Raw genomic sequence first — 57,671 nt, forward strand, 5'->3', positions numbered from 1 at the left:
CGCTTTTTGCAAAGCTATCGCGATAATGTTGTAAAAAATCGAACTCTGTAAAGGGTAAAGTTGGTGTTATGTCAGAAATTTTTCGTAACTTCACAGCAGATAATTTTATAATTTTCCCCCGATTCTGCCCGTGATGGGTCGTTCGGGGGTTTTTATGTAAAGGTACAAATAATATATTACACTGACAAACAATTAGTTAGATATTTACTGAATATCCCTAAGTAGCGCAAATCGCACGTGTAATATCCTGATAGTTCTACGCCATTGCGTTTGTTTAGCCAATAAACCAGTCCCACAAAGACAACACCTAGCACCACAAAAAGTAAGGTTTTGCCCCACATGGTATCACGATAATCGCCAAGAACAAACATCACAACGCCACCAAGGGGCATCGACATCAATAGCATCAAAATAAATTGATATACCCTATTGGGTAGAAACTGCGAAGGCATAATAGAACATAATGATGAAAGGTTAAGATAGTAGTATTTCTGTTGGCCTTAATACGAGCGGGATGGCATCAATGAGAGAGATAGTAAAAGACTTCTCCCATCGTCTTTCCAAAATAATAAATCACCTCTAACGCAAAACATATTAGCCCTATTTTGACAAACGGTCTATGGCCAACTTTGGATAACATGTTTCTTATAAAACGCTCTAATGCCCGATTGGGGTTTAATTCTCTTTCCATCATGTTGTCTTGTTAGTTAATATTTTGTTTCGTCTACGCTTTTCTTTGTCTTGGCGAGCATCATTGGGCCTTTTCTCTGGGGCATTCATCTCACGAAAGGCACGAAAGGGCTAGACTTGTACTTCTAAGCAAACATGTTTGGAACTTACAAAGTCGCTTACTCGTTTGGAGAAACAGCATGATGGCTGGCTGTAAGCACCAACTTTAGTTGTTAAAGGCGATAGATTGCTTGCCTTTGCAAAGATAAACAAAAAAACGAAATCAAAAGAACGTGTGTCAAAAAGAAATATTGACATAACAGAAAAAACAAAACAAACACCATTTTCGCCCCAATCTCACAAACAAAACGTGCCCCACACCTTATATATAATAGGTGTGGGGCACGCATTAGCTTGCGCCTTAGCGCACAGTGTTATACCGTTGCAGCTTCCAGTGCACGACCTTTTTGGGTTCTACCCAAGGTGAGGAAGGCGATGGGGGCAGCAATGAAGATAGACGATAGTGTGCCGAAGATAACGCCAAGGCTCATTGCGAAGGCGAAACTTTGGATGCTTTCGCCACCCAAGAACAAGATACAGAGCAACACGAGCAACGTTGAGAACGACGTGTTGATGGTACGAGCCAACGTTTGGTTGATACTATCGTTGAACAAGCTGCGGAAATCTTGTTTGGGATGCAACTTCATGTTCTCGCGAATACGGTCGAACACCACCACTTTATCGTTGATAGAGTAACCGATAACCGTCAAGATGGCACCAATAAACGTTTGGTCGATTTCCAAAGAGAAAGGCATGAAACCCCACAACAATGAATAAAGACCGATAACGAACGTGGTATCGATGGCCAAGGCCACAGTAGAACCAACCGAGAAGGCTACGTTACGGAAACGAATGAGGATGTAAATAAAGATGGCGAAGATGGCCAAGAGCACGCTGATGATAGCGCCATAAGTAATGTCTTTAGCCACCGACGGACCCACCTTGGTGCTGCTGATGATAGAACCACCCTGTCGGATGTCGGGGTTTTTAAAGGCTTCTACATTCTTTTGCGACACCAATCCTGCCTTCTTCAAGGCATTATATAGTTTTGTTTCAGCCTCATCGTCAACAGTTGGGCTGTTGCTTTGAATTTTATAGTTGGTTGAAACGCGGATGGTTTTATGGTCGGTACCCAGTGCAAGCGCGCTAGAGGTGTATCCAGGGAATGCATCCGACAACACGGCACGCACCTGTTCGGGTTGTACTTGCTTTTCGAAAGTCACCACATAGTTACGTCCACCAGTGAAATCAATGCTTCGGCTCAGTCCACGAGTTACAAAACTACCGATGAACACAACCAGCATCACAGCCACAAGCACAAATACTTTTTTGTAAACACTCATGAAGGGGAAGTGAACATTCTGCATGAAGTTCTTCGAGAAGCCTGTGGTGAAGGTGAGTTTCATCCAACGGTCCTTGTTCAACTGATATTCGTAAACCAAACGAGTGAGGAACACAGCGGTGAAGAACGAACAAACGATACCGATGATAAGCGTTGTTGCGAAGCCTCGGATGGGACCTGTACCGAACGAATAAAGGATGATACCCGTGATGATTGAGGTAAGGTTAGAGTCGAAGATGGCCGAGAATGCGTTGCCATAACCCTCTTTCAGTGCCTGTTTAATGCCCTTGCCTGCTGCTAGTTCTTCTTTAGTACGTTCGTAGATAAGCACATTGGCGTCTACCGCAGTTCCCAACGAGAGCACCATACCCGCAATACCCGACAGCGTTAGCGCTGCTTGGAAAGACGTGAGTATACCCAAGGTAAAGAATAGGTTGACGATAAGAGCGAGGTTGGCCATCATACCAGGGGTAAAGCCATACATCAATATCATGTAAGCCATCAGCAACACAAAGGCGATAGCAAACGATTGTATACCTTGTTGGATGGATTGTGCACCCAAAGTAGGTCCAACCACTTCTTCCTGAACGATGCGAGCAGGTGCAGGCATACGTCCACTCTTCAATGTGTTAGCAAGGTCTTTAGTTTCTTCGATAGTGAAGTTACCGCTAATGAGCGACGAACCGCCGTCGATTTGTCCGTTAACGCGAGGTGCGCTATACACAACATTATCCAAAACGATGGCAATAGCCTTACCAACGTTGGCCTTTGTGAGTTGTGCCCAACGGCGTGCGCCGTCTGAGTTCATACGCATGTTCACCACAGGAGCACCACTAGTGTGGTCGAATTCGTCGTTAGCATCGGTCACCACGTCACCTTCGAGGGGTGCACGCCCGTTGCTGTTGGTCACTTTCAAGGCATGGAGTTCGTAAATGTTCTTCACATTCACCTGGTCGGATGGTTTAGCGCTCCACAATAGCTTAAGGTCTGCGGGCAGCACTTGCTTGGCCACTTCACCATAGATAAGCTTATTGATGGCAGCAGTATCGCGAACGCTGGCATATCCCACAATACTTAGCGAGTTGCCACCAACCGTTTGAAGGCGCGAAAGCAGTGGGTGCGCTTTAATAGCAGCAGCCATTTTAGCGTCGTCGGTAGTATTTTTCAGCTCGGGTTTCTTGTTGTCGCCCTCGTTCAGTTTAAACTTGGGTGCTTCGTTTCTAGCCTTAACCACTTCTTTTTCGGCTTGAGCCTTAGCGTTGGTGGTATCAACAGCAGCGGTGTCGGCACCACTATTGTCGTTAGCTAGGCGCGCGTCAAGTTGTGTAAGGTAAGGAACAATCTCAGGAGCGTTAAAGGTTTCCCAGAATTCTAGGTTGGCCGAACCTTGCAATAGTTTACGAACACGTTCGGGTTCTCTCACACCAGGCATTTCAACCATGATGCGTCCTTCCTGTCCTTCCAGCTTTTGAATGTTGGGTTGCACCACGCCAAACTTGTCGATACGTGTACGAACAACGTTGAACGAGTTGTCAATAGCAGCCTGTACTTCAGCTCTTAGCACCTTTTCCACTTCGGCGTCGCTGCTTTGAGGCGACACTTTGCCTTGCAATTGTTGGGTTGCAAAGAGTTCGGCGAGCTTATGGCCCGGTGCGTTTTGCTTGTAATACTTAATGAAAAGCGAAATAAAGTCACTTTGGCTAGTTTCTTCTTCCGCTTTAGCTTGTTCTAACGACTTGATAAAAGCCGCGTCGGTCTTGTGGTCTGCGAGTGTCACGATAACATCGGGAACGCTTATTTCAAGAATAACGTTCATACCTCCCTTGAGGTCCAAGCCCAGTCCGATTTGTGTTTCCAAACACTTTTGGTAGCTGTAGACGCCAAGATACTTCACAGAGTCCTTGTAATCTTGTTGGGCAATTGGGTCTTTTAACTCGGCTGCTTTCCCGTCGTAGTAACGGGTTGCCACCGAGAAAGACAGGTAGAAGATACTTGCAAGCGTCAACAAGACGGCAGTTACAATTACGATACCTTTGTTTTGCATTTTACTTTATTTTTGTTTTATTGTTTTTCTGTGACCATACAGCCGTGCAAAGTTACTTATTTTTCTTAGATTAGTAAACAGTTGTCTCTGTATATTATCATTTTTTGCCTATTTGTGAAGTTTTTGTAGGGTGCAAAAGATTGGATAGTGGTCGGATATTTTCACTTTATTCTCTACCACACACTTAATTGGTTGCCAATGGTCGCTGCACATAATATTGTCTATACGCACATAAAAACCATTGCGATGGTAGGATATTCCGGGGCCGTTTCCGCTGGCTATGTAGCAGTCGTTCAGCTCTTTGGCCATACGGTATCGGGCATATGAGATGGGGCTATCGTTGAAATCGCCACACAATATCATGCTTTCTCCCTTGTGTTGATGCACAAATTGGGCCACGGCTTCCACCTGCGGAGCGCGTAATTGTGCAAATTCGCCCAACTTATGTACCAAACTTTTACCCAAACTCGGCATTTCTTTGGTTTGCAAATTGCCTTTCAGCATACTCTTAAAATCTTTTCGTTGAGCGTCGGTTAAGCCCGTTGTTACAAAGTGATTGTTTACAATCAGCACGGTATCATCAGGCAAGGCCACCCAACAAGCCAGACTAAAGTCGTCGCTTTGTGGGTATCTCACGCGTTGCGAGCGCACAATGGGATATTTGCTATATATCGCCAGGCGGTCGTATATCGTGGTTTTCTCCTTCATTACATGATAAGGATAGATGCTATTGAGCAAAGAGTCGATGGTGGCCTGAAATTTTCCGCCGAAATTTGCCTCTTGTAAGCACAATATATCGGCATCTTTTTCTTTCACATATTCGAGCATTTGCCAGCGTTGGGGTTCGGTTGCTTCGTTGCCACCCCACATATACGTGTTGTAAGATAGCACTTTAAGACAACTATCGGATGCCGAATGCGATATATTTAGAGGTATGAAGGCTCGCATTGGCCCATAACATAGCACGAAACCTATGAATGGAATGATTACTCTTCGCAGCTTAAAGAATGCCCAAAACACCATGAAGGCTAAGTTGATGGCCATAAAAACGGGAAAGGTTAGCCCAAGAGTGGCCACAAAAGGATGCCCGACAGGGTTCACTCTGTCGCTATATCCCACCAGAAGCATCACAACGATAGTCGCCACATTCGCTCCACTGGCAAGCTGCACAAACCATTTCTTAATATTTGTTTGCATTTTCAGCCCGCCTATTGTCTTTTGCTTTGGTCGAATAAGCGTTGTTTCTCTTCGCGCGACAGACTATCGTATCCGCTTTTGCGTATCTTGTCTAGTATGCGGTCCACTTCGTCTTGTTCGGCCTTACGTCGTGCATTATAATCCCAGTCGCTTTCGGTTCTTGTTTGTTGCTTTTGTTGTGGTTGTTCGGGTTCGTTTGTGCTGTGTCGCTCGTAAAAGTTTTTCATTTTTTCGAAGGCATTAGGCCCTCTTCGCTGCGAGAAGTCGTGCGAAGGATGGCGCTGCCAATAGCGAATCATGAAGAAACCAAATATCATTCCGCCCAAGTGTGCCAGGTGCGCCACGTTTCCGCCCGAGCCAGTCATAGCCTGAAACAGCTCTAATGCGGCATAACCCATCACAAACCATTTGGCTTTGATGGGAATAGGAATGGGGAAGATAAATATTTTGTTCTCGGGAAAAATCATTCCGAAGGCCAAAAGGATGGCATAAATAGCTCCAGAGGCCCCCACAGTGGTTAGTCCGTTGAGTTGTTGCGCCAATTGACCCATCACCACAAAGGCTTCGCCGATGCCTAGTGGCGACTGCGAGTTGAGTTGCAAGTAAATCTCAACAAACTGCGCCATTTCTTGCATCAATCCTGCGCCAATACCACAGGCAATATAATAAAAGAGGAATTTACGTGGGCCCCACACGCCCTCAACCACAACACCAAACATCCACAACGCGAACATATTGAAAAACAAGTGAGCAAAGCCGCCATGCATAAACATGTAGGTTACGAGTTGGTAAACCCTAAAATCGGACGCTCTGAAAAAGTGAAGCCCGAAAATATTGTTGAGGTCAATGCCCATACTGCCTTGCAACACCAATGTGGCAGCAAAAGCTAGTACATTGATGATTAGCAGATTTTTCGTTATTGTTGGTATGTTGCCCATTAACTATGCTGTTTGTTTTAAATGTTATAACAAGGGCAAAAGTACTAAAAATATCTGTCAATGCGCATAAAAAGACCTACGGAACGACAATTTTTCAAAAAAAACTTCACTTTTTTTTCTTTTTTGTTTGATTTTCAAAACTAAACGTCTATATTTGCCCTCAATTCAGCGTAGCACAATAACATTTATCACATTTTATAATTCAAAGTTATATGAACAAAACAGAATTGATTGACAAGATTGCAGCAGGCTCAGGCTTGAGCAAAGCTGACTCGAAGAAAGCGCTTGACGCAACAGTTGCAGCTATTAAGGAAGCTCTTGTAAAGGGCGACAAGGTTCAATTGGTTGGCTTTGGTACGTTCAGCGTTAACGAGCGTCCTGCTCATGTTGGCGTTAACCCTGCTACCAAAGAGAAGATTACCATCGCTGCAAAGAAAGTTGCCAAATTTAAGGCTGGCGCAGAACTGACGGAATCTATCCAGTAAGCACTTCTACCAAAGAAGAGAGAAATAAAAAACGCCCCCTTGCCTTGTGCTAGGGTGGCGTTTTTATGTTTTATAGTAAGCAAACCCTTGCTTCTATGCTGCAAACACACTTCTACAAGTGCGCGGTTTGCATGTGTTGGCTGGTACACACTCTAAATTTTATGCTGCAAACGCGCCCAACTACCACTGCCACTGCCTAAAAAATGTGCCCCGAAAGCCGCTTACGCAACCTTCGGGGCTAATTAACAATAGAGAGAGATAGCAGATGAACAGCCTGGCACATTCAAACACGTGTGGCGTTCACCGTAAAAAGTGCCAACAACACGTGCCACTGCCCCGCAGGAAAGCCATCAGGCCCTTTTCTAACGTGGCTGCCACACTGCGCACATTTTTATAACTGCCTTGCGAGCAGTTAGAGTTTTTAGGCGCGCCGTGCGCGCAACGCCTCACTGTTAGTCGATACTGAAGGTTAGCAGCAATTGTCATCAGCCGCATGTTATGGGCTACCAACAGGGCCATTTCCAAGCGTGGCCTTGCCACCTCTTTAACAAGGGTCTGCACTTAATCACTTATAGCAAGCCCTACACGCACAACGGCCATACCATCGTACGTAAAGCTACTCCTTAATTTTACATCAAAGACATAGCATTTGAGAGTGAAGAGCAGCTCACCAATAAGCGTGTTGTTGCCCTTGCCCATCACAAACGAGTTTCTTTTTACGTTGCTAATATACGAAATATTCAGCTGCTACACAAACATTCTGATACAAATTTATGTAATTTAGAATAACATTGCCCGTTTAGATATAGAAAATAAGAAATACAGAACAATGCAACTATTCTACATAAGGAGGAAAAGCGATTAAGCTATAGAATAAATCTACCTATCTAGTGGCCTCTGTTGGATGGTTATTTTGGTTTTCTTGCGTGGCACAGTTGCGACCAAAACCATAAGCCAAATAGCAACAAAGCAGCAAAACCACAATCGATAACACCACAATTATATTTATTTTACGCGCTTGTGCATATTGTTGATAAAGCGATTTTTTTGTTTTCTTCTCAGTCATACTTTTATCGATTAGGTTAAACATTGCATTTTATGCAGCTGCAAGACTATGTTGGCGCTGCTGCGTGAGTGTTGTTTTCGCAAATATAAGCAAAATATCAGCACGAGACAAACAAACGAAGACGTTTTTTTCATCTATCGAGAAAATAGTCAAATATTATTCTTTACAACAAAACATTCTGACATAAAACCATCTAATACAGAAAAATTTAAACACAATAATGACAATAAACATACCATTATGAATAGCAGAAGAATTTCACACTTTAAAAGATTAAAAGCGTGTTTCGGCCATTGATAAGCGAATAACACTTTTTACCACAAAACTAACCGCGCTTCAAAAATATCCGCTACCTTTGCACAAGCAGGCTAACCAGTTCGTCCTGCCCATTACAAACTAGCTACACAATAGCACTACTATATAGAAGTATCAGGAATGACATCGCCAAAAACCACTATTAAAGACATTGCCAAGGCCTTGGGGCTATCTTTTGCTACCGTTTCGCGTTCGCTAAACAACAGTCACGAGGTAAGCGAAGAAACCCGCATGCGTGTATTAAGTAAGGCTCGCGAATTGAGTTACAAGCCAAACATCCATGCGCGAAACTTGTTGAAACGCCGAAACAACATGGTTGGCGTGGTGGTACCAGAGTTTACAACATTCTTTTTCCCCGAGATTATCATCGGCATTCAAGAGGTGTTGAATGCCGAAGGTTATCAGGTGTTGATTTGCCAGTCAAACGAATCGGCCACACTCGAACGGCGTAACATCGAGATGTTAGAATCTAGTATGGTGGAAGGGCTCATCGTTTCAGTTACCAAAGATGCCCAAAACACAGACCTCTACAACCGAATTATTGGCGAAGGAACACCAGTTGTGTTTGTCAATCGTGTGCTTCCTGAGCTCCACGCCACACAAGTGGTTATCGACGACCGTAAATGGGCATTTAAGGTTGTCGACCATTTGGTGCGTTGCGGCTACCGCAACATCGCCCACTTGGCGGGCAACGAACATCTTTCCATTACCAAAGAACGATTGCAAGGTTATCTCGATGCCCTTGCGCAGCACGGCATTCCCATCAAAGAAAAATACATCATGCACGTTGGCGTGCAGCAAGATCGCGCCAAAGTGGGCATAGACTATCTGCTTAGCCTTAAAGAACGCCCCGATGCCATCTTCACCGTTAACGACCCTATTGCCGTGGGCTGTATGCTCGAATTGCGCAAATGGGGGCTACGCGTTCCGCAAGATATAGCAGTAGCTGGTTTTTCCGAGTCGCCCATTGGCCGTATTATGGAACTTACCAGTGTATCGCAACCCACCTTCGAGATGGGTAGAGTGGCAGCACATCGCCTGCTCAGACAAATGACAGATGCCACAACACCCATCGAGACCATTGTGCTAGATGGAAAACTAAATGTTAGGGGGTCTACTTTGCCCACTAAGAAGGGATAAAGGGTTTCAGGCAGTGCTGCCTTACACCCCTCGCACAAATAAAAATTCGGCAGAGCACGCAATTTACAAAAGCAAACGACAATAACACACACAAAACACCTAAACGCTAATTGACTAACATTTCTAGGATTGGTAGGTGTACTAGGATTGCTAAGTCTACTAGGATTACTAAGTATTCTAGGGTTTCTAGACATTTTAAGGTTTCTAGACATACTAGCCACACGCAGCCACCTTTCACCGTTCCACTTTTTCACCACTGCAAACGTTTACGTAAATATTCTATTTTTTCGTTTTTCCAGCTATTTTTTCGCCGTATCTTTGTCCCGTTAAACATTTCGTATTAGGCATAATAGCAACAACAAACCCTAACAATCATGAGCCTACTCGACTTCATTATGGTGGCTTTGCTCACCATCGGCGTACTTTCGGCAGGCATGGCCTTTGCCAAACAAGGCAAGAACATGACCTCTTTCTTTGCCGCAGGCGGTGCCGTTCCTTGGCAAACCAGTGGTCTGTCGCTCTTCATGAGCTTTTTCTCGGCTGGCACTTTTGTCGTTTGGGGCTCTGTTGCCTACCTACATGGCTGGGTTGCGATAAGCATACAATGGACAATGGCCTTGGCAGGACTGCTCGTGGGCACATGTATTGCCCCCCGGTGGCACCGAACAGGGTCGCTCACCGTGGCCGAATACATCGACAAACGTCTAGGCGTACATGTTCAGAAAACCTATACCTTTCTGTTTCTCTTCATCTCGCTCTTCCTTACGGCGTCTTTTCTCTATCCCGTAGCCAAGATTGTGGAGGTTTCTACTGGCCTCGACCTCAACCTCTGCATCATTCTCTTGGGTGCATTCTGCATACTCTACGTGTCGGCAGGCGGACTTTGGGCCGTTGTTTCCACCGATGTGTTGCAGTTCATCATCCTTATGGCAGCCATCATTATTGTGGTTCCGCTGTCGCTCGAACGCGTTGACGGCCTACACGCACTCCTCTCGCAACTGCCCGATAGGTACTTCCAGCTCACCGCTAACGAGTATCCACTACTTTTTATCCTCGCATTCGGACTTTACAACGCCATCTTCCTTGGTGGAAACTGGGCCTATGTGCAACGCTTCACTTGCGTTCGCACCACCACCGATGCCAAGCGTGTGGGTTGGTTTTTCGCTGCTTTATACTTTGTTAGCCCCATATTGTGGATGCTCCCACCAATGGTTTACTACCTGCTTAATCCCTCTTTGGGCGTGATGGAGAGCGAAGGCGCTTATCTTATGATGTGCAAAGAAGTTTTGCCAAAGGGTATATTAGGGCTGATGATAGGCGGAATGATATTCGCCACCACCAGTGCGATGAACTCCAAACTCAACATTGCATCGGGCGTAGTAACCAACGACCTTTATAAACGCCTCTATCCGCACAGCTCGCAGCGGCGTCTTATACTTGTGGCGCGCCTTTCCACCGTGGCCTTTGGCGTTATAAGCATACTCATAGCCCTGCTTATACAGCACATGGGCGGCGTTGTCAACGTGGTTATCAGCCTTGCAGCCCTCACGGGCGTTCCACTTTACCTGCCCGTTATATGGACATTATTCTCTCGCCGGCAAACAGGCACAACGATATTGGCCACCACCATCACCACATTGGTGGTTAATGCGCTGTTCAAGTTCGCGATGCCAGCACTAACGGGCTTTACATTTAGTCGCACAGGCGAGATGGTTTTCGGCTGCGCCTTGCCCATCATCATGCTCGCAGCCTTCGAGATTTATTTTATACTGACCGGTAAAACCAGTAACCGCTACGCCGAATATGCCGCATGGGAACAAGCCAACAACGCCAAGCGCAACACCCTAACGGCACAAGCACAAGCCGAAGCCAAAAGCGAAAACACATACAGCAAGCGCATCATAAGCCTGGGAATATTCTTCATCGGCCTTGCCATCGCCCTACTAGGCCTGCTCTCCGAGGGACATACCATGCTGGTTACAGGCACTGGGGCTTGCTTTATGCTCATTGGAGTGGCCTTAACATGGAGCATAAAAAGAAACAATGAAAACAAGAACTAGCAATGATTGAAGAACTATTTGAAAACAATAAGCGCACACAACGCATTCAACACATCGACACCGACCTGCTTGTGGCAGGCGGAGGCATGGCTGGCGTATGCGCTGCCATAGCTGCCGCCCGACAAGGACTTCGCGTTGCGCTGGTGCAAGACCGACCCGTGCTGGGCGGAAACGCATCGAGCGAAGTGCGACTATGGGTGCTGGGCGCAACATCACACATGGGCAACAACAACCGCTGGGCAAGAGAAGGCGGCCTGCTAAACGAATTACTTGTTGAAAACACCTACCGCAACAAGGAAGGAAACCCCGTTATCTTCGACACCGTATTACTAGACAAGGTGCTCGCCGAAAAGAACATATCGTTGTTTCTCAACACCGTGGTCTACGACATTGAGAAAAAAGGTTCGCGCAATATTGCCAGTGTAACGGCTTATAACCCACAGAACGAAACTCGCTATGTCTTTAACGCAAAGCTGTTTTGTGATGCAACGGGCGACGGACTGTTGGCCTACATGGCCGGAGCACACTACCGACAAGGGGCGGAAGACGCCGAAGAGTTTGGCGAAAAGTTCGCCCCCAACAAAGAAACATACGGCGAAAAGCTGGGGCACACCATCTTCTTCTACATCAAAGATGCAGGAAAGCCCGTGCAATATGTGCCCCCACATTTTGCACTTAGCATCAACGACGTGGAAAGTAGCATCAACAAGATACACAATCCCGAGTATTTCTCTACCAAAGAAGCAGGCTGCAAATACTGGTGGATTGAATACGGAGGCCGACTAGACACCATTAAAGATACCGAAGAGGTGAAATATCGGCTGCTCAGTGTGGTGTACGGCATCTGGAACTACATCAAAAACTCCGGCCGTTATCCCGAGTCGCGCAACCTCACCTTAGAGTGGGCAGGTGCCATTCCTGGCAAACGAGAGAGCAGAAGGTTCGTGGGGTATTACATGCTTACCCAACAAGACATCATCGAACAGCGCATGCAGCCCGATGCGGTTGCCTTTGGCGGATGGTCGCTCGACCTGCATCCGGCCGACGGTGTGTTTAGCAAAGAGAAGAAAGCCTGTACACAATGGCATGCCAAAGGCATCTACCCCATTCCCTACCGCTGCTACATCACGCCGCATTTAGACAACCTTTTTCTGGCTGGGCGCATCATTAGCGCCACCCATGTGGCCTTTGCCTCAACGCGAGTGATGGCCACTTGTGCCGCTGGTGGCGAAGCAGTGGGAACAGCCGCGGCATATTGCATACACCACAATTGCACGCCAGACCAACTGATGGACGAGCAACACATGGCCAAATTGCAAACCTTGCTCACGCGCAATGGCGTTTACCTGCCGCAAACCGATGTGCAGATATCCAACAACGCCCTGCAAACAGCCACCATCAAAGCATCGTCTACATTGGTTTTAGACCAACTGCCGCCCAGTGGCGAGTGGAAAACGCTGGTGCATTCGGCAGCACAGATGCTCCCGATAAGCAAAGGCGCAATGCCCAACATCAGCCTTTGGCTTCGAGCTGGCCAAGAAACAAGCCTGCAAGTGGAGTTACGCATCAGCAGCAAGCCCTTTAATCACACCCCCGACCAAACGTTAGAAACCGTTGAGCTGCCATTGCATGCGGGCGAACAAGAGGTTACATTAGCCTTTAAATGCCGCATCCCCTCAGACTGCTACGCCTTTGTATGCTTCATGAAGAACGAACACGTGGCACTGCAAGCATGCAACAGCATCGTTAGCGGCGTAATGGCAACCTTCAACAAGTGCCTTCCAGCCGTGTCCAACTGGGGCAAACAAGAACCGCCTGCCCACATCGGCGTAGAGCGTTTTGAGTTCTGGTGCCCCGAAAGGCGCGAAAAGGCCTACAACATCGCCATGAAAATAACGCCCGGTTTGCGTTGTTTCGCTCCCGAAAACCTGCTTGCACCACCCTATCGGCCCGTAAACAAGCCCAACGCATGGGTTGCCGCATTGCACGACAAGCAGCCCACGCTAACCTTTACGTGGGAAAACGAACGGCAGATAAAGGGCATTAAGCTGTTTACCGACGTGGATTACGACCATCCGATGGAAACCGTTCAATGGGGACACGCCGACAACCGCATGCCTCAATGTGTAGACGGCATCGAGATTATTGCTTCGCCCAACACGCATGTCACCATTACCAATAACTATCAGGCCATGATAGATGTGGCGTTCGAGGGGCAAGGCATCACCACCAACCGTTTGGAAATACGCCTATCTAACGCTTCGCCCAATGTGGCTGTGGCCTTGATGGGCATTCAATTCATATAATCATGACGCAAAGAAGCATTACCCTCGCCCTAGGTCTGTTGCTTTCTGCATGTGCCTTGCTCCATGCACGCACGCCAAAGCAAATTGTTTATCGCCCAACCGACAACACCTTGGTTGTGCCCACCACGCACGGCCTTGTACGTTTGCCCCTTAATGGGCAGCACCTGTTCGTTGCCGACACGGATTTTAAGCCGCAAGTAATCGACACGTTCAAAACCACGCACAACATACATTTCATCGAAGACAACTTTATTTACCCACGGCGGGCATGGCTCAACAACATCACCAACGTGTCGTTGCTCACGGCCGGCACGCACGTTAAGCTGCAAACATATCATGTTCTGTCGCGCCAACCACTGGTGTTAAAGGCCGAAAGCCAATGGGCCGATGTGTATCTGCGCTTCTCGGTCAACGGAAACTCCCTCTTCGTAAACCAAACCCTCGTGCCAAAACAAGATGGCTGCTACTCGTTGTCCACCCCTAGCCTACCCATCGCCAAGTCCCAAACGGGGTTTAAGGCCGTAATACCCGGTTACGTGCATGCCGAATGGATAAACCCCGACTTCGTTTCGGCTTACGTCTACGAACACGGAATGCCCAACAAGCCCGTTGTATACCAAGACAAGTGCGCCACAACGCCCGTGTCCATCATGCAAACACAGGGCTTAACCATCGGCATAGCTCCCGAAAGGCAGTTCCCACGCAAGCCTTACCTCAACGGAGAGAACACGCATGCCCAATGGAACGTGGGTTATGGCGCTATGGATGCCGAGGGAAAACTTAGTCCCCAGTTATATTATCCCGTGCTAGGAACGCCCAAAGCTGCATTAAAGAAAGGTGAAAAGCTGCATTTTGCCTATCGCATCATCCTCTCTAAAAACAACTGGTACGATGTTTATAAGCAGGTTATTTATGGTATGTACAGCTTTGACGGCATGCGGAAGGCCACCAACGAACAACCGCTAACAACCCGCATAAACAAAATTTACCACTATATGCGTACCCAATCGGCAAAGCTTTTCCGCAAGGCAGAGTGCGAAGACGTGCCTATCTGTGCACAAGATTATCGCGGAGGCGTGCATGGCGCAAACAACGATGCCATGAAAAACGCCGACTACGGAGCCATGTGGATGACGGTGCGCATGGCCAACGATACGGCCTTGGCCAACAACCTGCTACCCTACGTGCGCAACTTCAAACTAAAACAGCAGTTTGCCACAGGCAAATACGCAGGTGCACCGCAAGGGCAATACTTCTTGTGGAAGAGCAAACGCTGGGTGGAAGAATGGGGCGAACACATCGAACCCATCGCCATTACCTATTATTCGCTCATTGATGTGGCTAACATGCTGCTGTTCGAGCCCAACGACACCGCCCTGCAAGCAAGTCTGCGCACATCGGCCAACCTATTGCTGGCCATGCAAAGGCAAGACGGCAGCTGGCCTTTGGGCGTAAACTTAAAAGACGAAACCGACATCTTGCCCGACCTAAAAGACCTTCGTCCCACGTTCTACGGCATGTATGTGGCCTATAAAATGCTGGGCAACGATAAGTACTTGCAAGCCGCCATGCGGGGTGCCAACTGGTTTATAGCGCATGCCGTGCGCCCAACTGCCTTGGTTGGCGTATGTGGCGACACGCGCTTTGCACCCGATTTTGCCACGGCCATGTCGGTTCAGGCTCTGCTCGACATGCACCAGTTAACAGGCGATGTACGCTATAAAGATGCTGCTCTTGACATGGCACGCTATTTCACCACCTATATATACACCCATCCTGCCGACGTAACTCCCATTAAAGATAAAGAAGGACACAGCCTCAACCCCCTACAATACACCCAAGCGGGACTGGCATGCGAACATATCGGCGTTATTGGGTCGGCCAATCCGCAAGGGCCAATCCTCCTTTCAAGCTTCGCGGGCATGTTCGTAAGGCTTTATCAACAAACGGGCGATGTGCTTTTCCTCGACATGGCGCGCGCCTCGGCCAATGGCCGCGACCGCTTTGTTGAACCCGAATCGGGCATTGCAGCCTACTATTGGGCACATTTCAACAAGGTAGCCTTACCCTATCCGCAACACGCATGGTGGCAATTGGGCTGGCTAACCGACTACCTTGTGGCCGAAGCCGAACTGCGCAGCAAGGGGCGCATATCCTTTCCGCGAGGTTTCGTAACGCCAAAGGTTGGGCCACACAAGGTTCTGGGCTTCTCTGCTGGCACTATCGACGGCGAAAACGTTGAACTAACCATCGGCAACGACAGCCTTTCGTGCCACAATGCCCATCTCGAATTGCTTGTTGCACGTTCCACAAAAGGCAGTCATGGCTATGCCATCGTTATGAACAGCACCAACCGCCCCACACAAATGCGCCTAACAAACGCCAGTGGGCAGTGTTTGAAAACGGGCCTAGTGCCACCCTTTGGTATCGAGATTGTGAAACTAAAAAACATATAACCCAAACGAAATGACTTTGAAGTGATAGTAAAACAGTATTAGGTTTCCAGCGCAATTGCCTTTAACCGCCTTACGGCAACATGCACACGCTCCACTACAAGGGACTTTGTACAGACAGGTTGCTTACAACTTGCTGGCAAATAAACACCTAATAACCATTTCTTTTAAAATGAAATAAGTTGTGTTATGGCAAAAACCGTAGCTTTATTGTTGACTTTGTGGTTGGCCTTGCCACTAAAAGGGCAAACCTATATGCTGGAAGCAGAACGCTTTCAGTATGTGGGCGGCTGGAAAGTAGAGAAAGATGCCGAAGCTTTCAATAAGGCCGTGCTCATGGTTACGGCGGGCGGGAGCGGTGCTGCACATGCCACAACGGTGTTGGACGTGCCTCAAAGCGGACGTTATGTGTTTTGGAGTCGCACGAAAGACTTTCAAACCAAGGCCCCACGTACCCGCATTTCACGCCTAATGCTAGACACCACACGGCTAGCCCTGCAAGGCATACACGGCAGGGAGGGTTATCACTGGGAACAGGTAGGCACCATTGAACTGCACAAGGGACTGCATGTGTTGCGGGCTTGCGATGTGGCAGCCAACTATGCGCGTGTTGATGCCGTGCTGTTTACACGCGACGAAGGCCTCGACCCCAACCAGATGACCTACAAACAACTTACGAAATACGAGATACAACCCATCCCCACGCCCTTGGAAAAGCCGTCGACAACAATGGCACAAAACGCTCTTGCCTTGCTCAACACAAGTTCGCCTGTGGTTGATGAAATCTCAAACGGCCTGTTAAGGCTCCGTATTCATACGGCAAACAACCAATTGGTGCAACACATATCGGTACACACAAAGGGGCAATGGCGCAGCTGGGAAAGTCCCCAACCTCACAACCGCTTATACATCATTAAGTCGGCACGGCCCCAATTGGGCTACAACTCCATCTTTCCACTATGGTCGGGTGGGCAAGCACCATTGCTTCGCGTGGGCAACAACACCTATCCCGTATTTGAGCAAGCCCACTTGCAAAACCCCTTTCTGGCAGGTAAGGTTTGTCCAATGCACATCTTCCGCCACGAAAAGGCAGGCCAAAACACGCTACGCGTATGGTACGCATCGACCGATAACGACACAATAGCCTCCACATGGACTTTACATGCCAACAGCCACGTGGTGGACGTGCAGTTAGAATATGTTGTACGCATGCCACAATATTACAGTTTAGCTTTCGAAGCCTTTCAGCCACAGGCAGAAAATGCAGTGACGAATGTTCTGCTTTCGCCCCTTTACCAGTTCAAACGTCTGCCGCCCACCCCCAATCTCTTGCCTATAACCCTCACGCCACAGCCCGTTAGCATCATCGAGACAGGCAACCTAAGCTGTTTCTTGGCACCCAACCCCCAGCATCTGAAACGCAATTGGGGCATATACGACATGGGCTTATCACTTAAAAACGCAGCCAACGAGGTGCAGCCCGTGGCCTTTTCACCCATATTGGGCGAAAAAGACTCGTACAAAAAGAAAGGCGAAAAACTTACAGCCCATTTCAAACTGGGACTATTGCCACTGCAATGGCACAACACCCTGCAATATCTGTCGGACAGTGTGTTTGCTGTTCGCGATTACAGAGTACAAACAACACCGCTCACCGATGCCGTTTTCCACACCATCAACCTAATAAAGAACGATGAGGCAGCAGGCTGGGATGCCGCCATGAGGGGTTTTCTAGACATCGAAAGCAACCCAAACGTACGCACAGAAGTGGTTCAGGCCGCCCCTTTGGCACTGGTTTCGGCCGCCGTCGTTACCCACGACGAACAGTTATACACAACACGCGCCCTGCCCGCCATCGAGTACATGCTCTCGCGAAAGGGCTTCAGATGGGGCTACCCGCAGGCAAGCGACCTGCAAACACAAACCCCAACGAACACGTTCTCGCCCTTTGGGTCGCAATACAACACGGCTCACTTCGAGGCACTACACCGACTTTTGGGTCATAACAACCCGTGGTTGGCCGACATCGCCATGCCCGAAGGCAAACCCAGATACAGCAAAGGCTACGGCGTAGACCAGACTTGGGCAGACGACTTGGCCGCCTTCCGACTCACAAAAGCAGACAAATGGCTGGTGAAAGCCACCATCGGGGCCAACCACGAACTGCATACCGCCTTATACAACAACCCCTCGAAGCCCATTTTGCCGTGGATGTTCTACCATGCGCAGGTTTATCCGCAGTGGTTCGACCTGCTCGACCTCTATGATGTATGCAAAGATAAGGCCTTACTTGCAGCCTCTGCCTACGCCGCGCACTTCACTATCGCGGGCATCCGCACTTATCCCCCTGTCGGCAACGACACCATCCTCATCCACCAAGGAGGCAAATATGTGGGCAATGCCAATGTGTTTTGGAAGAAAGACAAGCCTTACAAGCTGGGCTATCCGCGGAAAACGGGCGATGTAAGCGAGAAAAAGGTGGCCCAACACACGCTTTCGCCCGTAGGACTGGGCTTTGAACAGCCCATGACCTTCTTCAACCGCGAGGGCAACATCAACCATACCTTCATGTCAACATGGGCACCTTCGCTCTTGCGGCTTAGCGGTTTGTGTGGCAATAGCCTGTTCGAGACCTATGCGCGCAACGCCGTTATTGGGCGTTTCGCCTCTTATCCGGGTTATTATGCCGCTGGCTACACCGACCTCCCGCTGGATTCGGTTTATCCTTACAAAGGTCCCGATGTCACTTCTCTCTACTATCACCACATCCCCTCGCACCTCAGCTTCGTGCTAGATTACCTACTTACCGAGGCAACACAACGCTCTAAGGGGGCTATTGGCTTTCCTTATGGTAAGCAAGAAGGTTTCGTGTGGTTCAACAACAGGGTGTATGGCGGCGAGAAAGGCTACATCCTGAACGACCGCGACGCACAACTTTATATGCGACAAGACATGTTGAGGCTATCTTCAACCGACGTAAACTGGCTCTCGGCAGTGTCTGCCAACAACCTTTGGCTCATTCTGATGAACGAGAAAGATAGCACCCTGAACGTAAGCTTGCGCTTAAACACGCCGCTGGTATCGCCTAACGGGACGGCCACCGAGCACTACTTTGCACAAACTAACTCGGTTGTGAGCGAAGAACGTGCCCTGAACCAAAACGCACTTACCGTCACTATCGCGCCCAAGGGCATAACGTTCGTGTCGTTGCCCTTGGCTAAATCGTTGCCAACTTACCCCTTCTCGCCCATTAGCAGTGGGTTTAAGATGATGCAACTAGACCCAACCCACAGGTTATACCTCTTCCGCATACGGTCGCCTTTTGGCTGGGATTCGCTCTATGGATACATAGACACTCCCTTAACAAAGGGTTACTCGGCCAGTTTAACCTGCCAAGCAGGTAGCGCGAAGCCACAGATGGACGAGCGCATGGCCTTTCCCTACGAATGGAGCATAACCCACTTGCCCGCAACCATGCCGCTAAACATCACGATGAAGATTGGCAACGAGCACAAGACTATCATCACTAAGCTGATAACAATGTAATTACCTAAGTAACAATCTATATGAAAAAGTTTCTTTTAGCATGGGTAGTATTCGTTACTACTAGTTTAAACGCACTGGCCCAACACACGATTGAGGGTACAGTGGTAGACGACACGCGAACGCCTTTGTTAGGTGTAACCGTGATGGAAGAGAACACATCCAACGGAACTGTGACCAACCAAGATGGGCATTTCAGCCTTTCGGTATCAGGACAAAAGGCCGTACTGGTGTTCTCGAGTATTGGAATGAAGGCCGTTCACCAACAGGTGGGCAAAGCCAAAAGCATGTACATCGTGCTAGAACCCGACGCCAAAGACCTAGGACAGGTGGTGGTTATCGGCTATGGCTCGATGTTGAAGAAAGACCTAACAGGCGCTGTTGGGGCGATAGACATGCAAGACCTACGCAAATCTAATTCGGCATCGCTGCTTAACTCGATGGCGGGTAAGGTTGCAGGCGTAAATGTAACGGCTTCGTCTGGCGAATTGGGTGGAGATGTAAACGTGGTTATCCGCGGAAACAACTCCATCAATGCCGGAACACAACCGCTTTATGTGATAGACGGCACACTTATCGACGTGAACAACGGCGAAGTGGCCACCTCTACCATATCGGGTCGCGCCACATTCAACCCGCTCGCGGGCATCAACCCAGCCGACATCGAGTCTGTGCAGGTGCTTAAAGACGCGTCGGCCACGGCCATTTATGGTTCGGCAGGAGCAAACGGAGTTATCGTTATCACCACGAAGAAAGGTCAATACAACAAGACCGAGGTGAGCTTCGATGCACGTTTCGGCATCAGCAAAGCCACAAAACACGTTGAGATGTTGCAAGGACAAGAGTTTGCCGACTATCGTTTCTCGCGTTTCCCCAACAGTCTTGAATGGGGAATAGACACAGACGGCGACGGGAAACCCGACCGCGCACGCATCTTTGGCCAAGAATTTGAAGACAATACATCGCACGATTGGCAACGCGAGCTACTTCGTACAGGCTTTTCGCAAAACTACAACCTCAGCATTAACGGTAGTAGCAAATCTAATTCGCTGCTGTATTCGCTCAGCGGAGAGTATCTTAAGCAGAACGCCATAGCCAAAAACAACAGTTTTACGCGCTATACGGGTCGCTTTAAGGTGGAATACGCACCCAACGACAAGCTGCGCATAGGCGGTAACGCCACCATCGCGCGCACCGAACTCTATGGACCGGTGAGCATGGGAGGCGGACTTCAATACAATGGTTGGCTGGAAGCGATGTTCGTTTACAAGCCCTTCAACTTTAAAGTAGACCCAGGCGACCCCGATAACGGCAATGTATCAAACCCTGCACAATCACTGTTCGACTCGTATAAGAAAACGCCACTCACGCGTATTCTCGCTAATGGTTTCCTGCAATACAAGCCGTTGCCAGGCTTAACCCTACGCACAAGCCTCAACACAGGCCTTACTTTCTCCAAATCAGAAGAGTGGTACCCTTCAAGTACATCGTGGGGATATGCCCGAAACGGACTAGCCAACGTGCTGGAAGCGACAACCGAGCAATGGCAAAGCACCACAACGGCCACCTATGTTAAGAGTTTTGCTGGCGGTCACAGCCTAACGGCCATGCTAGGTTTTGAAACCAGCAGCTACGTTTGGGCCAACCTGAACGTAACGGCCGAGAATTTCCCCGTGCAAACCTACAATCCCGTGTTCGACTTGCAGCAGGGTGGAGCCGCTATGCGCAAGCCTTCTACCAACAAATACCGCCAAACACGCATGTCAGAGTTTGGCCGACTATTCTATTCGTTTAAGGATCGCTACCTCACTACGCTCACTTTACGTCGCGACGGCTCGTCAAAGTTCGGTGCCGACAACAAGTACGCCACCTTTCCATCGGTAGCCTTGGCTTGGAAAGCCCACAACGAGCAGTTCATTAAAGGCATAAAGGCCATTGATGAGTTGAAACTCCGCCTCAGCGCAGGTGTTTCTGGTAACGACCGCATCACGCCTTACCGCTCGCTTCAACGATTAGACAACACCTATTACCTCAACCTTAACGATGCTGCCGTATTGGGTTTGGCTCCATCAGAAAAGTCTAATCCCAATCTGAAATGGGAATCCACCGCCCAATACGACCTAGGACTCGACGTTAGTCTGCTGAAACACCGTCTCGGTTTTACGTTCGACGTCTATTACAAGCGCACCTCCGACATGCTTTTGCAAGGCGATGTGCCTGGTCAAAGTGGCTCGTACAAGCAGTGGCAGAACATCGGAGAGGTTGAAAACAAGGGTGTGGAGCTATCCATTAATTCGCTCAACATCAATGCACGCAACTTTAAATGGCGCACCACCTTTAACATTAGCAGCAACCGCAACAAGATACTTTCGCTTGGCAATGTAACCGCCATACCGGTAAACATCAACGACGGCACCATCAACGAAGTGTCGCGACTGAAAGTGGGCTCGCCCATTGGTGGTGCATGGGGCTACGTATGGGATGGCATTTACCAAAAAACAGACTTCGACGAGCACGAAAAACTCAAGCCCGGTGTGGTTAGCATCAAGGGCATTAAGGTTAAACCCGGCGATTTGAAATACAGAAGTCTTAACGACGACAACGAGGTAGACCCTGTAAACGATAAAACCTTCATATCACGAGGCGAGCCAAAGTTCTTCGGCGGCTTGCTAAACAGCTTCGAGTATAAAGACTTCTCGCTCTCATTCTTCTTCAATTACAGCTATGGCAACGAGGTTCTCAACATTTCTCGCTGGAAATTTGAAGGCTATTCGGCCCACTACAACGTGGCCGCCGAATACTACCACAACCGCTGGACCGAAACGAATCCCACCAATAGCTACCCCGACATCAAATCGCCCAGAAAGAACGACGTGTCGTCTTACTATGTGGAGGATGCCTCCTTCCTGCGCTTACAAAACCTCACCTTTACTTACAGCTTGCCCCAAAGCGTGCTTAAGCCCTTGAAGATAACCGCTTGCCAATTCTCGCTCTCGGCCGACAACCTATTTGTGCTTACCAAGTACACAGGCTTCGACCCCGAAGTGTCTTACCACAACAAGCTCATCACAGGCCTAGATAACGTAACCTACCCCCGCAGTCGTTCGTTCTCGCTGGGCATCAACATTAACTTCTAAACACATAGCATTATGAACACAAAGATAATGGCAACCTGCCTATCGCTCACATTACTTTGCAGCTGTGGCGATTTCCTTGACGAGAAGGTTTATTCCTTTGCCGAGGGCAACACGCTCTTTGCAAATGCCAGCAACACAGAGAAAGCATTGACGGGCGCTTACGATGCCCTAAACGCCAATGCCATACAAAACCAAGCACCACATGCCTTGTTCTCGCGCAACATCCACTTGCTTACACAACTAGGATGCGACGAAATGATTGGCCGAACCGACTATATTGGCATTGCAGACATCAAGCCCTTCTGCAACTACACCTACAATTCCGAGTCGCGTTTTCTAGGCGATGCGTGGTTTGCACTTTACGCCGGCATATACAGAGCCAACGGCGTAATAGAGAATGCACCCAAAGTGGCAGACATGACAGACGAACGCCGCAAAGAGGTTGTGTTAGAAGCACGTTTCCTGCGTGGGTTCTACTACACTTACTTGGCATGGTTCTGGGGGGGCGTTCCCTTGCAAAAGTCGGTAAACGACAGCGAATTGACACCCCGTTCTAGTTTAAAAGACGTGTACGAACTTATCATTAGCGACTTAAAGAGTGCTTACGAGGGTTTGCCCGAACGCAACACTTACGACTCGCGCGCCAACAAATACACGGCCGCGGCCATGCTGGCCAAGGTGTATTTATACTTGGCTGCCTGTAAAGAAAACAATGTTGGGGCCGACCTTAACTTCACGCTCAACTCCTTCGACTGGGTAGAAAGCAATGCGATGTATGCAGAAGCCAAGGCTCTTTGTGCAGACATTTACGCAAATGGCGCCTATATCTTAAACCCCGAATATGCTTATAACTTCATTGCCGACCGCCCCGTGCTGAAAGCTGAGCAAGCAAAAGAAGCGGTAATGGTGGCTACCTTCGGAAAAGAAGCACCAAAGTATTTTGTCTTCGCTCATCTCACGGGAACTGTAGGCAACATCACACAAGACGGAGGGGGTGCAGGCTGGTTTCCAGCTCTGGGCGAACTAATAAGCCTTTACGATAAAATGGATGTGCGCTACAAGCAAAACATTGGTGGAGCAAATACCAAGAACAAGGTAAATATTATGGGCGTGGAATACTATGTTCCCTCGGGACTCTACCAAAGCGGTGTAAACACCTTCCTCACAAAGTTCCGTCAGAGTTCGCCGGCAGCACGATTGGCTGCGGGCATACCCGCTGCTTCCAGCGTACTAAACTTCCCCATCCTGCGATTTGCCGATGTTATCCTGATGTATGCAGAGGCCACTTACAAAACAGGTGATGAGGCCGAAGCCCGCAAACTGCTCGAGCCCATCCGACTACGCGCGGCAGGCAACAACGCTGCCTCTGCCCAAGACTTGGCAACGGCCTATCATAAAGACAACTTCATGGACGAGTTGAAGGACGAACGTTCGCGTGAACTCTGTGCCGAAGGCTGGCGAAGAATGGACCTTATTCGTTGGGGACGCTTGCAAAGCGTGGTGCAAAACCTCAAAACCAGCAACGAAGGCGATGTGAAACCAAATATTTACCACTACAACACCAAGCACGCACAAGCTGTTAAAGACAATTTCCAAAGCTATAAGATATGGTATCCCATACCCAAACGCGACAGAGAAGCCAACCCCAACCTTGTGCAAAACCCCGGATGGGAATAAGAGAAACGTGTAGATAAACAAACTTGCCGAAGAGTTGTTGTTAAAAGACATGAGGCAAGTGTAAGAAATCTACTTTACCATGCACCTTCGAGCGTCAGTACAAGCCGGCTTGTAGCCCTACTACAAAGTGCTTGTACTGACACTACAAGGTGCTTGTACTGGCACTACAAGCGGCTTGTAGCGCCGCTACAAAGGGCCTTGTACTGATAAATTGCCAATAACTTTGTTGGCAAACTGGTTCATCAAGCCATTCTCGCCTTACCACAACAGCTTGCCAACTAGCTAGCACATCCCCCGTCAACCCATAAAAATCATATATACTCAAACATGCGAACGTTTATCACATCATTAGTTCTAAGTGTTGCAATTACCACTCAGGCACAAACATTTAGGCAGATAGAGCCTGGCGTATACTTGCTCGCAGCTGGGCAAGAAGACGCCCACACGCCCCTGCGTTATAAAGAACCAGTGGCGAAACAGTTGAAAGACATGCCCACAACGGATAATCCCTTCGCCAAAGAAGGGGTACACATCGAGGTGAATGCACGCGGGTGCGTGGTAGACATTCCGCTTGCAGCCGACGAAAACATCTATGGCTTCGGCCTGCAAATGGGGTCGTTTGTGCAGAACAACAAGAAAAAGCGCCCTTTGGTAAACGACCATCCCTTGAAAGACCTTGGCTATACCCACGCACCGCAACCATTCTACATCTCGAACAAGGGATATGCCGTACTGATAAACACCGCACGATATACCACATTTTACATCGGAACGAACCGAAAGAACACCGACTATACGCCATCAGAAGACAGCCAAAAGGCAAAACTATCTACCGACGAGCTGTACCGTTCATCGACACAAAGCAGCTCAAAGCCACGCGTACAGGTAGACATTCCAGGCGCAAAGGGCATTAGCGTACTGGTGTTTGCCGGGCCCGACATGAACGCAGCACTGCGCCGATACAACCTGTTTGCCGGCGGCGGAAGCATGCCGGCACTCTGGGGCCTAGGCATGAAGTTTCGTTTGAAAACCGACTCTAAACAAGAAGATGCCTACCGCATAGCACATTATCTAAGAAACAAGCACATACCCTGCGACGTAATAGGCTTGGAACCCAAGTGGCAAACACGAGCCTACTCGTGTTCGTACGTGTGGAACAACGAGCATTTTCCCAACCCCAACGAGCTAATAGCCCGCACACGTGCTATGGGCTACAAGCTCAATTTGTGGGAACATGCCTTTGTTCATCCCTCTTCGCCCCTGCACCCACGGCTTAAACCCAAATCGGGTAGCCATTTGGTGTGGAACGGATTGGTGCCCGACTTCGCCGACTCTGCCACACAACACATCTTCGCCGCATACCACGACAGCTGCTTTGTGCAAAAGGGCATTGCAGCCTTTAAGATGGACGAGTGCGACAATTCTAACATTACACGAGGCGACCTGAATTGGAGCTTCCCCGAATTATCGGCTTTCCCTTCGGGCATTGATGGCGAACAGATGCACCAACTCTTTGGGCTGCTGTACCAGAAAACCCTTTACAGCGTTTTTCGCAAACACGGCATGCGCACCTGTTTAGACGTTCGTGCATCGGGGGCGTTGGCCGCTCCCTATCCCGTTTCGATTTATAGCGACACTTACGACTTGGAAGACTACGTGCGAATGGTATGCAACGCAGGACTGACTGGCCTGCTGTGGTCGCCCGAGGTGCGCGAGTCGGCCGATGAAGAAGACTTCTTCCGCCGCGTGCAAGTGGCCGTACTATCGGCTCAAACCCTCTTTAATGGTTGGTATCTGCGCAATCCCGCATGGCTGCAATTTGATAAGCAGCTGAACAACGAAGACAAATTCTTGCCTACGGCCACCAAAAACGAAGACGTGGTGCGCCAATTACTCAACTTCCGCATGTCGCTGGTGCCATACCTTTACGCCCAATTCGCCCGCTATCGCACAGATGGCACGCCGCCTTTCAAACCCTTGGTGCTGAACTATCCAAAAGACAAGGCCGCAGCGGCCATAGACAACCAATTTCTTATTGGCGACGACTTGCTTGCCTGCCCCATAGTGGGCAAAGGCAACGAGCGAATGGTGTACCTGCCCGAAGGCAACTGGTACAACTTCAACACCAACGAAAGGCTGGAAGGCGGTCGAAGTCACAACGTACATTTCGCACTCCACGAGGTGCCGCTCTTTGTTCGCGAAGGCACCATCTTACCCTTGGCCGAGCCCACAGACTGCATTACACCCCAAACAACGTTCGTACTGAATTGCCGCGTTTATGGCAAGCAAGCCCGCAACACATCGCTTTTCGAAGACGACGGCATTAGCTATGGTTTTGAAAGCGGTATATATAATAAGGTGTTGCTTAGCTGGAATGGGCGCGGAAGCATTAAACGCACAGGCAAATTTAAGGGTGTAAGATATAAGGTGAAGAACTGGACGTTGATTGAATAAGCATATCATTGCACCCTTTCAACCATTCGCCACACTCGTAGCATCCGCATAAATGTCTCATTTGTCAATTAACCCCACTCAAAATGAAACGACCCAATAGCTATCTCCTTGCATACCTCCTTGCATTTGCAGGCACTATGCTCTGCAAAGCAGAGGGACTGACCCACTATGTGAACCCCCTGATGGGTACACAGTCGAGCATGGAACTATCCAACGGAAACACCTACCCAACCGTTTGCCTACCCTTCGGCATGAACAACTGGGCACCCCACACGGGAAAGCTTGGCAATGGCTTTCTGTATACCTATCAAGAGAACTTTCTCTACGGCTTTAAGCAGACCCACCAAGCCAGTCTTTGGATTAACGATTACGGCCAACTATCGGTAATGCCCATTACGCGCCGCAACGACTTTACCGAAGAACGCCGCCGCAGTTGGTTTTCGCACAAAACAGAAATAGCCCTACCCCATTATTACCACGCCTACCTAGGCGATGCGCAAACCAACGTGGAGCTTACGCCCACCGAAAGGGCGGCGGCATTTAGAATGCGATTTAACGGCGGCGACAGCGCGTACGTGGTGATAGATGCCTGCAATGGCGGTTCGTATGTTAAGCTCATACCCCAGCAAAGGCGTATCGTGGGCTATTCAACAAAAAACAACGGCGGGGTTGGCCCTGCCTTTAAAAACTTCTTCGTGATAACCTTCAACCGCCCTTTCCTCAACGCCACCATCTGGAAAGATAAGCAATTGCTGGATGGCCAATACGAACAGCAGGGACAACACGTGGGAGCCGTGGTGGGTTTCGACCTTAAACGGGGCGAAACCGTAGAGATGCACATCGCCACTTCGTACATCAGCGAAGAACAAGCAGAGGTTAATTTGCAAGAGATTGGCAGCCAAAGCTTCGACGAAGTGAAAGCAAAGGCCGAACAAACTTGGGATGCGGAATTGGCCAAAGTAAGCGTTGCGAGCGACACCGACGATGAGCTGCGCACCTTCTACACCTGCCTTTATCGCATGTTGATATTTCCACGCAAGTTCTACGAGATAGACGCCAAGGGCGACACCCTGCATTACAGTCCCTATAATGGGCGCATCATGCCTGGCATCCTCTATGCCGACAACGGATTTTGGGACACGTTCAGGGCACAGTTCCCTTTTCTTAACCTGATGTATCCAAACATCGTGGCCGAAATTTTGCGCGGGTTGGAAAACGTTTATAAAGAAAGCGGATGGCTGCCCGAATGGTTCAGTCCCGGACATCGCGATTGCATGATTGGCCAACATTCGGCATCGGTCATCGCCGATGCTTACCTCAAAGGCATTCGCGGGTACGACATAGACTTGCTTTACGAGGCCATCCGCAAGAGTACGGAAGGCGTTGGCCCTGTTAGTTCGGTTGGCAGGAAGGGCTTTGCCCAATACAACGCATTGGGATATGTGCCTTGCGATATGGACGTTAACCAAAACGTGTCGCGCACCTTGGAGTATGCTTACGACGATTATTGCATCTATCGCCTGGCCCAAGCATTGAACCGCCCCAAGAAAGAGCAAGAAACTTTCCGTCAAAGAAGTCTTAACTATCGCCACTTGTTCGACAAGAACACGGGATTGATGCGCCCCAAAGACAGTAAAGGGCGTTTCTTAACGCCTTTCGACCCATATCGCTGGGGCGACCACTTTACCGAAGGCAACAGCTGGCAATACACTTGGTTTGTTCCGCACGATGTTATTGGCCTGCAAAAGCTGATGGGCGGACAAGCCAAGTTTGTGGAAAAGCTCGACTCGGTGTTCTCGCAAACCCAGCGTTACGACATTTCTTATTATAAGCGCGGCATCATCCACCTCATCAGGGAGATGCAGAATGCCGACATGGGACAATACGCCCACTTGAACGAACCCATGCACCACGTGCCATACCTCTATGCTTTTTGCCAGCCGTGCAAGACACAACGCCTGGTGCGAACCATCATGTCGCGGCTTTATGCGCCACGTCCCGACGGCTATTGTGGCGACGAAGACAACGGGCAGATGTCTGCTTGGTACGTATTCTCGGCCTTGGGCTTTTATCCTTTGTCGCCCATCAGCGGCGAATATGCAGTAGGCAGTCCGCTGTTTAGGCAAGCTACCCTGCATCTTCCCAATGGAAAAGCCATCCATATTGCCGCTCCGCAAAACAGCCCCACAAATGTATATGTATCGCAACTATTGCTAAATGGGCAACCATATCACTCCCAATTCGTGAAACATAGCGAACTGATAAAGGGCGCAAAGCTGGAATTTAAAATGCGTGCAGAAGAAAATGTACCACCCATTCCCCATCAATAAGCCCAAGCCTTTACCCACAAAATAAACAAACCATAAGCTCATGACATTTAAACAAGCCCTCCTCTTGGCAGCCTTTTTCCTGCTGTCCATCACCACCCACTCGGCAACAGCCAATTACAACGTAGTGCCTTTGCCGCAATCCATCGCTATGGCAAAAGGCAAACCCTTCGTGTTAAACGAAAGTACAACCATTACTTGCACCACTTCCAACGAACTGATGCAGCACAATGCCCGTTTCCTGGCAGAATACATCGCAGATGCCACAGGCATAAAGCTAGCCCACCCAGCCACATCTCCAAAAGGTTCTGGCCATATCTTGCTAACGATAGACAATAAGATTGCCGGCAAAGAGGCCTATCGCATAACTGTGACACAAAAGCAAGTGACTATCGCCGGCAGCACTGCAGCTGGTGTTTTCTATGGCATTCAAACACTGCGCAAGGCCTTACCCGTAGCAACGAGCAACAAGGCTGCTGCCCCAGTGGAACTGCCTGCCGTGCAAATTGCCGATGCTCCTTTGCTGCCTTACCGAGGAATGATGCTCGACTGTGGCCGACATTTCTTTCCCGTAAGCTTTGTTAAGCGTTTTATCGACATGATGGCCCTACACAACATGAACGCCTTTCACTGGCATCTAAGCGAAGACCAAGGTTGGCGCATAGAGATAAAGAAGTATCCTAAGCTGATGGAAGTTGGCGCTTGGCGAAGTGGAACGGTTGTGGGTCATAACTCGGATGTAGACGATCATCAACCGCATGGCGGCTTTTATACGCAAGAAGAGATAAAGCAGATTGTGGAATATGCCCGACAACGACACATCGAAGTAATACCCGAGATAGACATTCCCGGACATACCAAAGCGCTATTGGCTGCTTATCCCGAACTGGGATGCACGGGTGGGCCTTACACCGTGGGCCACAACTGGGGCGTACACCACGATGTTTTGTGCGTGGGCAACGAGCGCGTTTATGTCGTTTTGCAAGACATCATCGACGAGTTAAACCAAGTTTTCCCCTCTGCCTACTTTAACATCGGGGGCGACGAGGCACCGTCCACACGATGGCAACAGTGCAAACGCTGCCAAGACAAAGCCAAAGAGCAAGGCATAGACACCAAACACCTGCAACAATATTTCACCAAGCGCATGGAACAATACATCAACGGAAAGGGAAAGACGATGATTGGCTGGGACGAAATACTAGAAGGCGAACTGGCCAAGTCTACCATCGTGCTTAGTCGGCGTTACCTATCCACGTGGACAAAGGCGGCAAAGGCGGGGCACAACGTCATCACTTGCCCTGGGAAATATGCCTATTTCGACTATTATCAGGCGAAAAACACGCTTCACGAGCCGCAAGCCATCGGCGGTTACCTACCTGTGGAGCAAGTGTATAGCTTCAATCCGCGCCCCGACACGGTGTCGGCCGACATCACAAGCCGCATCATCGGCGTGCAAGGCAACCTTTGGACCGAGTATGTGCCCACCACAGCGCAAGCTGAATACATGGTGTTGCCACGCATGGCGGCGCTTGCCGAGGTGCAATGGATGCCAGCTGCACGTAAGAATTACACCGAATTTGTGGCACGCGTCACACGTCTGGCTCGCCTTTACGACCATTACGGCTATACTTATGCCCTACATATGTGGCCCGAAAGGTACAACCACAACAGAGCCGACTGGTAATGTGGCACGCTCTTCGGTTGTCCTTGCACACTTAAAGGTATATTGCCGTTAAGGAAAGGGTACAAAACCAAGCCTACTTGGATATATAGCCAAGATAAGAAAAGCATTTTCTAAGAAACTAATAAAACACTTCACCACAACCAACAGCTTATACATGGGATTTTGCTAGCCAATATCCAAGCTGTTGGTTGTGGTGATTTGGGCTTAGAATAGAGAAGATGAACCAAGGAGACATAGAGGTCTTTACCTCTACTTCTGTAGTCTTTCCACAGTGGCAGAGCGTTTAGCTTCCACAGTAGTGCCGCCAACAAGTACAAAGAAAAACGTGTTGCACATACGCTCGTATGCAAATAAATCCCACTCCACCTTTCGTTTTTGTAAAAAAACTGTGGTATCTTTGCATTCCAATGCTAGGGATCAAGGCCGAATTTGGCAACCATTCCATGCGTTGTGGCAAAGCCAATGGTTAACTTTTAATGGGTATGGCAACTGATAAACCGTTAGCAAGTTAACCAAGAAAAGAACTATTATCGAATATGGACAAAATACTTGTTACCGGCGCAAGCGGGTTTATTGGGAGCTTCATCGTTGAAGAAGCGCTTAACAGAGGCATGGAGGTGTGGGCCGCTGTGAGAAAAAGCAGCTCGAAAGAATACCTACAAGACAAGCGCATTCGTTTCGTGGAGCTTGATTTGGGCAATGCCGAACGACTCAAAAGTCAGCTCAGCGGTCACCATTTTGACTACGTGGTGCATGCTGCAGGAGCCACAAAATGCTTGCATCGAAACGACTTTTACCGCGTTAACACCGAAGGAACAAAAAACCTTGCCGATGCTGTGGTGCAACTAAAAATGCCTCTTAAGCGATTTGTGTTTATCTCTTCGCTTAGCATTTTCGGACCTGTGCGCGAGAAACAACCCTACGAGGAGATACAAGAAACCGACAAACCCATGCCTAACACGGCCTACGGACTCAGCAAACTGCTGGCCGAGGAATATCTCGACTCGCTTAATCCCAAGAACGAAGACGGCGAAATAACCGATGTGGTGTTACCTTACATCGTGCTAAGGCCCACTGGCGTGTACGGTCCACGCGAGAAAGATTATTTCCTCATGGCCAAAAGCATCAAGCAACACATCGACTTTGCCGTGGGATACAAGCCACAAGACATCACTTTTGTGTATGTTCAAGATGTAGTTCAGGCCGTTTTCTTGGCTCTCGACCATGGCATGAGCGGCCGAAAGTATTTTCTTAGCGATGGCGGCGTGTATCGTTCGTACGACTTTAGCGACCTTATTCACCGCAATTTGGGTAAGCCGTGGATGCTTCGCATCAAGGCTCCCGTGTGGTTTTTGCGCGTGGTTACATTCTTTGGCGAGTACATCGGGCGAGCCACAGGGCGCATCTCGGCTCTTAACAACGACAAGTATCACATACTAAAACAACGCAACTGGCGCTGCAACATCGAACCAGCGATGGACGAACTGGGCTATCACGCACAAGTGAACCTTGAAGAAGGAACTGCCCTAACAGTGAAATGGTATAAAGAAAATGGCTGGCTTTAACAACCAACTAGGGTTGCCAATAGAAAGAAAAGCACCAAAAATATAGTCCAAACGTGTGCACAGAAGTGCCACGTATTATCGTTGGTGCATGATACTGGCCACAAACAAGCCATAACAATACCCCCACTTAAACACAAAATGAACTTTATTAAAACACTTTTCGCAATAGAGAAAACACCTCGAAAGGGACTAATGGCCCTGGAATGGGTGGTGCTGGTCTATATGGTACTGACACTGCTCATGGTGTTTTTTACCTTTACCAAACTGGCTAACCCCGAAGCAATGATTTGGGGACGCATTCGTATCGGCGTGATAACGGCTGCCCTGTGGCTGGTTTATCGCTTAGTGCCCTGCCGTTTCACCAAACTAACGCGCGTGGTGACACAACTTTATCTGCTGTCGTGGTGGTATCCCGACACCTACGAACTAAATAGGATACTGCCAAACCTCGACCATGTGTTTGCCCAAGCAGAACAATCGGTGTTTGGTTTTCAGCCAGCATTGGTGTTTTGTGATGCCATGCCCTCACCTTGGTTTAGCGAACTGATGGATATGGGTTATGCTTCTTACTTCCCTATGATATTGGCCGTAACGCTGTTTTATTTCTTTTGCCGTTACGCCGAGTTCGAAAGAGCCTCGTTTGTACTCATCGCCGCCTTCTTCATCTATTACGTGGTGTTCGTGGCCTTGCCTGTAACAGGTCCGCAATATTATTATCCAGCCGTGGGGATGGAGAAGATAGCAATGGGTGTTTTTCCTAATGTGGGCGACTACTTCAATCTGCACAGCGAGCGTTTAACCAGTCCTGGTTATGTCAATGGCATCTTCTACCAGTTGGTGGAGCATGCGCACGACGCCGGCGAACGCCCAACAGCAGCCTTCCCAAGTAGCCATGTGGGCATCAGCACTGTTATTATGCTGCTTGCTTGGCACTCGGGCAATCGCCGTTTGCTATTGTGTTTGCTACCTTTCTTTGTATTGATGTGCTTCTCTACGGTGTACATCATGGCGCATTATGCCATTGATGCCTTTGCCGGATTGACTACAGGCGCGCTGCTTTACTTTGGTTTGATGTGGGTTAGCGGTAGATACCTACGCTAACCAAACCACTCAAATTCGGGTGAATAAGGCCCAGTGGCCTCCAATTTGCGTGTGCACATAGCCGCAGCAAATCGACCAGCCTCGACAAAGTTAAGGCCTTGGGCGCGACAATAAAGGTAACCAGCCGAATAAGTGTCGCCACAACCTGTGGCATCTACCAATTTGCGTGGGGTGTAAGCAGGAATTTCGTAAAACGAATTGTCGGCGTAGATAAGCGAACCATGACTTCCAAGGGTGATAACCACTTCTTTAACTCCCCACGAAGCGATTTGGCGAGCCACTGCTCGGGGATCGGTTAGGCCAGTAATCAGCTCCATTTCGTATTCGTTAAGTTTCAAGATGTGCGTATGGGCCAGCACATCGAGCTTCTCTTTCCAGTCAGTTTCCACCACTTCTTGTCCACGAACGTTGCGCAAGAAGCCCTGCACGTCGATAGAAATTTGGCCACGAGTGGAAAGTTCTTTCACAAATTCGGGTGAGAAATCGTCGTAGAGTAGCGACCCCAGATGGTAAACCTTGGCTTCCACACCGCGCATTTCTTTTATTTTAAATGGTTCGCACTTAGCGAACACGCGTTGTGTGCGACGATTCTGGTCGCCCCCATACGAGTTTTCAAAATAAACAGAGTTGTCGCAGGTATAAGCCACCACGTTAATTCCTTCTTCGCGCATGCGTCGCACCTCTTGAACATCGAATCGTCCAAGCTTAGTTACCAATTGATAAGACACCTTACGAGGAAGTCGAGCAATGGCATACGAGAAATAAAAAGATGTTCCACCCGAGATAAACGCCTCGTGTTGTGACGTTACAATCTTATCGCGAGTGATGTGTCCGATACAGCAAATGTCATTCATTGATAAAGAGATAAGCGTTGTTATAGGATAATGATAATTAGATGGATTGACTTTTAGTCTAATAATTTACGACTTAGATAACGCACAGGATACCACACCGAGAGCCAACCAACGGCAATAACAGTGATAAAAATCCAAAAAACGTCAATGTAATGCACGCTAACGGGATAAGCGTTAACGATGAACGAACCTTCGCTCTTACCCAGAGAAACCAGTCCGTATTGTTGTTGAAGCCAGCAAAGCAGCAGTCCAAGCCCCACACCAAGCAAAGCTCCAAGGGCCGAAATCATGCGTCCTTCGAACAAGAAGATGCGCACTATCTGCTTATCCGTTGCACCAAGGTTGCGCAAGGTGGTCACATCGGCCTTTTTATCGATGATAAGCATAGAGAGCGAACCAACAATATTGAAGCACGCCACCACCAAAATAAAGGTGAGAAAGATGTAGGCGATAATCTTTTCTACATTCATTATGCGGAACGTATCTTCCTGTTGCTCATATCTATCGAGAACTTTATACTTGCTACCCACAATATTCTGTATCTTCTTTTTCACCACATCGGTGTTGGCATTGGGCTTAAGTTTCAGTTCCAAGGCAGTAAGCATGCCTTGCATACCAAAGAGATTGCGAGCAAAAGAAGCAGAAGTGAGGATATAACGCTGGTCGTATTTGGCCTGACGAACAGAGAATACCACGCCAGGCGACAGCAACGAGTCGACCACGAAGCCCGAAGCAGGATTAGAAATATCGAACTGTCCTTCGCGGTTGGGTGCAAACACGCGCATGAAGCCCTTCCATCGCGTACCCGTTCCAAGCTGCTGAGCCAGTCGGATGCCTAGCACGCCATACTGTAAGTTGGCAGCTCGCAAAGCAAATTCGCCTTCGCCGTAGAGCAAGTCGTTGATGCGCGTAAGCTTTGTAAAGTTGTCGTCAACGCCTTTGATAGTAACCATGGCTTGTTTATCGCCATAAAACACCAGGGCATTGTCTTCCACACACTCGGTGGCAACCTCCACTTCGGGCAGATTTCGTATCTCGGTGAGCAACGGGTCGTCGGTAGGAGCATCCTTTCCTTTAGCAGGCACCACCTCTATTTGGGGGTCGAAAGCCGTAAAGAGCGATGCAACGAGGTCGTGAAAGCCGTTGAACACGCTCAGCACGATAACCAATGCCATGGTTGCAACGGCCACCCCCACCACCGAAATGGCGCTGATGACGTTGATAGCATTGGTGCTTTTCTTAGAGAAAAGATACCTGCGAGCGATGAAAAGAGATACGGCCATGAGCGATTATTGTTTTAGTAGTTCGTCGATACGCTCAATATAGTCGAGACTATCGTCGATAAAGAAGCGCAATTCGGGTATGATGCGCAGCTGATTGTGCACGCGCGTACCCAGTGCGTAGCGAATAGTTTTGGTGTTAGCTTCAATATTTTTAAGCAGTTCTTCGCCCTTATCCGAGGGGAAAACGCTGAGGTATGCAGTGCAGATGCTAAGGTCGGGCGACACACGAGTGCGTGTAACGCTCACCATAACGCCATGCATCAAGCGCGTTTGCGATTGAAAAATAAGGCTCAACTCTTTCTGTAGGAGTCGTGCGATGCGGTTTTGTCTTGTTTCTTGCATATTGGGAGTGCTGTTAAGCGTGTTGTGCGCGTCATTCCAAGCTTACATGCTGGCAGTCTATCTGCTCGTGTAAGAATATCTGCGCGTTTTCTTTAAACTTATCTTTGTTTTCGGTGGTGAGATAACGAGCTGTTCCCTGCTTAGTGCAACGTGCATCTATCTCGGGATGTCGTTGCAGATAGTGCTGCAAGCTGTTGGCCACATATTCACCTTGGGGCACAATTCGCACGCCTGGAGGCACATGTTTCACAATGCTATTCATGAGCAAGGGATAGTGAGTACAGCCCAACACCACCGCATCTATTTGTGGATCGGAGCGCAAAAGGGCGTCGATACGCTTCTTCACAAAATAGTCGGCACCAGGACTATCGGCTTCATTAGCCTCAACAATGGCCGCCCAAAGAGGGCAAGCCATACCTTGCACCTGCACATCGGGAAAGAGTTTTTGTATTTCAAGCCTATAACTATCGCTCTTGATGGTGCCTTCGGTGGCCAGAATGCCCACATGTCGTGAGACAGTTAGCTGGCCAATGCTCTCGGCTGTGGGCCTAATAATGCCCAATACCCGGCGATTGGCATCGAGCGAAGGTAAGTCGAGTTGCTGAATAGACCGCAAGGCTTTGGCCGAAGCCGTGTTGCAGCCTATGATAACCAAGTGACAGCCCTGCTCAAAGAGCTTAATGACAGCCTGACGCGTGAACTGATACACCACATCAAACGATCTTGGCCCGTAGGGAGCACGTGCATTGTCGCCCAAGTAGAGGTAATCATACTGGGGTAAGAGCTGTCTGATGCCGTGCAAGATAGTTAATCCGCCATAACCCGAATCGAAAACGCCGATGGGTCCAGGCTGTTGTGCGAACTTGTTCATACGTCATTGGGGGCGTTGGGGCGTTAAACGCGCCCCTTTCGCCCATAAGCAGGTTGGTAATGCTTAGCCAAGCTTATTGCAACTCGGCGCTAATAGCAGCCGACACGTTCTCTCCCAATTCAGGATTGAGGTAAGGCGCGGCGTTATTATCAGTATTGAGGATGAAAGCCAGAGCCTTTTGAGCGCCAACTTTAGCGATAGCCTGGTTCAAACGAGCCTTCAAAGGAGCCATAGCGTCGACCTCAGCCTGTTGCAACAAGCGAGTAGCCTCTTGCTTAAAAGCCATGTTTTTTTCCATGAGTTCTTGCAATTCAGCTTGTCGTTTCATGCGAATAGCTGGTGCAAAATCTTTTAGTCCATCGAGAAAAGCCTCGTATTTGAGGTTAAACTCGTCAGAAGCACGTTTCATTTCGGCTTGATACTTACCTCTAAGGGTTTCGATGTTGCGTTGCACCTCAGCATAATCAGGAGCCGATTGTAGCACGTCTTGATAGCTAAAGAAGCCAAAACGCAAGCTAGCAGCCGTTTGCATGGGTGCATTTTGTCCTTGTGTGTTCACATCTTGCGCCCCAGCCGTGAGAGTAGTGAAGAGCATTAAGGCTGCGAAAATAGTTTTTTTCATATCGTTTGGTTGGTTGTTGTAGCCCCGTTTTGGTCGAAAGCCATTAAGGGGCGTGTATTACTAGTTGTCATGCCTCCACGACCACACCTTAATCATATAAGGGTGTAAAGGCGAAAAGCCTGAAACCCGCGTTTGGCCGCTACATTAAGCGAGGTCAAACACGGGCATCAGTTCTTTCAGTTTGTGTAAAGGCGTTGGTGTGTGCATTCTTAGGGCAGAGCCATTGCAGCTGCCGAGTGTAGCAAAAGGCCATAACAGACCGATGTTAGCCACCCAATGCGCGAGCACACCGTTGCAAGTGAGCAACCTTTAGCGCCTTACTTCATCTTGTTGAGCTGAGCTTTTACGTCGGCGGTAACGTCTTTGCTAAGCGTTTCGCTGATATAAGGAATGCCAGCCGATACGTCCATGATGTAAACATAGCCACCATTCTTGCCCACCAACTTGATAGCCTCTACCAGTTTGCCAGTGATTGGGCCCATTTTTTCTTGTTGAGCCTTCTGCAAAGCCTGTTGGTTATCTTGGTAGGTTTGCTGGATTTTGCCATACATCTGCTGCAATGTAGCCTCCGTTTCTTGTTGTTTGGTGGCGTTCATTGTGCTCTTAGTTTTCTCGTACTCGTCGCTTTTGCGTTTCAATTCTTCTTGCATAGCTTGGAGATCGTTTTCAAACTTCTTGGCCGAAGCCTCGATTTCGCCCTTAGCTTTGAGGAATTCGGGCATAGAAGCCATTACCTCTTGTGCATTAACGTGTCCGAACTTTTGTGCGAACGCAGCCACTGGGGCGCAGAGCATCAGCATTAAAATTAGTTTCTTCATTGTTGTTATTGGTTTTATTTGTTAGTATTTACTTGTTAATATTACGTGTATATTAGTTAGAATAGCCCAGACGAGCCAGCACTTCGTTACTAATATCTACTTTAGGCGACGCAAAAATGATGCCAGTATCGCTTGCTCTGTCGAGCACTAGCGAGTAACCGCGTAATTCAGACACCTCTTTAACAGCGTTATAAACGGCCTCTTGAATAGGTGCGATAAGACTTTCGCGTTTTTTATACAGCTCGCCTTCGGGTCCGAAATATTTCTTTTTCAGGTCTCCAGCGTCTTTTTCTTTCTTCATGATGGCCTCTTGCTTAGCTTTACGCTGCTCTTGCGAGAGGAAAACCACCTCGTTTTGGTAGTTTTTGTACATCGTTGCGGCCTCGTTAGAGAGCGCTTCCACCTCAGCTTGCCATTTTTTCGACACTTGGTTTAGCTGCTCATTGGCTCGTTCGTAGGCAGGAATGTTCTTCATAATGTACTCCATGTCGATGAGTGCGAACTTCTGCGCATTTGCTGCAAGCGACACAAAGGCCACCATGCAGGCGATGATAAGTTTCTTCATAATCTCTCTTTTTTTTGTTATTGTCAGTAAGCGGGGGATGCTTGGTCAATTATGGTAAGTTGACCAGCATCTTTTCCCATTATTGTTTAGACGCATTTGGATGCGAAAGGTTTAGAACTCTTGTCCCAAAATGAAGTGGAACTGACTGCCACCCTTTGTTCCGTACACCTTATCGAAGCCGTAAGCCCAGTCTATACCCATCAATCCCACCATGGGTAGATATATACGTACACCCAATCCTGCACTGCGTTTTAGTTGCAAGGGGTTGAACTTACGGGTGTCGGTCCATGCATTACCGCCTTCAACGAAGCCCAATCCATAGATGGTGGTGTTGCCCAGCATGAAGGGATAGCGTAGTTCTAGTGCCATGCGTGTGTAGGCATAGCCCTCTGCTCCCCAAGGAGTGAGCGAACCATTTTCGTAACCACGCAAACCAATTGTTTCTTCGGCATAGCCCGACGAGTATCCACTCATACCGTCGCCACCCATATAATAGGTTTCGAAGGGCGATTTCTTATAGCTATTATACGAGCCTAGCAATCCCCATTCTATGCGCGACACAAGCACAAAGCACTTTTGTCCGCCCGATAGAGCTGTATAAGTTTTTGACTTAAATTTCCATTTGTGGTATTCCACCCAGCGGAATTTCTCTTGTTGTTCTTGCGAATAGGTGGGCGATTGGGGGTTGTTGGCCAGGTTGCGATAGTCTTTGCCATCCCATTTAGACCAAGGTGGCGTTACCGATAGCGAGGCCATGAACTCCGAACCCCTACGTGGGAACAGCGGGTTATCGGTTGAACTGCGACTAAGTGTCACACCCAGGTTGATGTTGTTAGCGTTACCGTTGCTCATAATGAAGTAACGCCAGTTCTTCAACATATAACGTGTGTACGAAAGGTCTACCGACAGCATGAAAAAATCGTCGGGCCAACGCAGTCTTTTACCCAACCCCACCGATGCTCCGAGCATCTGAATATATTGGTCGGGGTCGTAATAGTTCTCGTAGTTGTTGTAATAACTACTACCATAGCCACCCATATAGTTGTAATAAGCGTTACGGTAGTTGTTGTTATAGTAGTTGCTGTTCACACCCGTTTGTTTAGAATAGAACACGCTAACATTGAATTGCAATGGTCGTTTGCCACCTAACCACGCTGTTGAGTAGCTGGCGTTATACGATTGATAATACTTACCATTAGTTTGAGCACCCAAGGCCAGTGTTTCGCCATCTCCAATGGGTAATATACCGCGTCGTTCTTTGTTCTTACCAAAGAGGTTACGCATGGAGAAGTTGTTGAGTTTCAAACCGATTTTACCGATAACGCCCGTTTGTCCCCAGCCCAAAGAGAACTCAATTTGGTCGTTACTCTTTTGTTCAAGGTTCCAATTAATATCAACCGTTCCATCTTCATAGTTGGGTCTAACATCGGGGTTCACCTTCTCAGCATCGAAGTGTCCCATTGTTGCGAGTTCGCGAGCCGAGCGTTGCAATGCCTCTTTCGAGAAGAGGTCGCCTGGTTTAGTACGCAATTCGCGGCGCACAACATTCTCGTAAAGTCGGTCGTTACCATTGATGCGTACCCTACTTAGGCGAGCTTGTTGTCCTTCGGTGATACGCATTTCGAGGTCGATAGAGTCGCCCACGATATTTACTTCCGTTGGTTGTAAGCCATAAAAGAGGTATCCGTTGTTCCAATATTTGTTGCCCACAGCGTCTTCGTCTTCGGTAAGACGTTTGTTAAGCAACTTTTGGTCGTACACATCTCCCTTTTTCATGCCCAGGATAGCATTCAGCAAGTCGGTAGAATAAACGGTATTACCCACCCAAGTGATATTGCGCAAGTAGTATTTCTTACCCTCATCCACTTTCACAAACACGTTTACATGCTTGTCGTCGGCATTCCAAACACTATCTTCGAGGATGGTAGCATCGCGGAAACCCAGTTCGTTATATTTCTCAATCAGTTTTTTCTTATCAGCAGTCCAGCGTTCGTTGGTAAACTTTTTAGCTTTGAAAATGTTAGAAAGTTTACCAGCCTCGTGTGTCTTAGCGAATGCCCCTTTGCTCAGCAGTCCGCCTTTAATTTTATTGCTAGGCAGCTGATTATTACCTTCGATGATGATGTTTCTCACCTTCATTTTTTCTTTTTTGTCGATGATAACATCCAGTATAACCTGATTTTTATTGCTCACATCGTCTCTTTGTCGCACTTCGATGTCGGCATTTTTAAAACCTTTATCGTCGAAATATCGTTTAGCCAATATTTTTGCGCGGTCAATCATGTTAGGCGTAATCTGGGCCCCTTTAAGCAAACCCAGTTTATTTTCCATATCTTCGCGTTCCGACTTTTTCAGTCCTACGTAGTTAATCACCGACACTCTGGGTCGAAGAGCCAAGTGCACGTGCAAGAAAATCTTATCACCGACGATAGAATCGGCCGAGATTTTCACGTCAGAGAACAGTCCATGTCGCCAATAACGCTTCACGGCGTCGGTAATATCGTTTCCTGGAACGGTTATTTCTTGCCCCACACTAAGTCCCGATATGCCAGTTAGCATATAGTCTTCATAACCTTCGATGCCTGATACGTTGATGCCGCCTAGCACCAATGTTTTAGGAGTACCGGCGTATGAAATGTCGGGATACACGATTTTCTCTTGTGCAGAGGCATTAAGCGAGCACAAGCAGAGTGCGATAACAGGAAAAACCTTGTTTAATATCTTCATCTTTGGATTGTTTTCTTTCTTTGTGAGTCAATAATCATCAAGCCATTTTTTAGGCTTCGCTTTCCACTTGCATCCCAGTTTTGCCAAACCGTCTTTGCCTAGCTTGGTAGCTAGCGATGGCTTGATGCAGGTCGGCCTCGTTAAAATCTGGCCAATAAGTGTCGCAGAAGTAGAGTTCCGAGTAAGCAATCTGCCAAAGCATGTAGTTAGAGATGCGAAGTTCGCCACCAGTGCGTATCAGCAGTTCGGGGTCGGGCATGAAAGCCGTTTCCAAACGTTGGTTCATCAGTTCTTCTGTGATGTCCTCCAGCTGTAGTATTCCAGCTTTCACGTCGCTAGCGATGCTCTTTGCGGCCTTGGTTAGCTCCCATCTCGACGAGTAGCTCAAGGCCACCACCATAGTCATTGCGGTGTTTTGAGCAGTGTGTTCCATTGTTTCGCGCAGTTTGTCTTGCACCGATTGTGGCAGTCGTTGCATGTCTCCCACCACTTGGAAACGCACATTATTCTTCATAAAGATTTCGTCTTCGAGCGAAGAGAGCACCAACCCCATGAGTGCGGCTATTTCTGTTTCGGGTCTGCTCCAGTTTTCTGTAGAGAAAGTGTATAGCGTAAGGAACTTCACCCCCAGTCGCACGCACTCCGAAGTGATGCGTCTCACGGTGTCCACACCAGCCTGATGGCCGAAGCTTCTTTCTTTTCCGCGTTCTTTAGCCCATCGTCCATTGCCGTCCATAATGATAGCAATGTGCGTTGGTATGCGTTTTTTGTCGAGTTCTTGTTCCATTAATCGTCTTTATTACAGGTTCTGCATTTGGCCATAAAGCTATAAGTGAGCGACAGTTCCAGAGTGGAATACCCGTCTTTGTTTTTAAACAAGCCCACGCTTTTCACTGCATAAGGGTCGGCAACGCCGTCTATTTTATCGGTTGTGGCAAAGTGCACGCCCCATTGTAGGGCCAAATTAAGCCTTTGAGCCACTTTATATTTCACGCCTAAGCCTAGGAAGATGTTTGCAGCTACCACATTTTTCTCGCCTCCGCTTAAATGTGTAAGGCCTAGTCCGCCTGCCACATAGGGTGTTAAAGGCTGTGCTCCGCGATAGTCGCGACCTGTGCCATAGGGCCAAAAGTTGTATTCGTAGGCCACATCCACATTGGTCAAGCGATGGTTAAAACTATAGGGCGAAGCGGCAAAGGCGGGATAATAGGTGGCCACATCTTTCGACGAGCCTTTTATTTGCCCAGTGAAGGCGGCTAAACGCAGGTGCATATAGGGGTTTAACACACGTCGCATTACCAGTCCGCCCATGGGTTGCGCCCCGCTAAATATACCTGCATTGAAGTCGCCTAGATAAGTAACCAGCCCTAATGCACCACCCGCTTCCATGAGATAGAGCGGGTCTTCTTGTGCCATTGTGCCCAAGGGCAGCGCAAGGAGCAGCGCAGTAGCCAGCCAGTTTCTTTTCACCTTATTATATATATGTGCGCATGCGAGGGTTTGCCCTTTGGTTTAGTCTCGCTTTTGCGGCAATTTATTTATTGGTCCAGCCCACACTGTTTTTACGCACGCGCCAAACCTTACCCGAACCAGCACAAACCAGCCACAGATAGTTGTCGGTATCTGTGCCCAGGGCAAAGGTAGTGACATTGTTTTCGGCGTTTTGGGGGAGGCTATATATTCTGTTAAGCTTCCACGACAAGCCACCATCTTGGCTCACGTAGATGTTTTTGAGTGCTTGCACGTTGCTACTTGCGCCCATGCCAGCACCGCCCACGGCCAGCAACACTGCGCCATGGCGCACCACTTGCAAGTTGGCCATACGAGGAAGCGCATTCTCTGCTTGCAGACTGTTATAGTAAGTCCACTTCTGTGTAGAGTTGGTTAGGCCATATTCGTACACCTTTCCCCACACCACGGGTGCGGCATCGGTGGCCGATGTGGCCAAAGAGCGGTTGCCCAAGAGCAGCACTTGCTCTGTGTTATCGCTTGCCGAATGTTTCCAAACGGCCACATTAAAGTCTTGTTGTGGCAGATAGGCTGTAGCCGAAGCCAACATTTCTTCTTCGGGCAGCGCGGCACCAGCCTTAGCCAGATACAACTTACCATTGGCGCCGAGCAGATGTAGGCCAGCGTTTGACGCGCCTAGCAGTTGCGACATGCCAGCAGCAGAAACGCCAAAGTCGGTCCACGATGTGCCATTTGTTGTTTGCCACACCTTGTTACCACTCATCACATAAGCCACGCCGTTAAAGGCTACAGCGTTTTTCCATGCATTGGCATCGGGGGCAAAGGTTGGCGACACCGCCGTCCACGTTTTACCGTTGGCAATGGGCGAAGTATAAACCACCGTTGTGCTACCGTTGTAGCCCCAAACCATCATTGTAGAACCAGCATTCACAGCGCGCAGCCCATGCAAAGCTGCAAAAGCAGGCACCGTGGCCACCTCGTTCCACTTAAAGTCGTTGGGTTTTTGCTTGTGCACACGCACATCCATAACATACTTTTGCGAGTATTTTTGCGAATTGCTGTACACCACGAGTGTGCGCTCAGAGGTAAAGTCCACCGAGTCTTGTCCGTTATTGTAGAAAAAAGTCGAGTCGCTGACAAGGCTTTTCAGCGTCACCACCCCCGAGTTTTTGGTAGAAAACGTTCCAACGATTTTCTTTGCGTCTATGCCATACGGCAGCGAGTCGGGGTTATACACCCTTTTGTTTACTTGGTCGACGTAGAAGACATAGCTTTTACCATCGATTTTTTTATAATAGACACTGTCTTTATCGCCCTTTTTGGTTGTCGAGTCCACCCTTTGTGTTAGTGTTCCCAGGGTGAAAGACGTTATAGCCGTATCGTCATAATAGGTGATGTCTCTGCTTTCGTCTTTAAGACAAGATGCAAAAACAAAACCCGCTGAGAACAGCAAAGCGAGAGACCATCGCATTTTTTTCATTCTATTTCAAATTAATTTTAGCTGCAAATTTAGTGAGAAATCTTCAAATAAACTGCCTTTTGTTCTCTTTATTGTGCAAAATATGAAAAACGCGCCATTTTTTTAAGTAAATTTACCGCCTTTGGGCCTTGCTTTGGTTATGTATGCACATACATTTCGCATAGGTCTTGGTCGTATTTTCTTAATATTGGGCCTTTCGTTTGTGGGTGTGAAGGGTAAAACACAACGTATCGACACGGCGCAAGTAAGAGCATCATTATCTTGAAGCAACCCTAGTAATCGTGGCATTTCACAAAGGTAAGCATAAAAATCGACAGCAGACCCCATGTTCAACTAATTTATCGCCCATGCACAACCGCTTGCACACCATGCAATGAGCATGAGCAAGGCATCAAGAAAATGTTAAATCGGTAATGTTTCTTTACAAAACACACCCAGTTTACCATCCCCTTCTAGCGCAACAAACATGCTAAACAGCAGGGAAAAGCCCTATTTTCGACAAAAAACGCGATGCCTTTAGAAAGGAATTGAGCGCCCTTTTTGCGATTTACTATGCTTTTGCACTTCTATTTTGAGAAAAATTGCGCCAAAACAACATCCGCGCAAACACGATTTTGCCCCCGTTTTACCTGCTTTTTAGCAGAGAACATGGGTTTTGGTTTTGCAAAAAGCACCTTTTAACCTTGCGTTTTGCAGCAAAACGCAAGGCAATATGCACCAAAACGCAAGGTAATATGCTGCAAAACGCAGTGTGTTTTGCTGCTAAACGCAGCGCAAAAGAGCAAAAAGCATCGTGGCATTTTATAACTTTTAATGCACCTATTCTTATTATTCGTTGCTAAAAACAAAGATATATAACACATTCAACATATAAACAAGAGAATAAGAAGCAAACAATAAGCAACCCAGTAGACAGCAGTACACAGCAAGAATGTAAGCCATAAAACGGCTGCAAACTTTAAAAATACGCCCGAAAATACACCCGCCGTCCAGATTTTTTGCAACGAAGGCACTCACAATGTTAAAAAACAGTGCATTTATTTTACAATCCGCATCGTAAAAAGCAAAGGAAAGCCCTCGCGTAACAACCCCTTACCAGCCCAAAGACAGGCAAGATGCCGACAAGAAAACAAAATCTGTTTAGGCGCTAACACCCGATTTGGGATAAAAAAAGCTGCTTACCCCCGCAAAAGAGGGCAAGCAGCGTGAAAAGATAAGAAATTAAATAATCGTATAGCTTAATATTTGCGACCCATAGGCGAGACAATGTTGCGGAAGGGCGCAAAGTTGGCCGCGTCTATAGGCTTAGCCTCATCGTTATTATCGGCACCTACATAGACAGGACGTATAGAAGCACCCTGGTCTTTCGACGAAACTGCTACATTCGCTTTAAACGCAGCACCGAAGAAATGCGTAAGCGGGATGGAGTAAGTGGTGCAATAAGAGGTGTAATATTGCCCATAGAAACCACTATTATAAGCCACATGGCGGAACTCTACCCACGCACTATTAATAGGTCTACGACCAGCTATAGGCAAGAACAAGCCCTTATTGGCCAGCACAAGGCCTGTTACGTCTTGATATTTCCAAAGTTTTCTGCCCGTTGGGAACTTAGAGCCCTTGCCAGCCAACTTCATATCGCTGAAGAATGCGCCATAAATCTTGTTGCCCTTATCCGTGTAACAATAGCCTGGAATAATGGTGTTGGCCTGGCATAAAGCATCGAAATTGGCCTTAGAGGGATATTGATAATGATAATGTTTCTGTCCGGCTTCAGTATAATACCTTACGATATCACCATGCGTTGCGCATCGCCTGCCACTCACTTCGTTTACATGAACCGCCCCACCTCTTTCTTTATAATATTTACCTTGCAGGTCTACTTGAGTTCCTAGAAGGTAATACACACCGTTAAATTTCAATGCATCGCGAATCACACCCCACTGGAAGAGGTCGCAATCGTTAGTTGTTTGCGAGAATCTACCTATATGCTTGCCCACAAACCAGTTTTGCGAACCCAGTCCATTGTAGTTAATACGTTCGTTATTAGCCTTATGTACATCGCTTGGATTTTCCCCATAGCTGCTAATCCACCATTGTGCAGGCGCGATACCCCAATATTCTTCGCGACAAGTTTTATAATGAATAAAGTTACCCGTAGCCCACTTCACGCCATTAACTTCAACGTATGGATGTTGTTCAATTATCTTTACGTTGATGTTAGAGCGATAGTCGTAGCCCTCTTTAAAGTCTTTTGTAGCCTCTTTAGTAAACACCCCATTGGGCGTGTACACAGTGATGTGAAAATTGGTAGGTGCATTTTCGGGCAAGAAAGCCACCCAAAGATAGCCACCATCAAGATTAAGTTTAGACTTATCTTTATTAGCGATGGTGATAACATGTTCCTTTTCGTCTTCAGTTCCCACAAACGTGCCATTGTTAAGATTAAGCACATCGTAAGACCGAAGTCCGTTAATCTTCACACTGTCGATGGCTTCGATTGGTCCCTTGCTGCTAGGACAAGTCGACAAAATGAATTTCATCCCCCAGAACGCCACCTTACGTTGCAAAGCTACATTGGTTTTAGTAACCTTCGCTTGCGTTCCGTTGTTATCAAGCGCCCCTGGCAGTGTCACGCCCCAGTTGTAATCAAACTTCTTATCAATAGTAGCCAACTTGCCATCTTGCAGCTTCATGTTAAGCGCAACGGTACTTTTAATCTTGTTAATAGGCTCATGATAAGAGATGGTTACCCCTTGTTGAGATTCTGTTTTTACGTCCGGGTCAACTGGTTCAACCGTTTTATCTCCCTCAATGGCATTACCAGGATAGAAAAATGCCAACTTATCAGAAGCCTTCATGGGCAGGCGGCTGATGATATTACCAGTGAAATCGGCTGTTTTTTTATTCACACTGTTAGCCGTCATCGTAACCACACTATAAGTTTGGGCATTACTTAGGTTGTTGTCAGAAAGGTTATACACAAACATTTTGTCGCCCGTTTCCCATGTAGACAACACATTTTTGTTTGCATCGAGCTTCAGCGCGCGCGTAGATTGTTGCGCGTTCGCAGTTACCTCAATAGGTGTAACATAACCATTGCTTTGAGTTAATTCTTCATTAACGTCGTCGTTATTGCTGCAACCAGCAAGCGCTAGCACAGCCAAAGCGCCATAAACGAACTGTAAATTCTGTTTCATCATTCTTTGTTTACTCGTTTTTACTTAGTTTTCCCACTCGTCTTCATCAGTTTCTTCATCGTAAAAAAAGCCACCATGTTTAGCAAGATTGTCTTCACCTCCATGATTTGGGTCTTTTTTGCCAATGTTGTTGCCACTTCCAGCCATTAAAGCCACCTCTGCAGCAGTGTTAATAATCCCACAAAGGGGACGTTTGTACTCGTTCTTTACCATTCTCTTAAAAATTTGTTATTTGAGTTAATGAACTTACAGCAGTTGCGTTCTCTTTAACGATAATTTACTTAACGCGGAGAATTTAGCCACCATAAATTTCTTTTTATGTAACATTCAGGTGTAAGAAATAATACGTTAGTTCGATGATTTATACTCTCTTGAAAATGCTGTCACCAGCCATAAAAGCTGTACCTTTACCACATACACCTCAAGGGCATACGATATAAAATCACTATCTACTCTCGATACAAAGTTAGTAAAATATCTATGTGCCGCATCTAATGTAGCACTCTTTAACTTAACAACAACATCTTTGACATAATAAACCACCTAACGCCCTCATTACCAACCGTATTTTCAACCACAAAATATACAAATATACGCACCAAGAGCAGCAATTATATAAATTTTCTTACGCTCGAAAACCAATAACAAATGCAAAATCTCAGCTTAGCTGTGTTCATACGCCACGCTCTTTTGCCCTTTAATCCCCAAAAGGGCCATTAGAAGGATGAATACAATCCGCTGCTAATGGTCCGATTGGGGATAAAATTTCCCTTCGTTCTCCTGACTAATGGTAGGAGAAGAGAGGTTAATCGTGCGCTATGCAATTACTTTTGGCAAGCGAGAATGAAGTTGAAACGTTCTATCCACAGCCAAAACAGCAAGCGTTACAACTAATATTTATGGTAAGTCACCGCCTTTGTGTTATTCAGACATTTAAATTTTACACCATCTATTACATACGCGAGTGAGGAATCTTCGTATCTAATATTCACCGTAAAATGTAGATCGGAGCCTATGCCACCTTTGTTACCAGAGTCAAAGTCCACCTCAAACTCTCGTTTAGCAACCGGAGACCCATCTTTATTAAAACGTGCTTCGAAATGTACGGAGTTCTTATTCTTCACCTTTCCGTTAGCATCATAAAGAATATAACTTATTGCCAGTCTGGATTTATCGCTACTCGAAGCAATATGATAACCAGTTCTTGCAGGGCTAATGTCAACCTTCGCAAACCTACCTTCGCTCGTTCTGAGTAAAATAATACCTTTTGTTACTTCAAAATTCTTTGAATTCATCTTATCAATAAGTCCAATGATGTCGCCAAATGAAATCTTATTAAATTCTAAATTGTTACCATATACATCATCAGGGTCTTCTCCTACGCCACCAGTGTTGCCAGAACCACTGGGTTTACCCGTACCAATCTTTTCTTTTAGTTCCTCAAGCTTCTTAACAATAGCTTCAAGAGCCTTAGTTTCGTCTTCATTACCAGTTTTCACTGCCGCGATAAGATTCGTAATAGCAGTAGTAGCCTTAGCCAATTCTGCAGACATACCACTTTGTGCAGAGCCAACCTTTTCTATTTCTTTCTTCAACAAGCCGAGAGCATCAACAATGGCTTTGAACTGACTTTCATAATTAGGCATTGCAACAATGGCTTTTTGTATGGCAGTAAGCTGAGTGCCATAATTAGGAAGCGCGTTGATAGCCCTAGCAAGTGCGTCGAACTTTGCAGAATAGTTGGGCATTGCAGCGATAGCACTCTGAATAGCAGCAAGCTTATCTTCGTAATTGGGGAGTGCGTTGATAGCTTCGGTAAGTGCATCAAGCTTTGCAGAATAGTCTGGCAGGTTGTTTATAGCCGTTTTCAACGCCTCCAACTTAGCTTCTAACGATAAAGTTTGCGCATTAAAAGCCTTTACCAACAGTTGCATCTTAGCTTCTAATGATAAAGTTTGCGCATTAAGAGCCGCTTCTACAGCAGCAAGTTTAGTCTCAAGCGTAGTGTTTACAGCATTCAAGATGTCGGAAATAGCTTCCAGTTTCTGTTGTTGCGTGGTATTCATCTTATCAAGAACTTTGGTAAGACTGTCTACCGCCTGCTGGTTCTTAAGAAAACCGTCGTTGATAGCCTGCACAACCTTTGTAAAGTCGTTTACTACAGACACGTTCATCGTGTAATTAATCTCGGGAGCATCTTCTTGACAAGCAGTAAAGAAGACGGGTGCAGCCATTATCAGCGCAATGGCGAACATCATTGACTTAATATACTTCATAACTATATTTTCTTTGGGAGCAAAGGAAGGCGAATGGCATCGGTTTGGTTGTATTGATAGTTCCTTTCCACTTCTTCCCAAGCTCGAGTTTGTGATTATTTATTATCTATCCTTTGCGAAGTAGTCAACAGAAGCATTGGCTCACTTCACTAATTTAATTGTTACTCTTCGTCCTGTTTCATCAGGTTTACCATCTTGTTCGCCAATAGCAATCTGCGGATGGAGGTTTTCTTTCACAAAGCCTTCTTTCAAAAGCGCCTTAATAACGCGTTTTAGACGACGCTCAGAGAGTTTCTGATTATAGCGAGTGGCGCCAGGTGTGCTGGCTTCAGCAATAACAGAGAGCTGATGGCCACGCATATAGGCAGCAAAATGCTTTAGATGAGAAAGTTCGTCCTTACTAATGCTTGCACTGTTGTTAACAAACTGCACATAGTGTGAAATCTCAATGGCAGCTTTTCCCTCACTCTTACTATTTTCGCTGTCAAGTAGACGTTGTTGCAAGTCGGCGTTAAGCTGTTCCAATCTCTGGCGTTCGCTGGCTTCGCTGTCAGCACGATCCCTATATCTAGCAGCTTCTTTATGTACTTCATTCACCTCATCGTTAAGCACAGACAATTCTCCTTCGTAATAAGTCTGCAACTTTTTAGCCCGACTTGAAACAAAATTGTAGCGTATAGTGGCCAAACCAAAGATGTAATTCTTGGGAGCAATACCACCACGACTCAACAACCAGTCCATTTCTCCTTTCAAACCAATGGTGAAACGACGACTAACGTCGGCTTCAAAGTGTAAAACCGTAGGGATAAAAAGTTTATTAAACTTCTCATGTTGGTTAGTGGTGCGCACGTTTCCCGTGAGAGAAAGTTCAGATTCGTTGTTTACGATTAAATTATTGCCAATAGGTGTGGTGCGTCCATCTTGCGTCATCGTGTTATTGAAGAACATACCATATTCGTTACCCTTAATAAAGGAATAGCCAATACCAGTTCCCATCCAAGCATTAAACCACTGAGCACGACGGTGTGGCCATAATTCCATGAAATTAAATTGTACACCTAGCTTGGCATTATGAAAATTCATCATATAGTTACCATACACCTTAACGGGCATTTTTTGAGTGTTAAGGCTAGAAAATCGCTGCTCACGACGATAACGCGACCACAAATACTCTAACCCAACACGAACCCATGGGCGGATAGTAAAGTCAATACCGCCGCCAGCGGCTGGCGATTGGTTGTAGCTGCGCTTAGCATTAAGATTTTGATACCACACATCTGTTGCCCAAGACAATCCTCCTTCGGCATAAATGCTCCATGTATTCCTACGCAATTCACTGTTTAAGTTCTGTGGGAACTGGCTTTTATTCACCTGTTCGTCCTGCGCATATAGGTTACTAATTGCCGACAGTGTGAATAAGACTATCAGTCCCACTCTTGCCCATCTCCTGCTGAGCAGTGGAATAGGCGGTTTAGATAGTTTTTTGTTCATAATAGACTCGACGTCTCCCTATTATCACTCCATTGGGAGTAGTGCCGTATCGAAGACTTGGGCTTTTAATTTTATATTTGCTATTCTTTAATTTTCTTCTTGCCGTTAACAATATTAATTGGCGAGTCCCGAAAGTTTTCAAATAAGTAAATCTCTTAAAGAGATGTAGATTTCTTTTGTTGCTGTATAATGTTCTGCTATTTATTCTTATATACTTTGCCCACTTTCCGCCATTTTTCTAAGCCCAAACGCCATTAAAAGCTAAGGCATTGAACCGAGTTATACGGATTGATTTGAACCATTTTATATTGGTAGAGTCGGCTTTTATTAATCATTGACCACGGATAGTGCTTTAACTCATCAGATGATAGATAAATTAAATCACTTTTGAACGCTATTAGTAATTTGAGAAAATATTATCTACTGAATACATTTACACGTATTTAGCCTTGTAAACCGAAAAATTGTATCACCTAAATATATTTACGCCTTGTCTCTGAAAAGCGACTTCCACCACCTTTTAATCCACGCACATAAACAATTATGGAGCGTTTCGTTTTTCATTGGCGGAGGATTAGCCGCTAGTTTTGGCTGAAGTATTTGATACTTATTTAGTCCACGCTTTTTAATTTCATTCTCTATCATTTCCTGAATAGACTCAAACAGTTGAAAGCGCTCTTCAGAAAACTGCATATTTTGCCTTTGAACAGATGTTATTCGCGTCTTCTTATTTTGTGCCATACCTTTCTCTCTTTTCTAATTAAAACTTCTTGTGCAAATTTAGACGTAGAAATAATAAAAGCTGTTATCATAATCGGACAAAAAACTAACATCTTCTGACATTTTCTTCTTTGCCAATATAGCAACATTTACCACAAATAACCTATAGAATACTGTATCACAAGCAATTACAAATGACATATTAACAGCTTTTAAGCAACCGCATTTCCATATTTTTTTTGAATACTAACGGCTTGTTTTCTTGCCGCGTAAGGTGTTTTTCAATAAAATTAAAGGCTAGAATGCTTGTATAATTCTAGCCTTTTGGTAAAAATGCTTCTAGGATAACACGTAAATAACATCATAAAGCGCACACATTACTGCGAGATGCAATACTTCACGTGTTTTTATTTCCCCCAAAAACAAGTAACAACTACAAAAAAACAACTTACCCGCTGCAATGCAACGCGTCTCTCTTACTCATTATATAAACCGAAGTGGCCTTTATATAAACAGAAGTAATCTTTGTATAAACATAATATTTACCTCTCAACCATTGGCCTTTTTAGCACAAAACAATCAGTAACAACCAACTAAGCTTTTCCAAAAGAGCATGCCCTCGCCATCGGTTATGTGCGCCATAAGCTGCACAAACTCGGTTTCTTTCTCCTTCCAACAAGCATATTGCCCTGTTCCCATAGCCTGTACCAATTGTTCAAAGCTATTGGCGATAAGCATTCTGTGTTCCAAACAGGTTTCGCTATCAATACAATAAATCCTTCCTGTGGCACATTCTAGCAAAATGGTGTAGGGATCGCCGTTTGCAATGATAATAAGTCCATTCTTATTCAATGTGGAATAATCCTCATAATCCACATTTCTTTCTACAATCCAGTGCAAACTATTGTCGTCGTCATACCCAAATTGATAGCTAAGAAAGCCAAAATTGCCCCAACCATACTTCAGAACACTATCTATAAAGCCTTGGTTTAGCGCGTTAATATTCAGTTCTGCCTTCAAATATTCAATCTCTTTTAGAGGTATATTCACTTCTCTCAAACTCATTTCTTCAACAAGTTCAGGGTCAAGTCCCTTTGTTTCCTCTTCAATAGATTGGATAATTTCTTTTATAGATAACAATTCCATAGCATAAAAATGATGATTTGATTGATAATACTACACTTAATACGCCCCTATAAGCTCATAAATATTGCGCTACAAGTTGCGTATGAGCAAGACTAACTGCAGATTACGCCGACTAAAAAGCACGAAAGCGCGTTGACTTCCTTTCACAAATATGCACAAAGACATGGGGCGTGGGTTGCAAGTCCCATGTTCTTTGTGCTTAAAAGGATTGTTGGCAATGTATGTTTTCACTCTTTTACCAATTCGATAATGCGGCAATCGAGCTGGTTTCCGCCCAAAACTTTAAGCCCAACCTTGTGTAGGTAGTCGCCCGTAAAGCACTTGTTGTGGAAAGCCAAATGGCTTTCTTGCCCTGGCATGAGGCAAAATTCCTCAGTCGAAAGTCACCATCAACGCCGAATATCATTTTTAGACTTTCGTAATTTGAGTGTTTATACTTGTCGTAACAGTCTGTTTTCCCGATTATGCGCCACCGCTTTTTTATAATGCCGTCCCAAAATATTTGCAATGGAGCAAACAACACGCCCGAATTTTCTATTTCGCTAATGCTGGTTTGGGCAGAACCAATATTCTTAAAATTCTCTACTAAGACCGAAGAACTGGTTTCTATTACTCTTCTAAAGGCAAAGTCTTTATCTAAATCGTTGTCAGATAGTTTCGCTTTCAACTTCCAATCGTCTTTGGGCATGAATAGCGGAATACAAAATATATCTTCTGCATGAACGACAATCTTATTCATTGCTTAACTTTTAGGGCGTTTGGAAAGTAACTTATTGAAACTTATTAATCAGTTCGAAGATGTCGTTCGCGGCTTTATTCATTGGCAATGAGCCTAATGCGCCTAAGTCGTTTGCGTATATTGAATAGTCGTTAGGCGTATTTGTGCTTATGAAATAGCCCATGTCTCCATCTTGTCCAATCATCAAATAATTGGGTTCGTAGGCTCGTACCTCATAAGTTTCGTTCCTTTCCTCTAAGTCGGAATAAGAAAACAGACCTATTCCAGAGCCTTCCACCTCAAAGACGTCGTCCGCTTGGATGTGGCACAGGAAATCAGAATAGGGCTTGGGAAAGGTTATTTTCAACCTTTCTTCCAGTTCAATAACGTTCTTCTTTACGCTTACACAATCCATTGTTGTTGCTATTATAAGTAAATTGATGATATTCGGACAGGATGCAATGGCCTAATGGGGTTTGAAGTCACATGTGCTAACGCTTATTGTCACGATGTTGTTGCACGTTGATGTCGTTGGATTGTTCGCAACATGTCTTCAAGTCTTGGGGTAAATCATTGCGCAAGCAAATGGCAACTTTACAGCCTGTGTCGCCTGTATTGTAGATTAACCGCATCAGTTCGGCGTCTAAGTGTTCAAACTCGGCTATTTCAGACATGATACAGTAGGCCAAATCGTTTGGCAATTTGCCCAGCAATTCTTTCACGATAGGTCCAACATCCGTTTGCTCCACGTCGAGACGTATGGCTATATTGCTCGATGTTTCCCACGTTTTGCTTAGCTTTTCAAAATCGCAAAATACGTTTTCCTTATTTATATGTAGGGTACAAATGGTACTGTCCTTAAAAGTGTGTAAGCTATTCTTCTCTTTTATCCTTGTTATTTTCATTTTTCTTTATTTTCTTCCAACTTTTAAATTGGTATATTTTCCTTTTGTAAGCACTTTTTAGTTTACACCTTGCAAGCATATGCACCCGCCACGATAATTAATTTGGCATTCGTCAACCAGCATTTATCACTGAGCCAAACGGTAGATTTTAACATTATCAAACTTTGCTGGCGCGCCTTGCGCATAAAAACGCACATCGGTGTAAGGCTTCTTGGGAAACACAAGGTTGGTCATCGAGATGCGTCCACCATCAACAAATATCTCAATCGAGCATTTATCCACCCACACATCCACCTTATATCTTGGTCCTTGGCACAGGTTTAGTGGTGCCCAAGTGCCCAAAGCAAAGTCGTTTTGATAGTTCACGGCATTGCGTTTGCGCATCATCTCTTGCCCATCTTTTATGGTTTGTGCGTCGAAAGCCTTCTCAATATCGTGTGGTTCGGCCTTCTTACCAAAGTCGGTTAGTCCACTTTGTGTGCGATCCATCACCACACGTTTTGCTTTCAAGTCGATATAAATATTCACTTTCTCGCCTTTTGCATTATAGAGTTCCACGCCAGCGATGCCATTTTTGCTAGGTGTAACTTCCATCTGCAGTTCAAAAGCATTTTCATCGCTATGGTTTGCGTCTTTCACAACACGCGAATTTTCCACCATTCCCACTTTTAGCACTTGCTCTTGTTTTCTCAAGGCGAGCACTTCGGGCGCTACATTCGAGGCTAAATAATATTGTCCGTCTTTTTCATATAACTTAAGTTCGCGTGCAAGTGTGTTTGCACCGCGGTATTGCTTAATAGGTGTGATGTTTGCATATTGCCAATTGCTCATCCATGCCATGGCCAACACGCGGTTACCCGTGTTAGAGAAGCACACAGTGGCATAGTGGTCTTTGCCGTAGTCTAAGAATTTGGCCACGCTGGGCGGCGTATCGCAAGTGAATTTCTCACCATCGAAGTTGCCCACAAAATATTCTGTGGCGCTTCCGCCAAACAAACAGCCGGGGTTAATGTTTACAATCATCACCCATTTTGTTTTACTAGGCTGTCCTTCAACGGGCATTTCTATAAAGTCGGGGCATTCAAACTGGTTGGGTTGTGCGCCATATCCCTGTCCAAAAGCACTCACATAAGTCCAGTCTTTGAGGTTAGGCGAACTGTAAAAGCGCATTTCTTTATCGGCAGAAACAATCATAAACCACTTTTTTGATGGTTCGTACCAAAACACTTTAGGGTCGCGAAAGTCTTTTAAGCCATCAAATGGTCGAAGAACGGGGTTTCCCTCGTACTTTGTGAAATGGTATCCGCCATCTGTTGAATAGGCCATGCATTGTATTTGTCCGTTTTCATCACTGGCCGAAGTGTACAAAGCCACCACGGCATCTTTTCCATAGCCTGCTGTTCCGTCTTTATCCACCACTGCCGAGCCCGAGAAAATGTGGCCCATGGGGTCGCGTGCCAGTGTTGGTTCTACTGTTTTCCAGTGCACTAGGTCTTTGCTCACGGCGTGTCCCCAGTGCATATTGCCCCATTTAGAACCATAGGGGTTGTATTGATAACACAGATGGTACACGCCATCTTTATAAAACATGCCGTTGGGGTCGTTCATCCATCCGTAAGGAGGTGTGTGGTGATAGGTGGGTCGATAAAATTCGGTGTTATCCACGTCCCAACTATAGGCCAAACGGATTGCTCCTGGCTTTAGGCTTAGTGCATCTTTACTTATGTTTTCAATCTTCACCACCGACCTCTTGCCTTCGTTCAGTTCGAAAGGCACGTGGTAGTCGCTTTTTCTTTGCGCCAATCGCACGTCCATCCAGGTGTCTGTTTTCAGTCCGTTGTCCAGTTTCACCTTTGCCTCGGGCATACTTTCCTCCACGGGCAAGATGAGATACTTGGGCGAATTGTCCACAATCAGCGTGGCCGTGTTGCCTTTATACTTTATTTTAATGTCTTGCGCCCCAGCCATCTTGGGCATTATGCCTGCCATTAAAGCTGCTATTATTATTTTTTTCATTGTCATAATCAGGATATTTAAAACTTAAGCGATGCGTTAAACTCTACGGTGAAAGGTCGCAGGTAGCTGCCTGTCATCAGCGTATTGCTAAAGGCTGCTGCCTGGTCTTTGGTTATCAGTTCGGCTCCTGCAATGCTTCCCTTAGCTCCTGTTTGGTTAAGGAAGTTCACAACGGTGCAACCAAGCGACAATTTGGGGTTCACTTGCCAGTTTTCACTCCGCCAAAGGTTTCCCATCGGCCATTAAAATAATAGGCGCTTCGTTTATATTGGCGTAGGTTTTGCTAAATTTGTCTTGTAATTTAGCAGTCCGTTAAATTTCTCTTCGCCCATACGAGTAAACGAGTTTACGGCATAGCCAATGTTGCCTGCGGTGATGGCCGTTTCGGCTATCTTGAGTAAGCCTTGATGGGATAGGCTGGCATCGCCTCGCCACAAGGAGTTAACGCTTCGCGGATTGGTGGCATAGGTGATGGGCAAACCGTTTTCAAGCACATTAACATCGGCCGAGGGAAGCCCTATTTGTATCTCACGCGGTCCGTTTGCACTGGCTGCGTTGAGCATCACATTGCGGTTGCCCTCCTCCTTACTGTTTGTGGCTT

General features: G+C 47.0%; 39 protein-coding genes and 1 pseudogene (1 of these 40 running past the window's edge). 13 read left to right on the forward strand and 27 right to left on the reverse strand.

The annotated features are described in order from the left end of the window. Positions 1-176: 176 nt before the first annotated feature. The 4 genes from QME03_RS00005 to QME03_RS00020 all read right to left on the reverse strand — a co-directional run bounded on the left by QME03_RS00005 (position 177) and on the right by QME03_RS00020 (position 6,250). On the reverse strand, positions 177-452 hold the full coding sequence (locus QME03_RS00005) for a hypothetical protein (protein ID WP_281723033.1): 276 nt from the start codon (positions 450-452) through the stop codon (positions 177-179). A gap of 651 nt (positions 453-1,103) precedes the next feature. Then, positions 1,104-4,115: a protein translocase subunit SecDF gene (gene secDF, locus QME03_RS00010; protein WP_281723034.1), complete on the reverse strand. Its 3,012-nt coding sequence runs from the start codon at positions 4,113-4,115 to the stop codon at positions 1,104-1,106. A 108-nt stretch (positions 4,116-4,223) separates the two neighbouring features. After that, a complete protein-coding gene (locus tag QME03_RS00015) occupies positions 4,224-5,312 on the reverse strand; it encodes an endonuclease/exonuclease/phosphatase family protein (protein WP_281723035.1) in 1,089 nt (362 codons plus the stop codon). An 11-nt stretch (positions 5,313-5,323) separates the two neighbouring features. Then, positions 5,324-6,250, reverse strand: coding sequence for a rhomboid family intramembrane serine protease (locus QME03_RS00020; RefSeq protein WP_281723036.1), 927 nt, complete (start codon positions 6,248-6,250; stop codon positions 5,324-5,326). A 212-nt stretch (positions 6,251-6,462) separates the two neighbouring features. Between QME03_RS00020 and QME03_RS00025 the strand changes: the two genes are divergently transcribed. The 13 genes from QME03_RS00025 to QME03_RS00085 all read left to right on the forward strand — a co-directional run bounded on the left by QME03_RS00025 (position 6,463) and on the right by QME03_RS00085 (position 33,566). Beyond that, the gene (locus tag QME03_RS00025) at positions 6,463-6,735 is read left to right on the forward strand and encodes an HU family DNA-binding protein (protein ID WP_025817001.1); all 273 of its coding nucleotides are present in this window, start codon (positions 6,463-6,465) and stop codon (positions 6,733-6,735) included. Positions 6,736-8,236: 1,501 nt separating this feature from the next. Further along, positions 8,237-9,256 carry a LacI family DNA-binding transcriptional regulator gene (locus QME03_RS00030; RefSeq protein WP_025815799.1) on the forward strand — a complete coding sequence of 340 codons (1,020 nt, stop codon included), beginning with the start codon at positions 8,237-8,239 and terminating at the stop codon, positions 9,254-9,256. A gap of 374 nt (positions 9,257-9,630) precedes the next feature. Continuing rightward, a complete protein-coding gene (locus QME03_RS00035; RefSeq protein ID WP_281723037.1) occupies positions 9,631-11,316 on the forward strand; it encodes a sodium:solute symporter family protein in 1,686 nt (561 codons plus the stop codon). A 2-nt stretch (positions 11,317-11,318) separates the two neighbouring features. After that, positions 11,319-13,622, forward strand: coding sequence for an FAD-dependent oxidoreductase (locus QME03_RS00040; RefSeq protein ID WP_281723038.1), 2,304 nt, complete (start codon positions 11,319-11,321; stop codon positions 13,620-13,622). A gap of 2 nt (positions 13,623-13,624) precedes the next feature. Next, a complete protein-coding gene (locus QME03_RS00045) occupies positions 13,625-16,078 on the forward strand; it encodes a glycoside hydrolase family protein (RefSeq protein WP_281723039.1) in 2,454 nt (817 codons plus the stop codon). 186 nt (positions 16,079-16,264) lie between these two features. Further along, a complete protein-coding gene (locus QME03_RS00050) occupies positions 16,265-19,621 on the forward strand; it encodes a hypothetical protein (protein WP_281723040.1) in 3,357 nt (1,118 codons plus the stop codon). Between the two features lie 20 nt (positions 19,622-19,641). Beyond that, complete coding sequence (locus tag QME03_RS00055) at positions 19,642-22,755, forward strand: SusC/RagA family TonB-linked outer membrane protein (RefSeq protein ID WP_281723041.1); 3,114 nt, start codon at positions 19,642-19,644, stop codon at positions 22,753-22,755. A gap of 12 nt (positions 22,756-22,767) precedes the next feature. Beyond that, entirely contained in the window at positions 22,768-24,432 is a 1,665-nt protein-coding gene (locus QME03_RS00060; RefSeq protein ID WP_281723042.1) for a RagB/SusD family nutrient uptake outer membrane protein, read from the forward strand. A 327-nt stretch (positions 24,433-24,759) separates the two neighbouring features. After that, positions 24,760-26,886 carry a glycoside hydrolase family 31 protein gene (locus QME03_RS00065; protein ID WP_281723043.1) on the forward strand — a complete coding sequence of 709 codons (2,127 nt, stop codon included), beginning with the start codon at positions 24,760-24,762 and terminating at the stop codon, positions 26,884-26,886. 83 nt (positions 26,887-26,969) lie between these two features. Further along, on the forward strand, positions 26,970-29,216 hold the full coding sequence (locus tag QME03_RS00070) for a GH92 family glycosyl hydrolase (RefSeq protein WP_281723044.1): 2,247 nt from the start codon (positions 26,970-26,972) through the stop codon (positions 29,214-29,216). A gap of 40 nt (positions 29,217-29,256) precedes the next feature. Continuing rightward, complete coding sequence (locus QME03_RS00075; protein ID WP_281723045.1) at positions 29,257-30,900, forward strand: beta-N-acetylhexosaminidase; 1,644 nt, start codon at positions 29,257-29,259, stop codon at positions 30,898-30,900. Positions 30,901-31,436: 536 nt separating this feature from the next. Next, positions 31,437-32,465 (forward strand): NAD-dependent epimerase/dehydratase family protein, encoded by a 1,029-nt coding sequence (locus QME03_RS00080; protein ID WP_110369996.1) that lies wholly within the window; start codon positions 31,437-31,439, stop codon positions 32,463-32,465. A gap of 138 nt (positions 32,466-32,603) precedes the next feature. Then, the gene (locus QME03_RS00085; RefSeq protein WP_281723046.1) at positions 32,604-33,566 is read left to right on the forward strand and encodes a phosphatase PAP2 family protein; all 963 of its coding nucleotides are present in this window, start codon (positions 32,604-32,606) and stop codon (positions 33,564-33,566) included. Here the strand turns inward: QME03_RS00085 and QME03_RS00090 are convergent. From QME03_RS00090 to QME03_RS00200, 23 genes and pseudogenes are all read right to left on the reverse strand, one after another. Further along, a complete protein-coding gene (locus QME03_RS00090) occupies positions 33,563-34,420 on the reverse strand; it encodes a PfkB family carbohydrate kinase (protein ID WP_025815792.1) in 858 nt (285 codons plus the stop codon). The genes QME03_RS00085 and QME03_RS00090 overlap by 4 nt on opposite strands. 53 nt (positions 34,421-34,473) lie before the next feature. Further along, positions 34,474-35,703 (reverse strand): FtsX-like permease family protein, encoded by a 1,230-nt coding sequence (locus QME03_RS00095; RefSeq protein WP_110369995.1) that lies wholly within the window; start codon positions 35,701-35,703, stop codon positions 34,474-34,476. A 6-nt stretch (positions 35,704-35,709) separates the two neighbouring features. After that, on the reverse strand, positions 35,710-36,045 hold the full coding sequence (gene rbfA, locus QME03_RS00100) for a 30S ribosome-binding factor RbfA (RefSeq protein WP_025815791.1): 336 nt from the start codon (positions 36,043-36,045) through the stop codon (positions 35,710-35,712). A 31-nt stretch (positions 36,046-36,076) separates the two neighbouring features. Further along, positions 36,077-36,916: a glutamate racemase gene (gene murI / locus QME03_RS00105; RefSeq protein WP_025815790.1), complete on the reverse strand. Its 840-nt coding sequence runs from the start codon at positions 36,914-36,916 to the stop codon at positions 36,077-36,079. Positions 36,917-36,989: 73 nt separating this feature from the next. Continuing rightward, positions 36,990-37,538: an OmpH/Skp family outer membrane protein gene (locus tag QME03_RS00110; RefSeq protein ID WP_281723047.1), complete on the reverse strand. Its 549-nt coding sequence runs from the start codon at positions 37,536-37,538 to the stop codon at positions 36,990-36,992. Between the two features lie 317 nt (positions 37,539-37,855). Beyond that, positions 37,856-38,356 (reverse strand): OmpH/Skp family outer membrane protein, encoded by a 501-nt coding sequence (locus tag QME03_RS00115; RefSeq protein WP_273112452.1) that lies wholly within the window; start codon positions 38,354-38,356, stop codon positions 37,856-37,858. A gap of 52 nt (positions 38,357-38,408) precedes the next feature. Continuing rightward, complete coding sequence (locus tag QME03_RS00120) at positions 38,409-38,921, reverse strand: OmpH/Skp family outer membrane protein (protein WP_025815788.1); 513 nt, start codon at positions 38,919-38,921, stop codon at positions 38,409-38,411. 111 nt (positions 38,922-39,032) lie between these two features. Beyond that, on the reverse strand, positions 39,033-41,648 hold the full coding sequence (locus QME03_RS00125) for a BamA/OMP85 family outer membrane protein (protein ID WP_281723048.1): 2,616 nt from the start codon (positions 41,646-41,648) through the stop codon (positions 39,033-39,035). Positions 41,649-41,697: 49 nt separating this feature from the next. Beyond that, a complete protein-coding gene (locus tag QME03_RS00130) occupies positions 41,698-42,435 on the reverse strand; it encodes an isoprenyl transferase (protein WP_273112454.1) in 738 nt (245 codons plus the stop codon). Further along, positions 42,435-43,118 (reverse strand): type IX secretion system protein PorG, encoded by a 684-nt coding sequence (porG, locus tag QME03_RS00135; protein WP_281723049.1) that lies wholly within the window; start codon positions 43,116-43,118, stop codon positions 42,435-42,437. Before porG ends, QME03_RS00130 begins: the two co-directional genes overlap by 1 nt. A 64-nt stretch (positions 43,119-43,182) precedes the next feature. Beyond that, entirely contained in the window at positions 43,183-44,598 is a 1,416-nt protein-coding gene (locus QME03_RS00140; RefSeq protein WP_273112458.1) for a DUF6242 domain-containing protein, read from the reverse strand. A gap of 1,238 nt (positions 44,599-45,836) precedes the next feature. Further along, complete coding sequence (locus QME03_RS00145; RefSeq protein ID WP_281723050.1) at positions 45,837-47,801, reverse strand: fimbrillin family protein; 1,965 nt, start codon at positions 47,799-47,801, stop codon at positions 45,837-45,839. A gap of 21 nt (positions 47,802-47,822) precedes the next feature. Continuing rightward, positions 47,823-48,011 carry a hypothetical protein gene (locus QME03_RS00150; RefSeq protein ID WP_273147121.1) on the reverse strand — a complete coding sequence of 63 codons (189 nt, stop codon included), beginning with the start codon at positions 48,009-48,011 and terminating at the stop codon, positions 47,823-47,825. 677 nt (positions 48,012-48,688) lie between these two features. Continuing rightward, a complete protein-coding gene (locus tag QME03_RS00155) occupies positions 48,689-50,074 on the reverse strand; it encodes a hypothetical protein (protein WP_281723051.1) in 1,386 nt (461 codons plus the stop codon). Between the two features lie 141 nt (positions 50,075-50,215). Next, a complete protein-coding gene (locus tag QME03_RS00160; RefSeq protein WP_281723052.1) occupies positions 50,216-51,565 on the reverse strand; it encodes an OmpA family protein in 1,350 nt (449 codons plus the stop codon). Positions 51,566-52,048: 483 nt separating this feature from the next. Further along, complete coding sequence (locus tag QME03_RS00165) at positions 52,049-52,306, reverse strand: hypothetical protein (protein ID WP_281723053.1); 258 nt, start codon at positions 52,304-52,306, stop codon at positions 52,049-52,051. A 558-nt stretch (positions 52,307-52,864) separates the two neighbouring features. Next, positions 52,865-53,431: a protein kinase family protein gene (locus tag QME03_RS00170; RefSeq protein WP_273263146.1), complete on the reverse strand. Its 567-nt coding sequence runs from the start codon at positions 53,429-53,431 to the stop codon at positions 52,865-52,867. Positions 53,432-53,666: 235 nt separating this feature from the next. Continuing rightward, the gene (locus QME03_RS00175) at positions 53,667-54,170 is read right to left on the reverse strand and encodes an Imm26 family immunity protein (RefSeq protein WP_281723054.1); all 504 of its coding nucleotides are present in this window, start codon (positions 54,168-54,170) and stop codon (positions 53,667-53,669) included. A 31-nt stretch (positions 54,171-54,201) separates the two neighbouring features. Then, complete coding sequence (locus QME03_RS00180; RefSeq protein ID WP_281723055.1) at positions 54,202-54,564, reverse strand: SMI1/KNR4 family protein; 363 nt, start codon at positions 54,562-54,564, stop codon at positions 54,202-54,204. Between the two features lie 76 nt (positions 54,565-54,640). Next, positions 54,641-55,054 (reverse strand): hypothetical protein, encoded by a 414-nt coding sequence (locus tag QME03_RS00185; RefSeq protein WP_281723056.1) that lies wholly within the window; start codon positions 55,052-55,054, stop codon positions 54,641-54,643. Between the two features lie 126 nt (positions 55,055-55,180). Continuing rightward, positions 55,181-57,070, reverse strand: coding sequence for a GH32 C-terminal domain-containing protein (locus QME03_RS00190; RefSeq protein ID WP_410521742.1), 1,890 nt, complete (start codon positions 57,068-57,070; stop codon positions 55,181-55,183). A 17-nt stretch (positions 57,071-57,087) separates the two neighbouring features. After that, entirely contained in the window at positions 57,088-57,306 is a 219-nt protein-coding gene (locus QME03_RS00195; RefSeq protein WP_281723057.1) for a hypothetical protein, read from the reverse strand. Between the two features lie 51 nt (positions 57,307-57,357). Next, positions 57,358-57,671, reverse strand: a pseudogene (locus QME03_RS00200) (TonB-dependent receptor) (its annotated part continues 112 nt past the right edge of the window); the annotation flags it as partial.

Source organism: Hoylesella shahii, from assembly GCF_937990675.1.
Taxonomy (GTDB): domain Bacteria; phylum Bacteroidota; class Bacteroidia; order Bacteroidales; family Bacteroidaceae; genus Prevotella; species Prevotella shahii.

Excerpts from the sequence above, each read along its gene's own strand:
- QME03_RS00005 (WP_281723033.1), bottom strand. The coding sequence starts at position 452 with ATGCCTTCGCAGTTTCTACCCAATAGGGTATATCAATTTATTTTGATG.
- secDF (WP_281723034.1), bottom strand. The coding sequence starts at position 4,115 with ATGCAAAACAAAGGTATCGTAATTGTAACTGCCGTCTTGTTGACGCTT.
- QME03_RS00015 (WP_281723035.1), bottom strand. The coding sequence starts at position 5,312 with ATGCAAACAAATATTAAGAAATGGTTTGTGCAGCTTGCCAGTGGAGCG.
- QME03_RS00020 (WP_281723036.1), bottom strand. The coding sequence starts at position 6,250 with ATGGGCAACATACCAACAATAACGAAAAATCTGCTAATCATCAATGTA.
- QME03_RS00025 (WP_025817001.1), top strand. The coding sequence starts at position 6,463 with ATGAACAAAACAGAATTGATTGACAAGATTGCAGCAGGCTCAGGCTTG.
- QME03_RS00030 (WP_025815799.1), top strand. The coding sequence starts at position 8,237 with ATGACATCGCCAAAAACCACTATTAAAGACATTGCCAAGGCCTTGGGG.
- QME03_RS00035 (WP_281723037.1), top strand. The coding sequence starts at position 9,631 with ATGAGCCTACTCGACTTCATTATGGTGGCTTTGCTCACCATCGGCGTA.
- QME03_RS00040 (WP_281723038.1), top strand. The coding sequence starts at position 11,319 with ATGATTGAAGAACTATTTGAAAACAATAAGCGCACACAACGCATTCAA.
- QME03_RS00045 (WP_281723039.1), top strand. The coding sequence starts at position 13,625 with ATGACGCAAAGAAGCATTACCCTCGCCCTAGGTCTGTTGCTTTCTGCA.
- QME03_RS00050 (WP_281723040.1), top strand. The coding sequence starts at position 16,265 with ATGGCAAAAACCGTAGCTTTATTGTTGACTTTGTGGTTGGCCTTGCCA.
- QME03_RS00055 (WP_281723041.1), top strand. The coding sequence starts at position 19,642 with ATGAAAAAGTTTCTTTTAGCATGGGTAGTATTCGTTACTACTAGTTTA.
- QME03_RS00060 (WP_281723042.1), top strand. The coding sequence starts at position 22,768 with ATGAACACAAAGATAATGGCAACCTGCCTATCGCTCACATTACTTTGC.
- QME03_RS00065 (WP_281723043.1), top strand. The coding sequence starts at position 24,760 with ATGCGAACGTTTATCACATCATTAGTTCTAAGTGTTGCAATTACCACT.
- QME03_RS00070 (WP_281723044.1), top strand. The coding sequence starts at position 26,970 with ATGAAACGACCCAATAGCTATCTCCTTGCATACCTCCTTGCATTTGCA.
- QME03_RS00075 (WP_281723045.1), top strand. The coding sequence starts at position 29,257 with ATGACATTTAAACAAGCCCTCCTCTTGGCAGCCTTTTTCCTGCTGTCC.
- QME03_RS00080 (WP_110369996.1), top strand. The coding sequence starts at position 31,437 with ATGGACAAAATACTTGTTACCGGCGCAAGCGGGTTTATTGGGAGCTTC.
- QME03_RS00085 (WP_281723046.1), top strand. The coding sequence starts at position 32,604 with ATGAACTTTATTAAAACACTTTTCGCAATAGAGAAAACACCTCGAAAG.
- QME03_RS00090 (WP_025815792.1), bottom strand. The coding sequence starts at position 34,420 with ATGAATGACATTTGCTGTATCGGACACATCACTCGCGATAAGATTGTA.
- QME03_RS00095 (WP_110369995.1), bottom strand. The coding sequence starts at position 35,703 with ATGGCCGTATCTCTTTTCATCGCTCGCAGGTATCTTTTCTCTAAGAAA.
- rbfA (WP_025815791.1), bottom strand. The coding sequence starts at position 36,045 with ATGCAAGAAACAAGACAAAACCGCATCGCACGACTCCTACAGAAAGAG.
- murI (WP_025815790.1), bottom strand. The coding sequence starts at position 36,916 with ATGAACAAGTTCGCACAACAGCCTGGACCCATCGGCGTTTTCGATTCG.
- QME03_RS00110 (WP_281723047.1), bottom strand. The coding sequence starts at position 37,538 with ATGAAAAAAACTATTTTCGCAGCCTTAATGCTCTTCACTACTCTCACG.
- QME03_RS00115 (WP_273112452.1), bottom strand. The coding sequence starts at position 38,356 with ATGAAGAAACTAATTTTAATGCTGATGCTCTGCGCCCCAGTGGCTGCG.
- QME03_RS00120 (WP_025815788.1), bottom strand. The coding sequence starts at position 38,921 with ATGAAGAAACTTATCATCGCCTGCATGGTGGCCTTTGTGTCGCTTGCA.
- QME03_RS00125 (WP_281723048.1), bottom strand. The coding sequence starts at position 41,648 with ATGAAGATATTAAACAAGGTTTTTCCTGTTATCGCACTCTGCTTGTGC.
- QME03_RS00130 (WP_273112454.1), bottom strand. The coding sequence starts at position 42,435 with ATGGAACAAGAACTCGACAAAAAACGCATACCAACGCACATTGCTATC.
- QME03_RS00140 (WP_273112458.1), bottom strand. The coding sequence starts at position 44,598 with ATGAAAAAAATGCGATGGTCTCTCGCTTTGCTGTTCTCAGCGGGTTTT.
- QME03_RS00145 (WP_281723050.1), bottom strand. The coding sequence starts at position 47,801 with ATGATGAAACAGAATTTACAGTTCGTTTATGGCGCTTTGGCTGTGCTA.
- QME03_RS00150 (WP_273147121.1), bottom strand. The coding sequence starts at position 48,011 with ATGGTAAAGAACGAGTACAAACGTCCCCTTTGTGGGATTATTAACACT.
- QME03_RS00155 (WP_281723051.1), bottom strand. The coding sequence starts at position 50,074 with ATGAAGTATATTAAGTCAATGATGTTCGCCATTGCGCTGATAATGGCT.
- QME03_RS00160 (WP_281723052.1), bottom strand. The coding sequence starts at position 51,565 with ATGAACAAAAAACTATCTAAACCGCCTATTCCACTGCTCAGCAGGAGA.
- QME03_RS00165 (WP_281723053.1), bottom strand. The coding sequence starts at position 52,306 with ATGGCACAAAATAAGAAGACGCGAATAACATCTGTTCAAAGGCAAAAT.
- QME03_RS00170 (WP_273263146.1), bottom strand. The coding sequence starts at position 53,431 with ATGGAATTGTTATCTATAAAAGAAATTATCCAATCTATTGAAGAGGAA.
- QME03_RS00175 (WP_281723054.1), bottom strand. The coding sequence starts at position 54,170 with ATGAATAAGATTGTCGTTCATGCAGAAGATATATTTTGTATTCCGCTA.
- QME03_RS00180 (WP_281723055.1), bottom strand. The coding sequence starts at position 54,564 with ATGGATTGTGTAAGCGTAAAGAAGAACGTTATTGAACTGGAAGAAAGG.
- QME03_RS00185 (WP_281723056.1), bottom strand. The coding sequence starts at position 55,054 with ATGAAAATAACAAGGATAAAAGAGAAGAATAGCTTACACACTTTTAAG.
- QME03_RS00190 (WP_410521742.1), bottom strand. The coding sequence starts at position 57,070 with ATGAAAAAAATAATAATAGCAGCTTTAATGGCAGGCATAATGCCCAAG.
- QME03_RS00195 (WP_281723057.1), bottom strand. The coding sequence starts at position 57,306 with ATGGGAAACCTTTGGCGGAGTGAAAACTGGCAAGTGAACCCCAAATTG.